The sequence below is a fragment of the Clostridium sp. genome (assembly GCF_021443865.1).
In the GTDB taxonomy this organism is placed as follows: Bacteria; Bacillota; Clostridia; order Clostridiales; family Clostridiaceae; genus Clostridium.
The window spans coordinates 1-57,671 of record NZ_JABUTB010000001.1; the positions used below are offsets into that span (position 1 = coordinate 1).

Genomic DNA, 57,671 nt, shown 5'->3' on the forward strand with positions numbered 1-57,671 from the left:
CAGAAACTTTCTGTTCCTGGTTCTACATTACTAGCTGTAGCACTTCCCTTTAAGGCAAAATTTACTCTTTTTGTTGTTTCAGCTTTAACTATAGTGTTTAAAGGTATGTTTAAAAAAACAAATGTAAACAAAACGAAAATTGATATTAATGCTTTAGATTTTTTCTTCATTAAATAGCCTCCTTAATTATATATTAGTGGTTAAAATATTACTTATCCCCTCCTTTATTTATATTATTAAAATAGCATTAATCTACTGCAATTTATCTTTTGTTATTATTATGTATAAAAAAAGGCTCTCTTACTAGACTGTAAGAAAGCTAATTCCCAATAATTGGTAACACGCTATTCAAAAAGTTCTTATATCATGTTACAATTTTTATAAATTTATTATATACTACAACAATTATGTAGTAAATATATTTTAAAAATATTTTGAAATTTCATAATATTATGCCATAAAATTAATCATATTATTTATTTTCCCATATACTATTGTCTCTATAGTAATTTATACCCTCTAAATTCATCCTAATGCCTTGACTTTCTAACCTTATTTTATAATTTTCCCAATTTCTAAGATTTTTAGGGGTCCACCCAATTTCTGCATAGCCTAGTAACCTTGGATATATCATATACTCCATTTCTTCTAGATTAGTTATTTTTTCAGTCCATAAAGGTGCTTCAATTCCTAAAATCAAATTTTTAGGTGCAAATTCTGTTGGATCCCATTCATAGGCAGTTTTTATAGGAATATATCCAGCCCAATCTAAGCCATAAGGTGTATCTTTATTATATTTCATATCTAAATAGGCTTTACTTGCAATTGAAATTATCATCTTCATTTCTTTTTTCCTAGCAGCTTCATTTGAATCCTTCCAATTTTGAAGTACAACACTAGAATTTATTTCTGGAGCTGTATCTATTGGATCCCAACCTATTGGAGTTTTTCCATATTTCTCAACTATCTTAGAAACCCTTCCTACAAAATAATCATAGTCTTCTTTTTTGGTACTTTCAGCTTCATCACCACCCATATGAAAATATTTAGAAGGTGAAATTGCTGATATTTCTTTAACTACATTATCTATAAATTCATAGGTCTTTTCACTATCTGTCATTAAGGTACTAAAGCCAACATCAGTTCCAGTATATAATGGTTTTCTTTTTCCATCTGGATTTAAAAAGCCATAAGAAGCTAAAGCAGCATTACTATGTCCTGGCATATCTACCTCAGGTATAATTTCTACATATCTATCAGCTGCATACTTAACTATACTTTTAAATTGTTCTTGAGTATAGTACCCTCCAGGTCCCCCACCAACTTCTGTACTTCCGCCTATAAGAGTTAAATCAGGATATTTCTTTATTTCTATACGCCAACCTTGATCATCAGTTAAATGTAAATGAAGTCTATTTATCTTATATTCAGCTGCAATATCTATTTGTTTTTTTATTTCCTCTTCAGTAAAAAAATGCCTTGCTACATCTATCATTAATCCTCTATAGCTATACTCTGGTTTATCATAAATAACTGAATTTTTAACACTCCATTCAGTATTACTTACTAATTTATTTGAATCTATTTCTGGAGGTAACATTTGTCTCAAGGTTTGAATACCTCTAAATAATCCTTCTGGCTTATTGGCTGTTATCTTAACTCCATTAGAAGTAGTAGTCATATTATATCCCTCATCTCCTAATGTACTTTCTCCCTTTAATGTTGTTAAGTATATATAATTTTCTTTGTTATTCTCATTGTTACTTATATTAAAATTATATCCTGTAGCTGGATTTAATTTTCCTCTTAAATATTCTGCAATATTATTTATCTCTGTTGTTTCTGTTTCATCTTTTCCCTCTATAAAAATAGTAGTATCTTTATTAATTATAAATTTACCTTCATTTTCTTTATAAGATAATGGCTTAGGTATAATAGTATTATTAATATTTCCCCCATCTGCCATCACCTCTATATCCTTCTTATTTTTAATTAAGATTAATGAAGCTATTAATGTAATTATAGCTACTAAAGCAAATATAAAGTATTTTTTATTTCTTTTAAGCAAAATATTTTCCTCCTTAGATTTTTTCTTATGTTAATTATTAATTTTTCTTATACATCTGGCTTGTTTTTATGAATAACACCTTCGAATATTTTCCCTTTTTCCTTTGGAAGCTTTCTTTTTACTAAAATGTCATAGAAGCCTGATATTATATAGCTTATGGTCATAACTATAATTATTGCTAGCATTTCTTCGCCACCGAAATACTCCAAAGCCATAGCTATTGATGTTATAGGAAGAGAAGTTGCACTACAAAATACACCTATCATTCCTAATGCTGTAACAGAGGTAAGTGGTAAATTAATATATTTAGAAACAAAACTTCCTAAGGTTGCCCCAGCAAAAAATGTTGGATTTCCTCTACCACCTTGGAAAACTGAACCTAGAGCAACGGCAGTAAATATAACCTTCCATATATAATCCATTATGCTAACATGATTTTTAAAGGAATCATTTATAAAGCTTTGACCTAAACCATTATAATTATCTCCTGCTATCCAAAATAATATTATTGTAATAGCTCCTCCTATAATGGCCTTAATATATGGATTTTTAGTAAATCTATCATAGGCTTTACTACTATTATCTAAAACTAAGTTAAATATAAATCCTCCAACCCCAAATATAATTCCTAATAACACTAATTTCATAATTACTATAAAGCTTAAATCATCTAAAACTAAGCTAGGATATTCTACTGACTTACTACCAATCCAAATTGCTATTTCATTAGAAACTACAGTTGTTAAAAAAGCTGGAATTAATGCTTGATAATGAAATCTCCCTTTTAAAACTAGCTCCATACCTAAAATAGCCCCTGCAAAAGGAACATCATATATTACTCCAAAGGCACTTCCAACTCCACATATTACTAAAGTTCTTTGCTCATCATCAGATAACTTAAGCTTTCTTGCAATAAAATCTCCTAAAGTCCCCCCCATTGCAACTGCTGACCCTTCTTTTCCTGCTGAACCACCACAAAAAGTTGTAAGTAGAGATCCTATAAAAACTACAAATATCATATAAAAAGGAATGTCTTTAGCTGCTGATTGAACTTCTGACTTAAGTAAGTTTTCTCCTGAATAAGCATTTCTTTTAGTTCTTAAATATATAAAGGTAATAATTAATCCTGCAATAGGTAATAAATATATAATATACTCATGATTTCTTCTAAAAGTATTTGCAGCTGTTAAAATCCTATTGAATAAACCCACTATAATTCCAATAGGAACCCCCATAATAATACTTAATATAATCCATTTAAATATCTGCTTTATTAAATCATAATAATTTTGATCTTCACCCTTCCTCTTCTTCATCATACATCGCTCCTTATTATTATTCATAGTTCTTATTATTTTTTATTATTTGGATTTATAAAAAAATAATTCCCTTTATAAATAAAAAAGTTCCATAATAGTATTAATTCAAATACTATTATGGAACTTATTAATTATTTTATTCATATATAAACTCTCTCATTCCCCATATTTTATATGTATTAATTTTCATATCCTTATTTGAGTTTATATTTAGTTTTAAGCCCTTATCTTCTACGAAAAATGCTGAAGTCATAGTGATTTCACCATCATTTATAAATATTTCTAAAGTGCTAGCATCAATAAATATTTGTAATTTTCCTAGTCCCTCATTAGGAAGCTTAACTTTTCTAACACCAGTTTTACCTTTAGTTAAATTAGTAAAGTCTAATATAAAAACTCTTTCTTCTTTTTTATATTCTAAAATAATTTTATCTTTAGTAAATTCTAGAATATATTTAAAGTCAGAAAAAACTTCTAGTTCTAAATTTATTTCTATAGACCTAGTTTCTATATCAACCTCATGTTTATTACAAATTAACTTTTCAGCCTCTAGTATAACTTTATTCCTTAAAAGCTTCATTTCCTCTAAGGGTTCTTGTTTAATCTTGTTATCCTCTACTCTTAAAACTCTTGGCATAGTTAAAGTATAAATATAGTTATTATTTAATGTAGGACTTTCCTTTTCTATATTATATTCAGGCATTCCAAGCCATCCAATCATTATAGTTCTTTTATCATCTTTAAATACTTGAGGCGCATAAAAATCAAATCCATAATCTAATTCATTAAATGAGTCATGAGAAAATACATTATTTTCAAATTTGTACTCACCTAATATATATCCTGACTGATATATATTTTGAAATTCAAACTCACCTTTTTCTAGACCTTGCGGTGAAAATATTAGAATATCCTGTCCATTAATATTAATTAAATTAGGACATTCCCACATATATCCGAAATCACTTAAGTTAGTCTTAATTTCACCATAAAAATCCCAAGCTTCCATATCCTTAGATGTATAAATTACAGCTCTACCTTGTAATTTATCATTTTGAGCTCCTATTAATAAGCAATGAATTCCATGAATATTAATATAAAAAGGATCTCTAATATGCTCGGTATATCCATTTAGCTTTCCTACTATTAAAGGTTTCTTCATTATTAATTTATTATTCTCATCAAATAAAGCTATATTTTGATGGGGAATTCTTATATTATCTTCTTTTACATTTCCTGTATAAAATATATTTAATTTATCATCTATAAACTTTCCTGTTCCAGAGTAACAACCATCCTTATCGATTTCTGAATCTGGAGCAAGAATTAATTTAGGTTTATTATATCTTATAAAGTCCTTTGTTTTTAAATGTCCCCAATGCTTATATTTATGTTCACATGTATAAGGATTCCATTGAAAAAATATATTATATTCTCCTTTATTATAGGATAATCCATTAGGATCATTTATAAGTCCAACAGGAACTTCTAGATGATATTTATTTCTAAATTCTCCCTTTAAAGGATATGTAATTTTACTAAATTTCTCATTTAATTCTAATACTGATTTCTTCATATTACTCCTTATAAAACTCTTTTGCTGATTTTCTTTCAATTAAACTAAGAGGTATAGCCTCATCTTTTATAAATTCTTCTCCATTAATTATTTTCAATATGGCTTCTGCAGATTTTACGCCTAAAATTCCATGATTAAAGTCTATAGTTGTAAGAGGAGGATATATTACAGCTCCTACATCATATCCTCCGAATCCAGCTATTGATACTTCATCTGGAATTGATATTTTATTTTCATTTAAATATAACATCAACCCTAAACAAATATTATCAGTAGCACATACAACTGCACTTGGTTTATAAGACATAACTTCTTTTCCCTTTTCATATGCTCTATTAAAAGTAAAATCAGTTTCTACAAAGTTAATTTTGTATTCTTCTCCACTTTCTTTAAATACATCATAGAAGCCCTTTTTTCTTATAAACCCTACAGCTTTATCTTTTTCACTTACTCCTAAAAAAACAATATTCCTATGGTTTAAGTTATAAAAATATTTACCCATTATTCTTCCCGCTTCATAATCATCTATACTCATACAATTTATATATTCATTTTCAGGACATAAACAAATAACAGGTATTTCTATCTTATTAATTAATTCTACATGTTGTTTAGTAACTCCAAGAGTATCTACTATTATTCCATCTACACCTTGTTGATATAAAGAATTAATATGTTCTAATTCTTTTTCTACACTAAGATTAGAAATCAGCATGATGGTAGTATATCCTTCTTTTTCAATAACACTATTAATTCCATTTAGAACTTTTCCAACTGTAGAAGAATCTATACGAGGAATAATCACTCCAATTAAATTACTTTTTTTAGTTTTTAATCTTTTTGCAAAGAAATTTTCTTCGAATCCAGTTTTTTCAATGGCTTCGTGAATTTTAGCCTTATTTTCTTTGCTGACATATCCTCCATTAAGATAACGAGAAACACTGCTTTTAGAAACTTGACACATATTCGCAATGTCTTGGATTGTGATTTTACTCATATAAATTCCCCCTAGATTTATTCTTCAGTTTTAAATACTACATATGTTAATGCAAATGATACTACTATACTAATAGATAATATTAATAAATAACTTATAACTTGTCCATTTAAATATAATAATACTCCTGGTAATCCTGTCATTCCCATTCCAGTTGCTGCTAAATTTAGCATTCCTGCTACCATTCCAGCAATTGCTGCCCCTATACATCCGCAAACAAATGGTTTTATATATCTTAAATTAACACCAAATACTGATGGTTCAGTAATTCCTAAAAATGCAGGTATTGCACTTGATATATATAATGAACGTTTAGTTTTATTTTTAGTCTTCATAGCCACTGCTAATGCAGCCGCACCTTGAGCTGTGGCTGTACCTGTAACAATTGCATTATATACATTGCTTCCTGTATTTGCAAGTAAGTCTATTTCTAAAGCACTGAAAACATGATGAACTCCAGTAACTACAATAATTTGATTTATTCCGCCTACTATAAATGCTCCAATTCCATAAGGGATTGTTATAAAGGATTTAACTAGTCCTAATATTACTATTTCACTTTGATGCATTATAGGTCCAACTACTAATAATCCAATTATCATTGAAATTAATAAAGTTAAAAATGGAGTGATTATTAAATCTAAAACATTAGGTATTACATTTCTTAATGATTTCTCTAGTTTTGCTGCAATTATAGCTATTACTAAGGCTGGTAATACAGATCCTTGATATCCTACTATTGGAATAGATAATCCTAATAAAGACATATACATTGGTTCTGCAGCTCCTGATGCTACTAAATATGCATTAGGCAATTGAGGTGCAACTAGCATTAAACCTAATACAAAGCCTATAATTGGAGTACCACCAAATCTTTTCATAGTTGAATAAGCAACTAATGCAGGTAAAAAGGCAAAAGCAGTATCTGTAAGAACTTGTGATAAAACTAATAAGTTTTCATTAAAATTAACTCCTAAGTTAGTTAGTAAACCACGCAGTCCCATAAACATTCCCGTTGCAACAAGTACTGGAATTATAGGAACAAAAATATCTCCTAAAATACGGCTAATCTTTTGTAATAAAGTCATGTTTTCGTACAGCTCAGATTTATTATCTGACTTTATATTCTCATCTAAACCTTTTATAGCATCATATACTTTATTTACAAAACCTGTACCTAAAATAATTTGATATTGCCCTGCTGCCATAAACTGACCTTTAACACCATCTATTTTCTCTATATCATCTGAATTAACCTTTTTATTGTCCTTTAATATAAGTCTAAGCCTCGTTGCACAATGTTCTATGGACTTAATATTGTCCACACCTCCAATATTTTCTAAAATGGATTCAGCAACCATTTTTTCTTTTTTCATAAAACCATCCCCTTCTTTTTTATTTTATGATACCAGTTCCATATTCAATTGTCAACGTTTACCATTTAATTTTATTTAATTGTTTTATAAAATATATGATATCAGTTCCATAATTTTATTTTATAATAAAAAAAAGGCTGTAAAACAGCCTCTAATAAAATTCTATACTATTTATAATTAATATTTTATTATATAGTTACTTTCATATGGTACATCTACCTCATGATTTCTTTGGAAATAATTTATAATAAGTTCACTCATATCCATATTTATTTCCTGAACTACTTCTGCATTTTCATATGATGGATAAATAGAAGTGTTACTTGCCCTGTAGTTATTTAAAACTACAGTATAATCCTTATTTAAATCTATATTTTCTCCATCTTTTTTCATAGAAACAACTCTATTTCCAAATTCCTTATTTAGATCTATTTCATAAGTTAATCCTGCAAATGTATCATAATTGTAGTTTTGTACCTTTGGAACTAAAAATTCCTCATTGATTTTAACTTCATTATCCTCTAAAACAAAATAAGTAGCACTCTTTTCCATAGCCTCTTTAAATTTACTTCCCTTTATCTTAAGTACCTTTAAAGTATTAGGATATGGATAATTTATTAATACATCTCTTATTGAAACATTTTTCTTAAATCCAATAGCAGTATCAAATAAAGATAAAACTGAAAAGTCTGCTTTAGAAATATCTAATTGAACCTCATGTAAGAAGTTAATAAAGGGATGTCCTTTAAGTCTTGCAATAAATATATCATCTAAAATTATATCATTTTTAAAATGACCAATTTCTTTATCTAAATATCCTTGTAGTTCTTTATTTACATCAATAAATCTTTTTTCTAAGCTTTCTTTTATTTCATCATTTAACTTAGATACATCTACTAATTCATAAGTAGCTTCTTTAGTTTCTGTATCAATTACTATCTTTGTAAAGTTTTGTCCGTTATGCATAGGTTGTGAGCATATTACTCCATTAACTTTTGTTATAAAGGATCTATGTTGATGGCCGCTTAAAACTATATCTATAGAATTATAGTTTTCTAATAATTCACTTCCTTGATTTTCTTTTGTTAACTTTTCAGTAGGTGTATTATTTCCATCTAAACTTTTTTCAAAACCTCCGTGATAACATACTATTATCATATCCGATTTTTCTTTTAATTCTTTTTCGTATTTTCCATAAATCTTAACTGGATCTAAAAACTCTAAGTTTTCTATGTTCTTTTCTTGCTCCCAATTTGGAATAAAAGATGTTGTAAAGCCTATACACCCGATTTTAAATCCATTAATATCGAATATTCTATAAGGTTTACTTTCAAAATCTAAACCTTTAATATTTGCGTTTATTATTTTATCAGAAACCATACTATAAGCAGCTTTTAAATAATCCAATCCATAGTTAAATTCATGATTACCTAATACATAAGCATCATAGCCAACATCCTCTAATAATTCCACTATAGGATTATTTTCCAACATTTGCTTTGATAAATAGTGAGTTAATGCTGAACCTTGAACTAAATCCCCACAATCTATTTTTAAAGAAGCATCATATTTCTTCTCATCTTCTAATATGTACGTCCCTATTTTTAATATTCCAAGAGACTGCTCAGTTACATAATTAGTTGGATATACAAATCCATGTAAATCACTAGTTTGATAAATAACTAATTTCATAAAACCTCCGTAATGCACTAACGCGCAATGTAAAATTAAGAATGAAGAATGTAAAATTGCGGATGTAATTTGTACCAAATTACTTAAATTATAATAATTTTAAAAACTCCCTAAGGAGTTTTCACATTAATTCTACATTCTTCATTTTACATTTTTAATTAAGGGGCTTAATAAGCCCCTATTATATTATTCCCAAATTGAATTTAAAGTAGATTTAAACTCTTCTAGCTTTTTAGTAACATCAGCATTGTTAGGATTTGCTAATACTGATTCTAATACTGTACCTGCTTCACGGTATGCAGCATCTGCTCCGCTTATTACTGGATTTGTATATAAGTTTTTAGTTGCATCTGCAAGAATTGGTGCTATTAAGCTTCCTGAATTCTTGTATTCTTCAGATTCAAGAGCGCTTTGTCTTACTGGGATATATCCAGTTTCTGAACCCCATTGAATTTGTTTTTCTTTGCTAGTTATGAATTTTAAAAATTCATATGCTGCTGTCTTTTGTTCTGCAGTAGCGCTTGCAAATACATATAAATCTGTTCCTTGTTGTAATGAAGCATTTGTTGGATATGGAGCTACTCCAATTTCAAACTTATCAGCAACACCTTGTTTAACAAAGTTTTCACCAGCATTTGAACCAACATACATACCTACAGTTTCATTACCAAATGGTCCTGATAAATAATTGTCAGTTCCTGCAATTCTGAAATATCCTTCTTTAACGCCTTCTAAGTAATAATTAACAGCCTTAGCTGATTCTTCACTAGTTACATCAAAATTATTATCAAATGTCTTTCCTTCTGTCTTTAAGAAAGTAGTGTAATATGTATGTAATGCATCAAAACCTGCTCCTGGAATTCCCTTCTTTTCTTTTATTGTCTTAGAAACTTGAGCTAATTCTTCATAAGTTGATGGAACTTCTAATCCTAATTCATCTAATAAAGTCTTATTATACCATAAAACTTCTGTTGATTTATTAAATGGCATACCATATATCTTGCCATCTATCATAGCTGCTTCTCTAAAGCTTGGTAATATATCTTCATAATTATCGAAGCCAATAGTTTCATTTTCAATATATGGAGTTAAATCAGTAACTAGCTTATCTTTTATTGGATTAAACATCCAATCTGGATATGCTTGAGTTAATGTTGGTAAATCCTTTGGACTTGCAACTGTTGCAGTTATTTTTTGTTGTAAATCCTTATAACTTGATTGGTTTTGTAAAGTAACAGTTATATTAGGATTCTTATCCATGAATTCAGTTGTTAATTTTTGAAGAGATTTTTCTAAATCTCCATTCATTGCATGCCAGAAAGTAATTTCAACTGGTGCTGTGATTTCTGTTACGATTTCTTCATTAGAAGTAGTAGCACCCTTATTTGAGCAACCAGTTAATAAGCCTAATGAAAGTGCTAGAGCAAGTATTTTCTTCATCTTCATAGTTTTGTCCTCCAATTATATAGTTTGTTTCTTTTCTGGTAAAAGTACATCTCCATTTTCGTTATATAGCTTCTCTGGACGATAAGAATGTATTGGAACTAATAACTTAGGTTTAATTAAATTTATTATTTTAATTAAATCATTAGGATGTGCATGCCCACTACATGATATTCTTTCGAATTTAATATTTCTATCCTCAAAACTCTTTATAAATGGTTCATATTTAGGATCAAAATCTCCTAATGGAACTGCATTTGAGTGAATATAAATTCCGCCTTCTTTTAATTTATCCATATATTCAATGGCAAGTGTATCTAATTGCCAGAAAAAGTCACCTTCATCATTTAATAATTTTTCAAAATTTATTTCTAAATCTTTATTTAATCCATATTCCTTATTATCTAATGAATAATAATAAGATTCATAACCTGTTGCTTCCTTAAGAACATAAGAATAATATGCTGATAAAACAACTTTTCTTGGATTAGTCTTAATTATATTTAGAATTCTTTCTATATTTGAAATATAATAATTAAATGTTATTTGCTTATTTGGATTTTCTTTAACTATTTCATTTATTTTTTCTATTAACTCAGGTTCATTTGATATTTCATCTTCTCTAACTTCATCGAAATCTTGGAAAGATACGCTAACACCTTCTATTAATAATACATCACAGTTTTCACTTTCTTTACAGAAATTAAGTGTGTCTTCTTTTCTATAACCATGAAGTCTTATATCACCAGTATATGAAATAACTAAATCTGGAGTTTCAATTAATAAACCACATGCACCATAAGCATCATGATCTACTGGCATAACCTTAACTTTTATTTTACCAATTTCTATAATTTCATTGTTTTTAACTCCAATTATATCTCTAGTATTCTTTCCTTTATTCTCATAAAGTGGGAATAAGAAATCATTATTTATATTTAAAGTATTTAATAATGATTTTGTTCCTTCTAAAGTATATAGAGGTACTTCTGGATTTAAATAGTTCACAATTTTAGAGTGATCTAAATGCATATGTGATAAAAATACTGCTGTATTCTTAAACTTATTTTCTTTTGATTCATATCCCTTTAACGGAATACTTGGATCATAGATATTATCTAAATATGGAACTAGATTTTCATCTAATAAATCTTGTAGATTTTCTGGTTGAACTGGAGCTTTTGGATTATATTCACTACCAAAATCAAAGAATATATGGCTATCTTCATATGCTACTTCAATTATTGTTCCACCAATAGTTAATATACCATTGTGAAAAGTTATCTTTGTCTTTTTATCCTTTAACACCACTCTTAACAACTCCTCTAATTATTTGTTTTCTAAATATTAAATATAAAATTAGTATTGGTACTATAGCTATAGTTGATGCTGCCATTTGAAGTTGTACACTGGTACCACTTTCTGTTGCAAAGGAGCTTAGTCCATTACTTAACAATCTCATTTCCTTACTATTTGTTACTAAGATTGGCCATAAGAATGAATTCCATCCACTTATAAAACTTAATATACCCATAGTAAATAATGCTGGCTTTGCTAAAGGTACAAGTATTCTATGTATAAAAGCTAAATCCGAACATCCATCTACCTTTGCTGCTTTATAATATGAAAGAGGAATGCTTGTTAAATATTCTTTTAAATAAAATATGTAAAAAACACTTGCAAGTGAAGGTAATATTAATGCTGTATATGTATCTAACAATCCAAGCTGAGCTATAGTTTGATAGTTTGTAAATACAGTAACTTCATAAGGTACCATAAGTAAAGCCGCCATAACTAATATTAAAATATTTTTATATCTAAACTCTAATTTAACTAAAGCAAATCCAGCTAAAATAGCAGTAATTACTGTACCTATAGTAGAAATTCCAGAAACTATTATTGTATTAATAAAGTATCTTCCAAAAGGAGCCTGTTCCATTGCAAGTGAAAAGTTATTCCACTGAAATTCCTTTGGAAATAGTGTTGGTGGTATACTTATCGCCTCTTGATATGTCATTAAACTTGATAAAATCATATATACAAAAGGAAACAATGTTATTATTGCCATTAAAACTATAAATGTTTTTGATAAAACTGAATTAATCTTCTTCATATTTTCACCTACTTAGATATTCTTTTTAATATACGATTTTGTATTAATGTGAAAATTAAAATTAAGCCAAACAGTACTACTGCTGCAGCCATACCTTGACCATAACGGTTTTCTACATAGAATTTATTAAATATGTAGAATACAGCTGTTGTTGCACTATCAGCAATACCTGCTTTCCCATTAAATATTGCAAATACCTGTGAATAAACCTTAAAGGCATTAATAAAATTCACCGTTAATAAAAACGTAATAATTGGTATCATTTGAGGTAATGTTATTCTAAAAAACTGTTCAACTTTAGTAGCCCCAAACATATCAGCTACTTTATAATAACTCTTATCAACATTTCTTAATCCTGAAAGTAATATAATTATATTAAAAGCAAGACCTGACCAAATACCAAATATAATAAGGGTTATCATACTCATACTAGGGTCATCAAGAAAATTAAATGGTCCTATATTAAAAATTCCTAATATATAATTTATAATTCCATACTCACCATTTAGTAAAAATCTAAATACAATACCTACAGCTATAACACTTGTTAAGTATGGTATAAAGAAAATTGTCTCAAAAACATCTTTATACTTAATCTTTTCATATATTGTAATAGCTATAAACATAGATATAATTAAACCTACTGGAACCACTACAAAAGAAAATAGTGCTGTATTTCCTATTGCTGTATGAAATTTAGGGTCTTTAAGTACTATTTCAAAATTTTTAAATCCATTAAATGTTAAGTTGTTTAAAGTGCCCTTTTGGAAAGACATAATAAATGTTTTTATTAAAGGTAACACATTAAATATTCCGACTATTAACAAAGCAGGTAGTAAAAATAACCATGCTTGTGGTGAATTTTCTGCTCTATACTTAAATTTCTTCATTAGTACACTCTAACTCCATTCTCTTGGAATAAATAAATTCCATTATAATCAATATCAAGGCCAATCTTATCACCTTCTACAAATCTTCTATTAATATCTGTAATTGACCTTGCATTTGTATCATTAACATTAAAGTTTATAATACAATCTTTTCCTATTAACTCTACAGATTCTGCTTCAATTTCAAATAATGGATTTTCACTTAATACAAAATACTCTGGTCTAATTCCAACAATGTAGTTTTCTTCAGTTAATTCTTCTTTAAATCTATCTTTATTTAAAAGTCCTAAGTCTATAGAAAAATCTTTAGATACTAATTTGTTTCCTTCTTTTTTCATATCAATTAAATTTATTATTGGGTTACCCATAAATTTAGCTACAAAAAGATTCTTTGGTTCTAAATAAAGATTTTGAGGTATATCAAATTGTTGAACTACACCTTCATTCATTAAAACTATTCTGTCACTGATAGATAATGCTTCTTCTTGGTCATGAGTAACGAAAATTGTAGTTATACCAATTTCTTTAACTAGTCTTCTAATTTCTTCTCTAATCTTTAATCTTAATCTAGCATCTAAGTTACTTAAAGGTTCATCTAGTAATAGTATTCTTGGGTTTTGAACTAAAGCTCTTGTTATTGCAACTCTTTGTTGTTGCCCACCAGACATTTCACCTGGCTTTTTATCTGCTAGTTCTTCAATACTTGTAACTGCCATATATTTTTTTGCTATTTCCATTGCTTCACTCTTTGGTTTTTTATTTTTACCAACAGTAAGTGGGAACATTACATTTTCTAAAACTGTCATGTGTGGGTATAAAGCATAGTTTTGAAAAACTAATCCAATACCTCTATCCTTAGGGTGCTTATCTATAACTGATTCATTATCAAATTTAATATCTCCATCACTTGGATCTAAAAGCCCAGCTAATAAATTAAGAATTGTTGTTTTACCACATCCACTAGGACCTAAAAGACAAACTAACTCACCTTCATTAATTTGAAGATTAATGCTCTTTAGAGCTTCATATCCATTGCTATAAACCTTTTTAAGTTTTTCGATTTTTATCATGTGCCACCTCTAATATATTTTTAATCTTTAACTTAATATTCACATATATACTATACTAAACATCTTATTTTATGACAATATATTATCTTTTTTTACATTTATTTTTAACAAATTTAACATTTTATTAACTATTTGTAGTATACTAAATTAAACTTCGACTTTACCATCTATTATTAAAATNACTAAATTAAAATTCGACTTTACCATCTATTATTAAAATATTTATAATAGGTTTTAATTATTCAATCATAGTTTTTGAATTTAATATTATTTTTATTCAGCTTAAAGATTTTATATATTTTGTCGAAATATTAAGTATATTATGTTATATACAAAATAATGTTTAAACTATATATAATTTTTATAACTTATATGATATTATTATTTTTAGAGGTGACTGTTTGTGAAAAGAATTATGAAGGTTGTATGTGCTATTATTGAAAATGACAAATCTGAAGTACTTTGTACTTTAAATTCAAAGGATATGTCTTTTTCAAGCTTTTGGGAATTCCCTGGTGGAATTATTAAAGACGGTGAACCACCTGAAAAAGCCATAGTAAGGGAAATCTATGAAAAATTAAATTGTAAAATTAAAGTTAATTCTTTATTTAGTGCAACTACATATGAATACGATGACTACATATTAAACACTATGGTGGCTAAATGTTCAATGTTAGAGGACATGCCATCATCAAAGGAATATACAAAGTTATTATGGCTACCAATAGAATACATAACAAGCTTAAATTGGAGTCCATCCACTATGCCAACTGTAGACAAACTTATAATGAAGTATAAAAAAAATTCAATAACAAATTAAGAAAAGGCCATCAGAAAACCTGATGGCTTTATATTGCGTAAAATTATATTTAAAAAGGAGCATTTATGAACGTAAATATAGTATCAATCCAAAGAATAAAACTTATAGATTTTATAAAAAAAGAAATAGTATTGATTATATCAATAGCCTTAGCAATATTTAGTTGTATATTTTCAACTCCTAGATTATCTTATATTGATTTTAAAGTATTAATACTTTTATTTAATTTAATGATAGTGGTTTCTGCTTTTAATGAACTAAAAGTTTTAGATTCAATTGCAAGCAAAATACTTAAAAAGTGTACTTCATATATATCCGTTTCCTTTGCATTAGTTTTTATTACATATGCAGCTTCTATGGTTGTTACAAATGATGTAGCTTTAATAACCTTTGTACCTTTAACTATAATAATAGGAAAAAAAGCTAATTTTAACCCATTAAAAATAATTATATTCCAAACAATTGCTGCTAATCTAGGAAGTAGTTTTACACCTATGGGAAACCCTCAAAATCTTTTTATTTATTCTTTTTATAAATTAGGTATTATAGATTTTTTAAAAATTACTTTTCCACTATTATTAATATCAACTATTTTACTAGCTTTATTTATTTCTAAAGAAAAGAATGCAACATTGAATATTAATTTAAAAAATATAAATATAAAAGATAGAAAACAAGTTATTATTTTTTCCACTCTATTTTTTATAATTTTATTATCAGTACTTCATTTAATAGATTATAAAATTGTATTCATCATTACATTAATAACAGTATCACTATTTAATAAAAGCTTATTTTCAAAAGTAGATTACTCGCTTTTGCTTACTTTTATTGGCTTTTTTATCTTTATTGGCAATATATCTACCTTAGATACTGTAAAAAACTTTATGGAGTACATATTAAATAGTGGAAAAGCAACCTTTACTTACTCAATATTAATAAGCCAAGTAATTAGTAATGTACCTGCTACTATGTTATTATCAGGATTTACAACTTCAATTAGGGAATTACTTATTGGCGTTAATATAGGAGGACTAGGAACATTAATATCATCTCTTGCAAGTGTTATTTCTTTTAAGATTTATACTAATGAGTTTCCAGAAGAAAGTAGTAATTATTTTAAGTCCTTTACTCTTTATAATATTTTAGGACTAGTTATTATAATTCCTTTAGTTTATATAATCTTATTTTAATTTGTTTTTATATGAATATATAAATGCACCTAGTAAGGTTTGGTATAGATATCTAACCTTACTAGGTGCATTTAATTTTAAAATTAAATATGTAAGTCATTATAGTATTCTTCTTTTTGCTTTTGCCAATAAATTCTATCTTCCTCAGTAATTTTTCTTAGTACTTTGCAAGGGTTACCCACTGCTATAACATTATCAGGAATATCTTTAGTTACTACAGAACCAGAACCTATAACTACGTTATCTCCAATTGTAACACCAGGATTAATAACTGTACTTCCTCCTACCCATACATTATTTCCTATTTTAACAGGCTTTCCAAACTCCAAACCCACATTTCTGATTTCAGCATCTATAGGGTGACCGGCAGTATATATGCAGACTCTAGGAGCAAAAAATACATTATCACCAATATCCACCTTACATACATCTAAAATTATACAATCATAATTGGCATAAAAATTATTTCCTACTGATATATTACATCCATAATCACATCTAAAAGGTGGTTCAACAGATAATTTATCCCCTGTTTTTTCAAATAAATCTTTTAATAATCTTTTTCTATAATCCTTTTGCTCCTCTGTAGTAGTATTAAAAAGTCTAGTAATCATTCTGGACTTTTTCCTATCAGCTATAAGTTCTTCGTCATAAGGCATATATAAATTTCCTGACAACATCCTCTCTTTTTCACTCATTATCTATTCTCCTTTAAAATAATTTTTTATCTCATATAAATTATTGAAGCTTCTATAGCTATACTTTTTTATTTTTTCATCTGCTTCTTTTAAATCTACTACATGAAGTGGAGTCATATTTCCTTTATAGGCTGCTTCAACTCCAGCTGAGGAATCTTCTATTACAATACATTCCTCTGGACTAACATTAAGTTTATTAGCTGCCTTTAAAAATATTTCAGGATTTGGTTTTGTTTTTTTAACATCATCCCTACACACAACTTCATCAAATATCTTTTTAAAATTAGATTGCTTTAACTGTTTGTCCATTCTTTCTTTAGAGGCAGATGTTGCTAATGCAAGCTTATACTTTTTGCCCTTTAAGTACTTAAGCAACTCCTCTGCACCATCTTTAACAGGAATTTTCTTTTTTAGCTCTTCAGACAAAGCTTTATCTTTTTCTTCATACATTTCTTCTATGGGTATGTTTTCTCCAAACTCATCTTTAAATACTTTTTTTACATTTTCTCTTCCTGTTGCAATTACTTTGCAATATACTTCTTTTGTCATTTTATAACCGTATTTTTCAAAGATCTTAGTCCAAACATCTAGATATATTTTTTCTGTATCAAATAAAACTCCATCCATATCAAATATTACTGTTTTATATTTCTCTATTTTTTGCTGCATATAATCCTCCATTTATAACTAAATCTACTACAAGTTATATTATACTTGAAAATTTAATTCAAGAAATTAATTAGTATAGATGTGTATATTCTATAAAAAACAACCCCTTTTATAAATAGTAGGAGTTGCTTTGGTTTTTAAAGATTATATACTATCATTTCTTTATGATTTTATCTAACTCATTATTTAAAAGACTGCGTATAGCCTTTGCTACTCCAAGATTATCATTAGTATCAGTTATATATTTTGCTATAGCCTTAACTTCTGGAATTGCATTTTCCATAGCAACAGTTTCTTCAAATATTTCAAACATAGAATAGTCATTAAAACTATCTCCTAATATCATTACTTCCTCTTTTTCTATAGATAACTTCTTAGCCACCTTTTCTAAGATTATTCCCTTTTGAGCATTTATATCAGTTACTTCTATATTATCTCTAAAGGAAGATGATACAGCTAATCCTTCTATCTTGCCAATCTCTTTTTTTATTTCATCTATTGTCTCTGTATCCTTATGAAAGGCAACAAACTTTCTTATTTCTAAATTTCTATCAAAGAACTTATCTAAATCATCAATATACTTTAAAACTTTAAAAAATCTATGATTTTCTGCTATTTCCCTTGCTTCACCTTCAGTTAATTCTGGATTTAAACTCTTAGTTCTATATGTAACTTCTTTTAAAGCTTTTTCTCTTGTTGATGTAGTAAAAATTCCTTCATTAGTAAAAATTCTTGCAGAAAAATTATTTTCATCAAAGATATCTATTACTTTTCTAGCACTTTCATTATCTATGTTTATTATATCTAATATTTTACCCTCTTCATCCCTGTATTCAGCTCCATTAGATAAAATACATTGTGCTTTAATATTATGTCTATCTAAAACCTCTTTTACACTTTCATACTCTCTTCCAGTAGAAATTGCAAATATTATTCCTGTTTCTTCTGCTTCTCTAATGGCCTCCACTGTTTCTTTATCAATATCATGATCGTTGTTTAACAATGTACCATCCATATCCGATGCTATTAGCTTTATCATTTTTATTTACCTCCGATTTTAAACCTACTATTGTATAGTTTCTCATTTGTAATTAAGTTATTCCAAAGTATCCTATATATTATTTGCACTTTAATATTATTAACTATCATTATATCAGTATTTTTATAATCTTTCCAAATATAATTTTTAAGGCTAAATCTTATTAAAAAGAGGCTGTTAGAACAACCTATAATAAAAGTTTTATATCCTTCCAAAGCCTCTTCTTAATTTAAATTCTATTAATCCACTTAACAGCTAATTCAAACCAGGATTCTACATGTTTATTTATAAGATCACTATTATCTTTGTATGCTGTATTTACATCACAAAGACTTAATCCATGTACACCATCAGGATATATATGAAGTTCAAAAGGTACATTGTTTTTTCTTAAAGCACTAGCAAAAAACAATGAATTTTCAACTGGTACAACTGTATCATTAAAAGTATGCCATAAGAAGGTTTCTGGAGTATCCTTAGATACTAATTTTTCTAAAGAGAATTTTTCTCTTTCTTCTTTACTCGCATCTATTCCAAGTAAATTATCAAAGGAGTCCTTATTTGCAAACTCTCCACTTGTTATAACTGGATAAGAAAGTATCATTCCATTAGGTTTAATATTCTCATTTTTTATATTTAAAGCTTCAGAAATTAAATCTTTATTCCATAATACTCCTAAGCTTCCTACTAAGTGCCCTCCTGATGAAAAACCAAAAGTTATAACTTTATTTATATCAGCATTCCATTTATCAGACATTTCACGAAGATAGTTTATAGTAGCTGATAACTCTAATAGTGCAGTGGGAAATCTGTTAGGATTAACACTATATCTTAAAATTACTACATTAAACCCTTCTGAAAGTAATTTAAAGGCTACTGGTTCAGCTTCTCTATCTGAAGTACCTACATATCCACCACCAGGACATATAATTATAGTTTTCCTTTTCTTATTAATATCGATTTCCACACTATTATCTGGAATATAAACATTTATATAAGCCTTGCTATCCTTTAGCCTATCTGTTATGTCACAAATATTTATTTTTTCAAAAATCATTTCCTTTCCCCCACTCTTTCTCAATATATTCATTTTAATTTTACATAAGAATTAATTATAAAAATACATTATAAATTCAAGTAAAATATATATAATTATTATATTATTCCATATAATTTATTACAACAATTCTAATTACTGTAAATAACTATAAAAAAATGAAGCTATCTTAACAGTCTATAATAAAATTTAAAACTGTAAGATAACTTCATTTATATTATTATATTAATTTAATTAGGTTTTATAATTTGTTAATTACATTAACTACATTATCAACACTAAAACCAAACTTTTCAAATAATAATTCAGCTGGTGCTGATGCTCCAAAAGTATCCATTGTTATATATTTACCATCAAAGCCAACAAATTCTCCCCAGCTTAATGATGATCCTGCTTCTATAGCAACTCTCTTAGTTACGCTTCTTGGCAGAACCTTTTCTTTATACTCTGAATCTTGAGCTTTAAATATATCCATACAAGGCATACTTACTACTCTAATTTTATCATTTCCTAATTTCTTCTTAGCTTCAATAGCTAAAGAAACTTCAGATCCAGAAGCCATTAATATAATTTCTGGTTCTCCATTAGAATCATCAATTATATATCCACCCTTCATAGCATCTTTATTTGAACCTTCTATATCAGGTAGGTTTTGTCTTGTTAATACTAAAGCTGTAGGTGTTCCCTTTGATGTCATTGCTAAATACCATCCAATATTTGTTTCAGTTGCATCACATGGTCTGAATACATTAAAGTTAGGCATTGATCTAAGCATTGTTAATTGTTCCACTGGTTCATGAGTTGGACCATCTTCACCAACACCAATGCTATCATGAGTTAAAACATATGTTAATGGTAAATTCATTAGTGCTGCTAATCTGGCCATTGGCTTAATATAATCACTAAATACAAAGAAAGTTGAAACATAAGTCTTTAATCCACCATGTAACATTAGCCCGTTTCCTATACCTGCCATAGCTAATTCACGAACTCCATAATGTATGTTTCTTCCTGCATAATTATCACTACTAAAATCACCAACTCCATTTAAGTATGTTTTAGTTGATGGTGCTAAATCAGCGGCTCCTCCCATAAAGTTAGGGAATAAATCTTTAATCTTATTCATAGCAATACCAGATAAGTTTCTTGTAGCATTAGCTTTTTTATCATATTGCCAATATTCAGAACTTTCATCTAACACTTTTTTATAATCAACATTAAAATATTTATCCCATAGATCTTTCATTTCTGGGTACTTAGCAAAATAATCTTCAAACATATTATTCCAAGCTTCATATACTTTATCAGCTCTTTCTTGTTCAGATGCTATATGAGCATATACATCTTCATCAACACAGAAATCCTTATCTTCAGATAATCCTAAGTTTCTCTTTAATTCTATTACATTATCAGCTCCTAAAGGTTCTCCATGAGCAGATGCTAGTCCTTCTTTAGCTGGACATCCCTTACCTATTTTAGTTTTTACTTCTATAAATATAGGTTTTCCAACTGATTTCTTAGCTTCATTAATTACATTTAATATTTCTTCAAGATTATCTCCATCTTCTACTGTAAATACGTTAAATCCAAAGGCTTTCATTCTCATTTTTACATCTTCAGTAAATGCAATATCTGTACATCCTTCAATAGAAATCTTATTTGAATCATATAATACAACTAATTTATCTAATTTTAATGTTCCTGCTAATGAAAAGGCTTCTGATGATATACCTTCCATAAAGCATCCATCTCCCCCTAATACATATGTATAGTGGTCTATTACTGGATATCCTTCTTTATTGAATACAGCTGAAAGATGTTTTTCTGCCATAGCCATTCCTACCGCCATAGCCATTCCTGCTCCTAATGGTCCTGTTGTAGCTTCTACACCAACAGTATGTCCATATTCTGGATGTCCTGGAGTTTTAGAATCTAATTGTCTAAATTCTTTTAAATCATCAATAGTTACACCATAATTAAATAAATGTAATAAACTATATAATAAACTTGATCCATGTCCACCTGAAAGAACAAATCTATCACGATTTATCCAATTTACATCTTTTGGTGTATTATTCATAACTTTTGCCCAAAGAGCATACGCAGTTGGTGCTGCTCCTAAAGGTAAACCAGGGTGTCCTGAATTAGCTTTTTGAACTGCATCAGCGCTTAGTCCTCTAATGGTATTGACAACTTTTCTATCTAAGTCCATATTTTTTCCTCCCTAACTAATAATTTCTTCACTTTAATTCTATCACTAATTATATATTTTTTGTATAAAAATACTATCATTTATCAAATTAATTATATTTATTATCAAGGAATATTATTTTAAAATAAAAAAGAGTTATTTAGAAAAACCCACCTTAAATATTAGAAATAACTAATATCTAGGTTATTTTCAAACAACTCCATTTATTAAAATTATATATTATATTAAACTATATATTAATTTTTCTTGTTAAATACTTTTGTGTATTCTTAACTCTTTTTCGCCTTAGTTCTTATAATAGGTAATGTTGTAGCTACAACTAAAGCAATCAATAATATTAATCCCATAATATTACTAGCTGCAAAACCAGTTGGTGTCTTAGGTGTTATTATACCTGTTACTTGTAAAATTATTCCAACTAATCCTATTATAGATCCACCTGCAACAAGTCCTGAAGATAAGCTTATTCCATTAGAAACCTTCTCTTCTTTTTCCTTTTCACTGTTACTCATCTTTTCAACTAATACACGAATTAATGCTCCAACTAATATAATTGAAGTTGTTGAAATTGGTAAATAAAAACCAATTGCAATAGTCATTATAGGTAAGTTTAATAGTAATAAAAATAATGCCATTACAACACCAACTAAAATCATTGGCCATGGTAAATCACCAGACATTATACCTGATGTTAATGTAGCCATTAAATTTGCTTGAGGAAGGGCAAATTGTGCCTCTGCTCCTGTCACTGATAATTGGTTTGAAAGTAATAATATAGTTCCTGTTACCACAATTACACCAACTATACTTGCTATAGCAAAGGTGTTTCTCATTTCACTTCTATCTCCACCTATTAGGTATGTTACCTTTTGAGATTGACTATATCCACCTGCAGTTGAAATTGCTACTACCATAAATGCAGCGAATAAAAGTAATGATTTATTATCTGCTTTTGTTGACCATCCCATAACAACAAATACTAGTGTTAATATAACTAAAGATGCTATTGTCATACCTGATACAGGAAGGTTTGATGTTCCTATTGTTCCTGTTAAACGACCAGATACTATAACAAATAATAAAGATAAAATTAATGCAACAATTACTCCTATTATAGCCATCATAATACTTTGTGAAATCATAAATGCTGATATAAAAGCAATTACTACTCCTACTAAAAGTACTATTATTCCACCTGAATTTCTTTCTGCATTAGAATCATTACTTGATTTTGCTTTTAATGTTTCTTTTATAGAAACTACTATTGTTGGTATAAGCTTAAGTGCTCCTATTATACCACCACAAAGCATCATTCCCGCACCAATATACTTAACATAACTTGATGATATTGCATTTACATCCATTTGATTAAGATACATTGCTGAATTATTCCATGATACTATATTCTTATCAGCTAAGTCTGTAAAGTATCCTATTAATGGAGCTATTCCAAAATTAGCTAATATAGAACCTGCAAACATAGTTAAAGATACCTCTAACCCAACTATAAAGCCTATTCCTACTAAAAGTGGATTTACTTCAATAGAAAACTTCCACTTATAAAATTTACTTCCCATATAAGATATTGTGTTATTTATTAAATTTAAAAATGATCCAGTTAAAACATTAATAATACCACTTATTCCAAAACCAATTCCCATGTATTTTACAGCATCTCCATTTCCTTCAGAAGCTACAAGGGTTTCAGATATTGCTAAGGATTCTGGATACATTAAATTACCGTGTTCTTCAATTATTAAATAATTATAAACTAAAGATATAATTCCTATTGAAAATAAAACTCCACCAACACCTACTATTAGGCCTTCCATAAAGGTAACATTATTACCTATTAATATTATTGCAGGTAAAACAAAAATCATACCACTAGCTATAGATTCTCCACCACTAGACATACCTTGGGTTATATTTTTACCAAGTATACCCTTATCACGTGCAAATACACCTATCAGCATTGATCCAATTATTGCACCTGGTATACCTGCCGCAACAGTTAATCCAGACTTCATACCTGAATAAGCTGTAGAAGCTGCAAAAATAGCAGATAATATTATACCAATTATTACAACAGGAATATTTGCTCCTTTTTTTGCCTTATCAGTAACATATGGAACATAATCTTTTCCATGAGTACCACCATAAGCTTCCTTAGGTAACTTTTTATTCATAATATACTCTCCTTCTTTTGTATTTATTATTTTTGTATAACCATTTTGTATAGTAGAATATGTATACATAATAGTTAATAGACTTACTTGTCATTATATTCATCTTACTTATTATCTTCAAAATATATGGATATTATTACATACAATTATTAAATAGAATATTAAATTATTATTAAATAAAAAAATAGTATTAGAATTATAATAAAATCCTAATACTATTTTTTATACCTATTATTTCATATTCTTTTATTCGTGGTCTTTACCATCAATTACAGTAAGCTTTTTATCTATTGCAGTTCTATTACGAGGCTTTGGAACATTATCAATATATCCAACCTGTAAAATAGCTGCTATTTTTTCTCCTGGTGCAACACCAGCAGCTTCTCTAAACTCAGGTAAAGTTAAAAATGAATCAGTTTTCCAAAATACACCTACTTCTCTTTCCCAAGCTGCCAGTTGGAAATTTTGAATTAATGCACAAACCGCTGCATAATCTTCTTCCCTAACAAAAGGCTGTGGATCTTCATGCATTACAACAAGTATATGTGCTGGAACAGATTCATAGTATTTCTTCATTTCTTCAGGGCTTTTTTTCATCTTAGCTCCCTTTGAAGCTACTTCAGCTATTGCATTTGCTATTACTTTCTTACCTTCACCATTATAAATTATAAACCTCCAAGGTTCTCTTAATTTATGATTTGGAGCCCAGCTAGCAACTTCTAGTAACTCACCTAATAATTCTGTAGATATACTTTCATCCTTAAATTTCTTTATTGTTCTTCTTTCCATAATTAACTGTGCCATTGGATATTTTGTAGCCATATTAATCAATCCTTTCTAAATCTATATAAATATTCTAGTAAAAATTAATATAGTTAGACTTCTAACAATATTAATTTAAATCATCATTCAATAATCATATTAATAATGATAATCAATATTTTACAATTGATATTGATTATCATTATTATAATACTACTTTTAAATAATACCTGTCAAGAATCTATAATAATAACTTTAGGCTACAAAATTTATAAATATTAATTTCACTTAAAGTAAACTTAAAAAAGTATATCCATTTTAAATATACATCTCACTTAAATTAAGGCTTATATATCAACATATTATTAGTAAGCTTTACATTTAAATTATCCTCTGAAATTAAAAGTACTAAATCATATTCATCTTCTATTTTTGTTTTATTATAAAAATAGTACTTGTCTCTATTATGAAAGTAAAGATGACTTTCATTAATTAAATATCCTTCTTCCTTTGAGCAATGAATTGGACTTCTAGTGGTACTTTTAAAATAGACATCTCCACTTAAATATGAAGCTATCCTAGAGGGAATATATATATTTTCTCCATGTCCTAGTACTAATATTTTCTTATCTCTTCCTATTCTTTTTTCAATTATCTTTGCAATTTCTTTACTTTCTTCTTCTATTTTTAGAATTTCATTAAAATCTACTCCAAATCTTCCTGTAAACTTTAAATAATCACCTCTTCTTGACATAATATTTAATGAAGCTACAGGAGCTATTTCATCTATTATAACTTCTTTATTATTTACATATACTTTTTTATCCTCTTCATATATTTCACCAGCTATTAAAGATTTTACTTCTATTTCTATATTATTTTCATTAGCAAAATCTTTATATAAATTTCTATATTTAATATTTCTTAAATCTAAAATACTAAGGATTATATATTTCTTTACCTTTGTAACTTTAATTAATTCCTTTATTATATTTAACATAGACTTTCCTGTAGTTATTTCATCATCTACTAAAATTATTCTATTAGCTTCCTTTAATTTATTATGATTTATTAAATAACATCTATGTGTTGTTGCATGTGAATGCTCTTCTTCAAAATTAAATATTGAATTTATATCTTTTATATTTTCTCTTGTTGTAGTTATATAGTAAGAGTTTTCTATAGCTGAAGCCACTGCCATACCTAGTGCTGTGGCTGTTTCTGCAAATCCTAAAACAATGATTTTTTCATTAGTTTTATAAGCTAATTTTATAACATCTTTTATCGCTTCCTCATTGTCCTCTTGATTTTTTATATAATTAATAAGGACTCTTGTCTTTTCATTTTCTCCAAATAAAACTGATGTTAATAGTAAACCAATAACTTTACACATATTAGGTCTTACCTCTATGTGCTTTCCTAAAACCTTACTTATAAATAAAAAGCTTCTCTCATTATTATTTTCTCTATATCCTATTGAAATTAAATCTTTCAAATCCAATTTATATATATTATTTGTTACATTAATTTTCATCATAAACTCCATCCTTATAAAGTAAATCCTTATAAGAAATTTTATTATTAAGAACTCCAAAAGCCTTAGCTCTATTACAGGTTCTTATTGCCCAATTATAATGTGGGGATACTTCATTCATCTTATTATTACTATAACCCTTAAAGACTCCCCCAATCTCTTTGTGATTTAATATATTGGTAGCATCCATATAATCCTCATAATTTACTGAATAAATAGAATTAACATAAATACCTTGAGTTGGATGAATTATTGTTTTCCCACAAAATCCATTTTCTTTATCTAACTTTATTTCTTTAATTAATCCTTTAACCTCTTTAGAATTAATATCATAAGAAAAATACTCCCATACTGGTGCTGAGATTATATATTCTTCTTTATACCTACCAAAGATATTAACTATATCAGAAAGACAGTCATTTATTACTCCTATATCATAAATACTATTATCTCTACTTCTTCTTAATCCAAATTTTGATGAAAAGTCAGTTCCTCCTACTCTAATATTTAAGATTAAATCCTTATATTCATCAATTAAATTTCTTAAATATAGAATTTCTTTCATTCTATTTTCCTTATATATTATTTCTTCACTTTCTAGAATAGGCATTCCATAAATTTTATCATCATACTCATTAATTATGGTATTTAAATGCTCTAAATACTGTGGTCCATTTATCTTATTAAATTTAGGAAATATAAATCCTGTTATTAATTTTAATTGATCCTTAGATAACCTATATGAAAACTTAATAAATTGATAATTGCTTCTAACCCTAATAAATATTAATGGAATATTTTTTTCATTTATTTCTCCTCTTGCTAAATCTTCATTTATCTTATCTAAAGACTTTAAAACATTAATTTCTCCTTTGTCTACATCACTTTCTCTAATAGAATCTTCAAAACAAATAGTAATGGTAGTTATATCCTTTATTTTTCTTAATTTTATCTTGTTATAGATATCCATAAGTGCATTCATATATAAATTAGAGCCTATAGAATACTTTAATAAATCTTTTTTAGAGTATTTATTAAAGCTCATAGGCTCTTTATAAAAACTTTCGCTATTAATACTTTTAAAATGTTTCATTTCAACACCTTCACCCATATAAGATATTATTTTATAAAGTATTATATTTTATGATTTCATCATTTATTACAAGGATTTTAATATTTATTTGTTAACATTTTTTCTTCTTATGTTATATACTGTAATACATGGATTTTAAGATACAATAAATAATTAATTGGAGATGAGTATTTATATGATAACTGAATCCAACTTTGAAAATAATTGCATCTCACCAGATTGTGCTAATTTAATGAAGGAATGTTCAAATCTTTTATATAGAATTCCAGTTTTCCTTAGTCATCCAAGCAGATTAAATTCAAAGCAAAGTAGTTTTGTAAAAAATATAATTTTAGAAATTAAAAAAGCTTTATTATTTCCTAGAACATTGCCAGCAACTGAGCAATATCCAGAAACACCTCTTACAAATATAAGAAGAATGATTTTATCAAGCTATGGTTTTATAGGTCTTAATTTAGCTCAAAGAGAAGTTAGAGTTTTAGAAAATAATTTAGGAAAAGCCTCTGATTTAATAACTTGGGAAGGAAGCCCCTTTACACAAATAGAGCCTTCTATGGCATTTCAATTTGGTCTTCCTGTGCTTTTAATTAGAGAATCTACTGTAGAGCAAACTGGTATATGGTCCTATGGAATTGGTCCATTTTTACTTTTAGAATGGAATCCAAATTTACCTTTATCAGAATTCTTTAATAGCAATGCTTGGCTAGAAATTTTTCAAAACTGGATTTCTCAAGTAAGAAATGGCTTTTATCTTCAAACTCAACCACAATTTAAATATACTTGTACTAGAGATGGAATTAATTAAATATTAAAAGTTAAGGCTTATTATTAATATTTTTAGAAACTCCGAAAGGGGTTTCTTACTACTAATTATTTCACACCAATTAATTAAAATACCTAATTATTATATATTCCAATTACTTCAACAAAATAATAAGACTTCTTTTATGAAAAATTGCACTTAAAACATAACCTATATCCCTTATTAAAATTAGAATTTTATAATTTTTCTAAAAATTTATTGACAAACTATCAAGAAAAACTTAAAATAAATACAATTAATGAAAAGCAAAGATAGAGAGAAGTAGGAAAAGTATCCACCTAAAGTGAGCTGGAGATAGTGAAAACCCAGTGGCAGGGCTTTTTCGAATAACACTCAGTAGCTGCAAACTGAAATATTTATTTTCTATTAGATAAATTAGGGGCGCCGTACTCCATGCGTTATATGGATACCAGTAGTGGCTGGGAAGAGACCTTTATTAAGGTAAATTAGGTGGTACCGCGGATAAGCATCAATTCGTCCTATAATTATTATAAGACGAATTGGTGCTATTTTTATATTTAAGGGGGCTATTAATATGTGTACAATTATGTGTTATACAGGAAAAGACATGGAAATTAAAAAATTTGAAGGGGCATTAAAAAGAACTGAATCTAGAGGTCCAGATATGACAAAAATACTTACTTTACCATCTGGAATTTTTGGATTCCAAAGACTATCTATTATGGATTTAAGCAACAGCGGAATGCAGCCATTTACTAATAATAAAGATGCTGCTATATGTAACGGGGAAATTTATGGTTTTAGAGAAATGAAAAAAGATTTAATAAGAAAAGGCTATAAATTCCATTCAGATAGTGATTGTGAAATATTACTTCCAATGTATTATGAATATGGATTAGATATGTTTTCTAAATTAGATGCTGAATTTGCAACTGTCATCTATGATGGGGAAAAAGACACTTTTATTGCAGCTAGAGATCCAATTGGAATTCGTCCATTATTTTATGGATATTCAAAATCTGAAAAAATCATCTTTGCTAGTGAAGCCAAAAACTTAGTGGGACTTACCGATAAAATAATGCCATTCCCACCAGGTCATTATTATGCTGATGGTAAATTTACTTGCTACTGTGACATTACTGAAATCCAAGGAGACTATTCTAAAGATAAATTAGTAGTTATTTATAAGAAAATCCACGATAAATTAGTAGCTGGTATTGAAAAACGTATGGATGCTGATGCTCCTGTAGGTTTCTTGTTAAGTGGTGGATTAGACAGTTCATTAGTATGTGCAGTTGCTCAAAAATTACATCCTGAAAAGCCAATTAAAACCTTCTGTATTGGTATGACTGAAGATGCAATTGATTTAAAATATGCTAAAGAAGTAGCTGATTATATAGGTAGTGACCATACTGAATTTTATATGACTAAAGAGGAAGTTATTGAAACTTTAGATGAAGTTATTAAAATTCTTGGAACCTTTGATATAACAACAATAAGAGCAAGTATGGGGATGTATTTACTTTGCAAGAAGATACATGAAAATTCTAGTATTAAAGTACTTTTAACTGGTGAAATTTCCGATGAGTTATTTGGCTATAAATATACTGATTTTGCTCCAAATGCAGAGGAATTCCAAAAAGAATCTAAAAAGAGAATAAAAGAACTTTATATGTATGATGTACTTCGTGCTGATCGTTGTATAAGTTCAAACTCTTTAGAAGCAAGAGTTCCCTTTGGTGATTTAGATTTTGTTAAATATGTTATGTCCATTGATCCTGAAAAGAAATTAAATAAATACCAAATGGGAAAATACCTTTTAAGACGTGCCTTTGAAGGAGATTTTCTTCCACAAAGTATATTATATAGAGAAAAAGCAGCCTTTAGTGATGCTGTCGGACATTCTATGGTAGATTATTTAAAGGAATATGCAGAAACTAAATATTCTGATGAAGTTTTTGAAGGCTTATGTGATAAATATAAATATCACGCAAAGCCATTTACTAAGGAATCTTTATTATATAGAGAAATATTTGAAAAGTATTACCATAACCAAGCTGAAATGATAGTTGATTTTTGGATGCCAAACAAAGATTGGGATGGATGTAATGTAAATGATCCAAGTGCAAGAGTTCTATCAAACTATGGAGATAGTGGTAAATAATAAAAAATCAGAGGGGCTGTTGCCACAGCTCCTCCTTATTTTAATTTAATTTACTTAACAGCTTAAATATCTAAACTCTATACTAGTTAAAAGCAATGCACCAGCATAATCATTATCTGCTGGTATACGTGCAACACTCAAGAATGCAAAATCTTCTGCTCTAACAATCTCATTTAAATCAAACTCTAAAACATAATGATTATACTCAAAGTTTCCTGGTGAATTTTGAATTCTAATATTTCGTTTATTAATTGTTCTTAACTCTTCTATTCTTACAACGCCATTTTTTCTAGTAAATAAAGAAGAAAGTCTTATAGAAAATCTATTTCCAGTTGGTGTATTTGAATTATCAGTTAACAAATGAACAAATACTTTAGTTTTTCTAGAAGTATTATAAGCATCTCTTGGTACATTAAAAGTTAGTGAATATTCTTCTTCATCACCTTCTGGAAGAAGCCATCCTAATATCCTAAGAGGTGAATTAGCACTTCCAAGTGGTACTGTATCTGGTTCTGTCTCTTCAGCATCATTCATAGTTCCTGCATTAAATACTAGTGATTCATATTCTAATCTATTTTCTAGCCCATAATCTAATCCTTGTCCAAAACAATATTCATTTGACATATTAAATCATCTCCACATTATTTTAAGGCCTTACTATTATATTATATTACACACTAATAATTATGTTACTGAAGATTAATTATTCTATAGTCAATTTACTAAGTAAATTATTAATTTTAAATATTACCAGAGTTTTAATATAGCACTTATTATATAACTGGAAGCCCTACAGTAAATCTACTACCTTTATTAACTTCACTTTCAAGTCTAATATATCCATTATGTAGTTCTGCAATGTGCTTAACAAGTGTAAGTCCGATTCCACTGCTACTTGCCTTTGATACCCCTGTTCCTTTAACCTGTGAAAATCTTTTAAATATAAAGTCTTGATCTTCCTTAGATATTCCTATTCCTGTATCTTCTACAGTAATTTCAATGTGCTCATTAACTTCCTTAATTAGCACTTTAATTTCTCCACCCTTAGGAGTAAACTTAACTGCATTAGCTAATAAATTAACTACAACTCTTTCAATTTCAGTACTATCAAAGGAAATTATCTTTTCTTCTATATCTGGATCTATTATAAGAGATATACCCTCTTCTTCTATAAACTTACTCATATTAAGAGCAGTTTCCTCCACTACATTTACTATATCATTATTCTTTTTATTTATTACATAATGTCCTGTTTCTATTTTTGAACTATCTATTATATCATTTATTATTTTTAATAAGTTATCACAATTTCTACTTACAATATTCATATATTCCGCAGATTTTTCATAAGTCATATTTTTTTCTTTAACTAAAGCTTTTACTAATTGAACTGTTGATGATATAACATTTATAGGAGTTCTAAGTTCATGAGATAAATTAACAAAATAAGAATTTTTAAGTTTTTCTTTATCTATTATCTCTTTGCTTAACCTTTTATTTTCTTCTAATTGCTTATTAATCTTTTTTGTTTTTTGAGCTACTAACTTATGTAATATATTAACGTAATTAAATATATAAGCAGCTATAACTATAGCAATACCTATATAAATTACATAAGCCAAAGGTGTTTTCCATATTGGATTTTTAACCCTTATATTAATGCTTGTCTCATTTGTTAGTTCACCATTAGAGCTTCTTGCTCTTAATTTTAATATATATTTACCAGGTTCTAAAGATTTAAAATCTAAGCTACTTTTAGAATCTATATATATCCACTCTGAATCAATTCCTTCAAGAATATATTCATAAGTAGTATTATTTATATTTTCGTAGTTAGGTAAAAAATAATCGATGGTTAGGTTTTTATCATTATATTCTAAAATTAATTCTTTTCCATCATAAATAACCTTATTTTTTCCAATATAAATATCACCAATTACAACTTCATTTACATTATTATTATATACAACTATATCATCTGGATAAAAATATGTTACTCCCTCTGTACTTCCAAATGCCATCATCCCATTACTAAACTTTATTCCTGAGTTTAAGTTAAATTGATATCCATATAATCCATGGATTTTATTGAAATTAATAATTTTTTCATTTTCAATCTCAAATTTATTTAATCCCTTATTTGTGCTTAGCCAAATGTTATTATTATCATCTACTAATATGGAATTTATAAAATTATTGGTTAATCCATTAGCTGTAGTATATGATGTAAATTCTTCATTTTCTAAATTGAATTTGATAAGTCCTACATTTGTTCCTATCCATAGGTTTCCTAAGTTATCAAAATTCATACAATTAATATAATTCTTATTTAAAGAATAACTATTATATTTTTTTATAACTCCTTTTTTCTTATTATATTTAATTACTCCTGTATCAATTCCACCAAGCCATATAATATCATCATCTTTATAATCTGGTAATATATATCTTATACGTCCTGGATTTATATTAAAGCTTTTTAAGTTTTCATTATGATATGTGATTTCGCCTGTATCTATATTATAGGAATAAAAATTTGTTGTAGATGAAAGCCAAATATTTTCTTCATCATTATACAAATAATTTAATTCTGAAGAGTATCCCTCATCAATAAAATGATATTTACATCTATAATCTTTAGTATTAAGTGAAATTACCTCTTTATTTGTTGTAATTACAATCCAATTATCATTTGATTTAAATAAGCTTTTTATATGTTGATTCCTTAAACTTATTCCATTCTCATTATCATATATTCTAGTTATCAAGTCTCCATTTATACTATTATATATATATATACCATCATACTTAGTAGCTATCCATAAATAGTTATCATCCTGTAACATAGACACAATATTTTTATCTTTTAAATTTATTTGTTCCTCAAAGAAATTAAATTGATTATTTTTATTTAATATATTTATCCCCTTATCTGTACCAATCCATATAGTGTTATTAAAATCCTCATAAAAACAAGTTATAACATTACTACTAAGAGAGTCACTAAAATTTTCATCCTTTTTTATTATTACAGGGTAATTGTTATTAGGAATATATTTTAATATTCCATTACTACTAGATATCCAAATATTACTCTCACTATCAGATAAAATGAAATTATTATTATAACATTCCTCTTCCTTTATATTACTATAGGTTTCTATTATCTTTTTTTCCTTAAGAGAATATTTTTTTATTCCCTCATTATTAACTATCCATACAAATGTATTTTCTATTTCTCTTAAATCAAAAATAAGAATTCCTTCTTTTGTTGATATCCATGGATTGCCCTCTTTGTCCATTTCTATATTATATATATATAATTTATCTCTATGAATTTCATTTTCATTATAAATAATATTTAAATCTTTATCTATTACATTTATTCCATCTTTAGTACCAACCCATAATTCTCCGTTTTTCCCCTCTTTTAAAGAAGTTATAGAAGAACTAGTTAAGGAATTTTCATTGTTCTTTTCATTGTAAAAAGTCTTATATTCTCTGGTTATAACATTAAACTTCATTAATCCATTTTCTGTACCAACCCACATAACATCTTTATCGTAGCTGCTCCTTAATAATGAAGTAATTTTTAAATCTCCTAGATTATATTTATCATTTTCAATATCCTTCATTCTTACAATTTCATCTGTATCTCTAATTAAAAAATCTAAACCATTATCAGTTGCTATCCATATATTCCCATGAGAATCTTCTTCAATTGCTGTTATATAGGTAGAGCTTAAAGAATCATTACTTTGATTATTACAATTATATATCTTTATTCTTTCCCCATCATATCTATTAAGACCATCTATAGTACCTATCCACATGTAACCCTTGCTGTCTTGAAATATTGTTGTCACATACTCATTAGAAAGTCCTTCATCAATAGATAATTTTTCAAATCTCTCCTTTTTCACTAAAGTTGCAGAAACCTTTAAAGGCATTATAATATCTATTAGAAAACATGTTACTAATGTAAATATTAAAATTTTGTTTCTCATGTCTTTTCTCCCTCACATTTTCCTTATATATATATTTTTTTTTTCATATAGTATTTATATAATATAATTAACAACCCTTTAATACTTACACTATTTTAACATAAAACATTCTAATTTTATACAAAATAATACAATTTATTTAACTTTTATAATACAAAAGATATATCAGTACAGATATCTGTATTGATATATCTTTATTTGTATAATATATATTAGATTATTTATTAGTTATATATTTGTACATATTTCTTCCAGCTAAAGTACCTGATCCTAAAGAAAGTCCAAATGCTGATCCTTCATTATCGTAGTATGGTGCAGTAAATAAGCTTCCTGCATCTATTCCAGCTACATATAATCCTTTAATAGGTTCATTGTTCTTATCTAAAGCTCTTAAAGAATCATCAACTTTAACTCCACCAATTGTACACCATGCACTTGGTTCATATTCAAATACATAATATGGTCCATTGTTTATTGGTGTTAAGAATGTTGGATCTTTTAAGAATTCACTATCGTGTTTTGCTTCACAATACTTATTGTATTGTTCAACTGTTGATACTAAATTATCAAGTCCAAACTTTTCAGCTAATTCTTCAATTGTATCTGCTTTGTAAGCCCAACCTTGGTCTATAGCTTCTTGTAATTGTGATTTAGCTTCTGTTAATACTTTTACATGTGCTATTGAATTTGGTGCTGACTCTGATAAGTTCCTTGCACCTGCAACCCAGCTTTCAGGACTACCTAAAGTCTTGAATATACCTTGTTCACAAACTGAATTATAGTATGCTTCATCCATTACGGCATAGTATTTTCCATATCTTAATGTAGCTTCTGCTCCACTTAATGGTTCTGATGCCATTATTTCTTCATTAAAGAATCTATTTCCTTCTCCATTAACAAGTAATCCACCATAGATACCAAATCTTAAATTTTGATTACTACTAAATGACCAAGTTCCAGCCTTTGAGTTTGAAGCTGAGAATTCATTTGCAACTATACCCCAGTTTTTATCTTCTACTCCACCTGCTGCTAATGTCATGTTAATTCCATCACCAGTTGATAAAGTATTTCCAAGTGGGTTTATTGTAATATTACCAAATTTATTTTCAATTATTTCTTGTCCACCTAAGTATCCACCAGTTGCTAATAATACAGCATCTGCATTAATAGTAACCTTTGTTCCATTAGCTTTTGTAGCTTTTATTCCTACAGCAACTCCATTTTTATCTAAGATAACTTCTTCTCCAGTAGTTTCAAGCATTATAGTTCCACCATTTGCTGTTATTTTATCTGCTAAGAAGCCCATTCTATCTACGCCTTTTTCTTTTATTCCATGTCTTGCTCTAAATCCTACACCATAAGCATCTTGTCTTAAAGTTACAGTTAAACCTAAATCATCTAACATATCTATTGTTTCGCCAGTAACTTCTAAAGTCTTACGAAGTAAAGAATCATTTATTGTGCTGTTACCAAATCCAGACATATGTTCAAATAATTCTTCTGTAGTAAGGTCTTCACCTTCTGCTGCTTGAACCTTAGTTCCAGTAGCTATAGGACCACCAGCATTTGCTCCATTACTAACAGCAAGGCTTACACCTTTTTCTATAACTATTACCTCAGCGCCTAAACCTGATGCACTAATTGCAGCTGTTAATCCTGCTGCACCACCACCAACAATAACTATATCTGTATTGTAAGTTTCTTCTTTATTTGCAGTTTCTGTTTCTTTTTTATTGTTCTTTAAAGCTTCTACATCTCCATTAGCTTGCTTTACACAATCTTCTACCGCAGAAACAATTGCATTAGTAGTTAAACTTGCTCCTGATGTAGCATCTACTTCTAATGTTTGTCCTTCAACAATAGATTTTATTGTACGATCGATAGCTTCATTAGAAATTCCTTCTGTTTCATTACTTTCTAATACTTCAACAGAAACTATTGAATCTTCATTAAACACTACTTTTACTTTTACATCACCATTTTTCCCAGTACTTACAGCAGTATATTCTCCAGGTGTAAAAGAAAGCTTTTTCTTACCTGAATCACATGATACTAAACCTAGTACTAAAAGCATTGATAACATAATGCTTAATAATTTCTTCATGTTCTTTTTCATCAAGTATCCCCCTAATTTGTCAAATTTGTGTCAATCAATTCAGAGTATAAAGGTTGCACTAAGTGCAATGTCAATACATTTTATTCTACAGGTATATATATAATAAATCCTTTGCTTCCATCTTCATATTTAAGCTTTACACCATTAAAATAGATATCTCCTACAACCTTCATATTATTTTCTTTTATGTATTCTAAGGCATCTTCAATAAATTCAATAAACTTATCATTTTTATTATGGTTCTTTGTATAATAAACTAAGCATTTCCCCATCTTAAGTATTTCGCCTTCATTACTTATATCAATTCCCATTTCTATTGCAGCCTCTAAATCTAAGGATATTCCATAGTCCTTTCTAATATTATCTATGTCACTAATATACTGATGTTTTATACGGCTACAATATTCTGTTACAGGTAGCATATCTACAAATTTTGAAAATATGTCATATTTAGAAATTGTAAAATCTAAGCCTTTAGAGGCAGGTATAAAAACTTTATCTTTAACTTCTTTAATTTCATATTTATTTTCACCTGATTTCACACGTTCTAAGTTATTTCTAGTTCCTTTTATTCCTTCTAATTGTTTATTAAGATTTAATATTTCTTCTTCTATCTGTGTTTTTCTTTCATCCAGCTTTTCTATAATTGAATCTACATTACTTTCTTCAATTATATCTAGAGAATCATCTACACTAATTCCTAAGGCCCTAAAATGCTTAAATCTATTTAGTTTAAAAGCATCAAAATGAGTAAAACTCCTATAATTATTAGCTTCCTTTTTAGGCTTTAACAAATCAATTCTTTCAAAATATCTAAGAGAGCTATAGGGCAACCCCACCATAGCACTAAATTCCTTTGCTGAATACTTTCTAAGCTTTAAATCCTCTTTCATATTTTCCATAACTCCTACTATTATTTCTACTTCATTTATTATTCTTCAAATTATTTATCACTTAAAATAGCCACATTATTTTAACATAAATATATCTTTTTTCATACTTTTTCTTTGTGTATTTTTTAACATTTTTTACTCATAAATAATAAGTTAAAGTAATAAAAAACAGACTTAAATCTTCATTTTTAAGTCTGTTTTTATTAAGATATTCCAATATTTCAATTTTTAATCTTATAGTGTGCCCTAGCACAATCATTCTGCTGTTATTCTTACTTGTTGCTTTTGCAATATTTTTAAAGTTAGATTTAAAATTATTTTTTCTGTAACTTTAGTAAATGTTTTTTCTCTATTTGATGTGCAATTATAAGGGGCATTTGTGTTAATATCCACTTCAATAATCTCAGCCTTAACTATCTCAGTAAACGGTTTTTCATTAAAAACTTCTGTAAAAGCTGAACTTTCATCACAAGGATTACTACCAACAATAGTATCTGAGCATTCATCACAACCTTTAATTTTATTTGTGAAAAATTCTATTTCACAGGGAATTGAATTTCCCATAAAAATAGGTTCTCTAATAAAATTGATTCTTGTTGTAAAATTAAATGGTACATTAAAACTAGAATATCTTATATATCCGCAATTATTTGGAACACCTTCTGCATTATAAGTTTTAGGTACATACTCAATACTTTTCTTAATAAGTCCTTCTACAAAAAGTATTCCATTATCTCCACAGTTATCCTCTGAAAATGGAATTATGCGAGATTGAGTTAAATACACATTTTTTCTTATTCTATTAATTTCTAATACTTCTTTATCTAATGTAATAGTAGCTTCAATAGGAAGTTTAACCTTTACCTCTGCTAGTACTACTGGAACCTTAATAACTAAAGGACCACATTCAATAGTATTAGGTATTATATCAGCTTCTTCAATTAATGGTTGTACTTTAGAATTAACTGAACTGCAAGAATTAGACACAGTTTTACCATCATTAATAATTATTTTATTATCATTCACTATAGGGCTTCCTCCCTTTTATCTAAGTATAGATAATTCATTTATTTAATGTATAATATACAAAATCCCCCCTTTTAGTACATTATAAATTCAAAAAAAAAATCCTCAATAGCTTTATATTTAAAGCTATTGAGGATCATTATTTAATATTACATTTTACTCAAATCTTATATTGTAATTATTAGATTCCTATTGCTGTAACATTTACTTGTTGTTTTTGTAATACTTTTAATGTCAAATTAACTACTACTTTTTCTGTAAGCTCAGTAAAGAATTGTTCTACTGGAGCATTACAAGTTGAATATGGTCTTGTGTGAATATCAACTTCTGCAATATCAGCTCTTACTAATTCAGTAAAAGGCTTTTCATTAAATATTTCTACATTGAAAAAACTTTGATCACAAGTATTACGTCCAATTATTGGATCTGCACAAGCATCACAACCTCTACGTTTATCTGTAAAGAATTCTAATTCACTTGGTCCAAAATTAGTCTCAAAAATAGGTTGTCTAATAAAAGTTACTCTTGTTGAAAAATTAAAAGGTACTTCAACTGTACAATGTCTTATATATCCACATATATTAGGAGTATTTGGTGTACTACAAGTTTTTGTTGCATACTCAATATTCTTTCTAATAAATCCTTCTACAAATAATATTCCAGTACCGAATTCGCTATCTTGAGAAAATGGTATAATACGAGATTGAGTTAAATATACATTTTTTCTTATTCTCTTAATTTCTAAAACTTCTTTATCTAATTTAATAGTAGCTTCAACAGGAATTGTAATATTTACTTCTGCAAGTACTACTGGAAGCTTAACAACTACAGGTCCTGGTGTAATAACTGTAGGAGTTACAGGAATTTGCTCAGTTAAAGTTTGATTAGTACTCTTAACAGTTGCACATCCATTCATTCCACCTAAATTATCATTTGTACATTTATTATTATTATAAATCATAATAACACTTCCTCCATTTTGTTTACAAAAAGTAATTTAACCTTATATTACATAATAGATAAAATATCTCTTTTTGTGCATTAATGGATAAGTATTTTTATATTTTTATTCCACAGGCATAGTAGCTTTAAATCTTTCTTCACGACTCATTTGTGAAAGTTCTATAACATGGTCTAATTTAAGATTTAATGCCTTAGCCATTCTTTCACCATATTCTCTATCTGCAAGATAGCAATGAGCAGTATGCCTATATTTTATGTTATCACCAATATTTCCCATATGTCTTACTGTATTTCCAATTAAAAGTTCTCTTTTTTCTTCTGTCATTAATCTATATAAATCACCTGGTTGATAGAAGCAATCATCATTTTTGTCATGGTATTGACTATAATGATCCATATATTCACCAACTTCAAGAGGTGGCTCATTATAAGATTTATCATCTTGCCATACTCCATAGCTATTTGGTTCATAATGCTTTGTTGCTCCATAATTTCCATCCACACGCATTTGTCCATCACGATGGAAGCTTGAAACCGGGCATTTAGGTGCATTTACTGGAATAGAATGTGCATTAACACCTAAACGATAACGTTGGGCATCTCCATAAGAGAACAATCTACCTTGTAGCATCTTATCAGGTGAGAACCCTATACCAGGAACTACATGAGCTGGATTAAAGGCAGCCTGTTCAACATCTGCAAAATAATTTTCAGGATTTCTATTAAGTTCTATTACTCCAACTGGAATTAAAGGATATTCCTTTTTACTCCATACCTTTGTTAAATCAAAAGGATTATCTCTATGATTTTTAGCTTGTTCCTCGGTCATTATTTGGAAGTACATAGTCCATCTTGGAAAATCTCCTCTTTCAATGGCATTAAATAAGTCCCTTTGATTACTTTCTCTATCCTTTGCAATTAATTCTTCTGCTTCTTCATCTGTTAAATTCTTTATTCCTTGTTGAGTTCTCATATGGAATTTAACCCAAACTCTTTCATTTTTATCATTAATTAAACTAAAGGTATGACTTCCAAATCCATGCATATGACGATATGTAGCTGGAATTCCTCTATCACTCATTGTAATTGTTACTTGATGAAGTGCTTCAGGCAATAGTGTCCAAAAGTCCCAATTATTTTGTGGAGACCTCATATTAGTTTTTGGATCACGCTTTATAGCATGGTTTAAGTCTGGGAATTTAAGTGGATCTCTAAAGAAGAATACAGGAGTATTATTACCTACTAAGTCCCAATTTCCTTCTTCAGTATAAAACTTCATTGCAAAACCTCTTAAATCACGTTCTGCATCAGCCGCACCACGTTCCCCTGCAACTGTAGAAAAACGTATAAACATTTCTGTTTGTTTTCCAATTTCAGAAAATATCTTAGCTTTGGTATATTTAGTAACATCATGTGTTACAGTAAAAGTACCAAATGCACCACTTCCTTTGGCATGCATACGTCTTTCTGGTATTACCTCTCTATCAAAGTGAGCAAGTTTTTCTAGATACCATACATCTTGTAGAGCCATTGGGCCTCTTCTACCTGCTGTAAGAACATCTTGATTGTCTCCAATAGGAGCACCAACTTCATTTGTTAGTTTCTTATTCATAAAACCCTCCTCATTTCAATATTTTTTTATTTTTTATATTAAGTATACATTTTAAAATTAAAGTTTTAAAATACATTTGCAGAATATTAAGAAAATTGTAATTTTATGTTCTTTTTTGCGTATAAAAAAATTCTCTTATAGTAAACGACTTTTAACTGTCTACTTTAAGAGAAGTAATTTTTATTTTATATTTATTATTGTGGTTTAAATTTTAAAAGTTTATTTTTTAATTGATCTTCTATAGTTCTTAATTCAACTTCAGCTTCCTTACGCTTTTGACGTCCTTCTGTTTGGATACGAAGTATTTCATCAAGAGTTGAAATTAAAGACTCATTAGTAACTTTAAGAGTTTCAATGTCAACAATTCCTCTTTCTGATTCCTTTGCAGTTTCTATAGTTGAAGTTTTTAATATTTCTGCATTTTTACGTAAAAGTTCATTTGTCATATTAGTAACTTCACTTTGAACTTTTGCTGCATTAGAGGAATGTGCAACTCCTAGAGCTAAAACTATTTGACTCTTCCAAAGAGGTATAGTGTTAACTATTGTTGATTGTATCTTCTCAGACATTAAAGAATCATTATTTTGAATTAATCTAATTTGTGGAGCCATTTGAAGAGAAATCATCTTAGTTAATTCTAAATCATGAATTTTCTTTTCAAATCTATTACAAAGTGCAAGAAAATCATTTACTTCTTGAGCATCTTGAGGAAGTCCAGTAATTTTTGCTTTTTCTTGTAACTTAGGTAACTCCTCTTGTTCTAACTTTTGAAGCTTCTTTTTACCTGCTAGTATATACATAGAAAGTTCTTTAAAATAAGCCTTATTTATTTCATACATCTTATCTAACATTGCAATATCCTTTAAAAGCTGTATTTGATGCTTTTCAAGATTATTACACATTTTATTAATATTATCTTCTACCTTATCATACTTAATCTTCATTTCAGAAATCTTATTCTTTCCTTTTTTGAAGAATCCAAAGATACCCTTTTTATCTTCTGTATCTTCAAAATTCTTTAACTCATGAACTACACTAGAAAGCATATCACCAATCTCACCTAAATCTTTAGTTCTTACATTGTTTAAGGCTGTTTCTGAAAAGTCTGAAATTTTCTTTTGAGCACCTACTCCAAACTGTAAAATAGAATTAGAATTTTTTATTTCTATTTTATTTACAAATTCATCTACCATACGCTTTTCTTCATCTGTTAAATTAATTTCATCAACTATTTCTTCTTTTTTCTCTTCTTTAACTTCTAAATTAATAATCTCTTCTATTATTGGTTCAAAAACTAGTTCAGGCTTTAAATTAATGTCATCTTTAAATTCATCACTCATTATAAATTCCTCCATCTCGCTTCAAGCTTATTTTTTGAAATCCTCTTCTGTTAATCCTTCTTGTTTAAATAAAGTTTTTAAGACAGAAATATCTGTTGAAATATCTAAAACAACATCCTCATATAAATCATCTAATAAATTTTCAAATGCATTATTTATAATATCAATACTTTTTTCAATTTCACTTTTAGCATTCTTTATATTATCTCCTTGTACTGCTTGCCTAGTTAAATCTCTATAAGAATTAATAAGCTTTATAGTAATAGGAAGATAATGATTTATAAACTTATTAACTTCTTGAAGCTTTTTAGGATTCTTTTCAACATAATTAAGTATTTGGCTTGCTATACCTTGTAATTTATCTATCTTAAGGGCTATTTCTTCTTTATAAAGCTCATTTCTTGTAGCCTTTATTTCTTCAATATATTTTCTTCCCATTTTAATTATAGAATTTAATTCCTCTTCTTCAGACTCATTTATATTTCTATTTAGCTTTGCCTTTTCATCTAATTCTGCCTTAGCTATTTGTTGTTTCTTTAATTTTAAATAATCAGTATAAACATCATCATTTAGCATAAAGTAATTTTTTTCATCATCAATATGACCTTCTGTAAACATGCCTAAATTAATCATCTTATTAAGATCTTTAATAACAAAAGCTTCTTTTTCTTTAGCGAATCTAGCTAGATCCTTAATTGAGCAGTAACTATTATCTTCAATAAATCTTACATAAGTCTTAAAGCGCTTTACCCTTTTCCTTAAGTTTACACCTCTAGATAATAATCCTAAGCTTATTCCTAAAAGTAATACTATTACTATAAAGGCAGCTAATGTATCAGCAACTAATTTGCCAAAAAACAACATAAATATCATAAATATTAATAATAAAATTCCAAATAACATAGTACCTAACAATCCAAATATCATATATATAATTCCTGATATAGTTCCAGCTGGTCTTTTATCAATATATGTTGCTATATTGTTTTTAGCCTTCTTATTTAATTTAGTATAATTATTTTCTATTTTTATATTAAACTCATTTAGCTTTGACTTAAATTCATTTATTGTATCTTCAGCTTTATAGCTAATATCTCTTTTTAAATTTACGAAATCTATAGCATTAAAAGCATTTTTCACTGTATTCATTATCTGGTCTTCTAAATCGGAAAAATCTCTTCTATCCATTCTACATCCTCCAAATTATTTTATTAAAATAAACATAAAATTAAATATAAACAATACTATATCTTCATTATAATAATTCAATTTTATTATATCTTATTATTAAATCAATTACAATTTATAACAACTACATAACTATATTAAAAATTTTAATAATAAAAAAGATATATTAATACTTATATCTACTAATATATCTTTATTAATTCTAATAGTTAAACTTACTTCATATAGAAAGCTAGTAATTTTACTCCATTAAAAAATCCTTTCCTTTAAAAGAATGTATATTTTCTATATTAGAAAATATTTCATTAGTATTTTCTTCTATATTTTCTAATACATCAGGAAGTCCTATAGTAAATCTACTTCCTTCATTAACTTCACTTTCAAGTTTAATATATCCACCATGAAGCTCAACTATATATTTAACAAGAGTAAGTCCTATACCACTACTAGTTGCCTTGGCAACTCCTGTACCTTCAACTTGTGAAAATCTCTTGAATATAAATTCTTGATCAGCTTTTGATATTCCAATCCCCGTATCTTCCACAGTTATTTCAATATAATTTGGAACCTCTTTAATATATAATCTTATTTCGCCACCGTCTTTATTATACTTAATAGCATTACCTAATAAGTTCACTATACATCTTTCAATTTCAGTTTCATCAAAGGATATAATCTTTTCTTCTATATCAGGATCTATTATAAAAGATAGCCCTTTTTCTTCTATATAATTTTTCATATTCAGTGCAGTTTCCTCAACTATATAAACTATATCATTGTTTTTCTTAGAAATCTTATATTTTCCAGTTTCTATCTTTGAGCTATCTATTATATCATTTATTATTTTTAATAGATTCTTACCGCTTTTGTGAACAATCCCCATATACTGATTAATTTTATCATGATTAATGCTTTTATCCTTATTAAGTAAATTTATTAATTGTACTGTAGATAAAATAACATTTATTGGTGTTCTTAATTCATGAGATAAGTTTACAAAATAATTATTTTTAAACTTCTCATTATTTATTAATTCTTTACTTAGTCTTTTATTTTCTTCTAATTGTTTATTTAAATTCTTAGTCTTTTGATTAACTAAATGTTGTAATATCTTAACATAATTAGCTACATAAATAACAATTATTAATAGTATTAAAATATATATTGTATATGCTAAAGGAGTTTTCCAAAAAGGGTTCTTTACCTTTATATTTATACTTACCTCTTTAGTTAATTCTCCATGTCCATCTCTAGCTCTTACTTTTAGAACATACTTTCCAGGCTCTAAGGACTTAATATTTATCTCACTAGTCCTATCAAGATATATCCAGTCCTTATCAAGTCCTTCTAGAATATATTCATAAGTAGTATTATTTAAACTTTCATAATTAGGTAAGAAAAAATTAATATTTAAATTTTTATAATTATAATCTAAAACAAGTTCCTCACCATCATAAGTAACTTTATTATTTCCAACAAAAATATCACCAATTACTACCTCATCATCATTCATATCATAACTAGATAAGTCATTTGGATTAAAATATGTAAAGCCTTCCGTACTACCAAATATCAGTGTTCCATCTTTAAGCTTTAAACCTGAATTCAAGTTAAATTGATATCCATATAATCCATCCATCTTAGTGTAATTGGTTATGATATTATTTTTTACATCATACTTATTTAAGCCTTTATTAGTACTTATCCATATATCGTTATTATCATCAATTAAGATTGAGTTTATATAGTTATTAGTTAATCCCTCAGCTGTAGTATAAGAAATAAATTCATTTTTATCTACGTCAAATTTAGAAACTCCAACATTAGTACCTATCCACAAGTTTCCTAAATTATCAAAGGTCATACAATTTATATAATTGTTAATTAAAGCATTTTCATCCGAATAATCCTTAGTATATCTATCTATTACGCCTTTTTCCTTATGGAATTTAATTAACCCAGTTTCAATTCCACCTAACCAAAGAATATTTTCATCTTCATTATCTGGTAAAATTATTTTTACTTCACCTGGATTTACTCCATATTCCATCAAAGCTTCACTATAATAAACCCTTTCCTCTTTCTCTACATTATAAGTATAAAAGTCACTTGTTGAAGCTAACCATACAACTTTTTCATCATAATATAGATAGTTTAATTCTTTAGAGTAATCATCTCCTATTTTTCTTTTTATATAGGTTTTATTTTCAGTATCAAAGATTATAATATCCTTATTAGTTAATATAACCATATATTTATCTTTTAGTTTAAACATAGATTTTATATATATATCACTAAAAGATAAATCTGTTTCTTCAAATAATGATAATTCTAAATCTCTAGTATCTTCTTTATATATATGTATTCCATTGAATTTAGTTGCTATCCATATAGTATCATTATGTTGCACTATAGATACTATGTTCCTACTTTCCTTACTGATATAACTAAATAGTACATTATCATTTAATACATTTACTCCTTTGTCTGTCCCTATCCAAATAGTTCCATTAAAATCTTCAAAGAAGCATGTTATAACACTACTAGAAATTGAATTATTTGCACTTATATCCTTTCTAAATACATTAAACGTGGTTTTATCTACTGAATATTTTATTGCGCCATCACTTGTAGATAACCATACATTATTTTTACTATCGTTAAAAATAAAATTGCTATAAAAATTAACTTTATTCTCCTTAAATTCATAAGCATTAGTTATAGTACCTTCTTTTAAATTGTGTTTTTTTGCTCCCTCACTATCAATTATATATATATGGTCCTTTTCCTCTTCATATATATTGTATACATAAGTATATTCCTTAGTAGATATCCATATATTCCCGAAATTATCCTTTGACATATGGTTAATAAAGGATTTTTTTTCTGATTTACTCTTCTCTATTGCTAAGTTTTCATATATTAAATTCAATCCTAATCTTGTCCCTACCCATAACCTTTTCTCTCCATCTTCCTCCAAGCAGGTTATTGATGAACTACTTAAAGAATTACTATCATTAGGATCATGATAAAATGCTTGTACACTTGCATCTTTAAGATTAAATTTCATTAACCCATTATCTGTACCTACCCACATTACATTTTCATCGTAACTACTTTTTAATAAGGATGTTATCTTTAAGTTTCCTAAATTATATTTATCATATATATCCTTCATTCTTACTATTGTATCTGATTCTTTGACTAAAAAGTCTAATCCATTATCAGTTCCTATCCAAAGGTTTCCATTAACATCTTCTTCTATTGCGGTTATATAAGTTGAACTTAAAGAATTATCTTTTTTAGGATAGCAATTATATATTTTTATTCTTTCACCATCATATCTATTAAGACCATCTTTAGTTCCTATCCACATATATCCCTGACTATCTTGAAATATAGTCGTTACATATTCGTTTGAAAGTCCATCATGGATAGATATACTCTCAAAATTAGAATCATTTAGTACTTCTGAATATGCTCTTATAGGAAATAAAATAATTATTAAAATAAATATTATTATTTTCTTTAATCTCATATTTTTAAACCTCATACAGTTAAATTTACTATCATAAATATTTTTGTATTATTATTCTACTGTATTTTTATTAATCAAATTTAATTTTGTCGTAAAATGTCTTTTTTCGTTGTCGAATTGCATTTGTATTTACTTTTTTAAGTAATTATTGAATTTAAAAGAAAAAATAGGTTACATAAGTAACCCTATTAATTTAAAATTCAAATTTATTGTATCATTATATATGTAGTAAATATATTATTCTTATGACTTCTATTTATATAGCCATTATATTTTTTTATTATATTATCTACCTGACTTAGTCCAATGCCACTTACTTCAGTATTTTTAGTAGATAAAAATCTACCATTAACTTCATTTATATATCCATTAGTGCTATTACTTATCTTAAAAACTAAAATATTATTTTCTGAGGCTATTTTTAAATTAATAAATCTATATCCTTTCACATTAGTACAGGCTTCAATGGAATTATCAATAAGGTTTCCAAGTACAGTACTAATATCTACATTAGAAATTTTTATTTTTGAATTTATCTTTAGATTTAATCTTATATCTATATTTTTTTCTTCTGCAATTTTTATTTTACTTAATAATATAGAGTTAACAGCTATATTATCTGTATAAATATTTTTATCTAACTTGCTCATACTGTTATCTATTTCATTTATATATTCTATAACTGCCTCTTTACCACTAACTTGAAGCAATCCTAAAATCACACTAATATGATTTTTAAAATCATGTCTCCATCCAATCATTTCAGTATACATATCTCGAATTTCCTTATCGTGAATTTTACGATTTAAATTCATTTTCAATAAAAATTTTTCTTCCATTTCCTTTAAAAATATAGTTAGTATGTATATTAATAAAACTTGTATACTACATAAGCTAAACAGAATAGTTATAATATCAATATTAATTATATCTCTATTGGCTATAACATCTCTTTCAATTATAAAAACTAAAATATGATCTAAAAGTAATATAATTGCAAGACTATATAAAGTTACATCTTTTATTAGTTTTATAAAATTTAAATTTTTAATAAAAAATGATAAAAGAACAAATTGTATAATTTTAACAATAAATACTAATATACTTCTTTTATAATTAATTATTAAAAACATCTCAGAAAATGATACATTAAATATCTTAAAAGCTATAGAATACACTATAAAAGAACTTACTATCATAGTAGTAATGAATAATGATGATAAAAAAAACTTTTCCGATATTCTGCCTTTTCTAAAAAAAATAGGATAAATTAACAATATGAGATAATAAAAAATAATAAAACTTACAATTTTACTTCCTTTCAAATAAATAAATATGTTATTAATATTTATTGCTGGTATAAAAGTATAAAATGTAACCATTATTATGTTAAATAGTTTATTGTATTTATCATATTTAGGAAGCATTATCTTATTAAAAAAGTATAATATCATAAAGGAACTTATAAAAGTAATTATTAATTCAGATATATATAAAAATGTCATAAAGCTATTCAATCCTTACTCACAAATATAATTTATAAAGGTTTCATTAACCTCTTTATACTTTCCCCTACTTATAGGTATATTAACTCCGTTTTCTAGCATGATATTATTTTTTACTATGGACTTAATGTGCTTAATATTTACTATATAAGACCTATGGCATCTTACAAAATACTCATTTGGCAGAATCATTTCTATTTCACTTATATTTTTTCTTACTGTAATTTTCTCAGAATTTGTGTGAATATCTATATATGGAGAAAACATAACAAAATAATATATTTCATTATAATCTAATTTTATAACCTTCTTAGATGTCTCTAAAACAAATGATGATACTTCTTCATCATTATTAATTCTATCTAAAGTTGTATCTAAACAATAATATAAATCCGTTATTTTTATAGGCTTTATTAGATATTGTAATGCTCGAACTCTATAACCATGTAATGCATATTTAAAAAGTCCTGTTACAAAAACAATATCTATTTTTGTATTTTTTTCTCTTATTATATTAGATAATTCTACCCCTGACATTTTACTTAAATTTACATCTAAAAATATAATGTCATATTTATTATAATCTGACCATTCAAATAAAAATTCTTCTGCAGAATTAAAAGTATCTATGGATATTTTAGTATCCTTTTCCTTTGCCCAATTATGAATATGATTATTAAGTAAATTAATTTGTACATCTTGATCTTCACATATTGCTATTTTCATAGATATAATCACCCCTTATATGATGCATATTCTACAAATGTTATCTTCTACTATTATTTAATATTATTTCACTTTATATGACTTAATAATCAGAATTTCTATTACAACTTATTTTCACCTAAAAACAAACCATAAATTATCTAAATTCATCTTAATATTATACTAATTATATTTGATTTTTCAATAATAGCTAAGAAATTTTTTTGGATTTTTATAAGTATCATTAAATATAAAGATATTTTTATGAAAGTAGTATATTATAAAGACCTTAATATTATATAATTTGAGCATACTATATTTAAAAGAGGTGATTTATATGAAATATATTATATTTGATCTAGAATTTAATCAAAGTTCTAATAAGGAAGATAAAATTCCTCAATTGCCTTTTGAGATAATACAAATTGGAGCTTTAAAACTAGATGAGGATTTTAAAACTATTTCAACCTTTAATGAATTAGTTAAACCTACTGTTTATAAAAATATTATTCCTTATGTTCAAGAGCTAACAAAAATTACTGAAGAAATCCTTCATTCAGCTAAAAACTTTACAGATATTTATTATGACTTTACGAATTTTATTGGAAATGAAGAGGTAACCTTTGTTATATGGGGACTTGTAGACTTAAGAGAATTATATAAAAACATTATTTACTTTAATCTTCCTACTGAAAATCTTCCTAAACTTTATATAGACATCCAGCATTATGCTAGCAAGCATTTTAATATTCCACATAAAAAAAGTATTGGTTTAAAAAATGCATTGAATTTTCTAAATATACATATAGAATCTGAATTTCATAACGCCTTTAATGACGCTTACTATACAGCTGAGATTTTTAAAGAATTATATACTGATTCAATAGAGTCCAAAGTTTATTCTCATACTCCTATTAGAATAAAATCAGAGCCTAAGAAAATAGTTAATTATGATGCTTTAATTCTTCAAATTGAAAAAATGTATAATAAGAAATTAAATTCTGAAGAAATAAGTATGATAAAATTAGCCTATAATATGGGCAAAACTCACCAATTTCTTATAAAGGATGACGAAAGCCAAAATTAATAAGGAGCTGTTGCTACAGCTCCAAAAATAATTATTATATTAACATAGATTTATTATTTGAACTCTATAAACTACTGTTATTATTTGTCCAGGTGTCATAGTATTTAAATCAAATCCTACAGCTGGATTGTAATTTGGATAAGCTACTCCATTTATAGTTACTGATCCATTTACAAATATAGTGTTATGAGGTATTGGGTCTATAAATATAACATTAGTTGCATTTATATTTCCTGTGTTTTGAATAACAATTGTATAAGTGATTTCTTCACCAATAGTTGCAAACTTCTTGTTAGCTTCTTTAGTAACTGTTAACTTACCTAAAGCTATATTAGTTGTTACAGTGTTTGAATAAGTGGTATCAGTATAAGGTGGTTGTTTTGGATCTACCAAATAATCAAAAGTAATAAATGCTTTGTTAGTAACTTGATTAGTAGGTGGAACTGATACTACTGTTGCTGTAAATTGTACTGTTACAACATTTCCAATGCCTATACTTCCTAAATTAAATCCTACAGTTGGATCAAAGGTTGGTTGACTTATATTATTTACCTTAACACTATTTGCTTTAAATACTGCTCCTGTTGAAGGTACATCTTGGAATACTACATTATTATCAATAACATTTCCATTGTTAGTTAGAGTGATAGTATAAACTAAATCATCTCCAATTGTAGCTATTGGCTTATCTACAACTTTAACTGCAGTTATCTTACCTAAAACAATATTAGTTATTACAGTATTACTTGGTTGATCCTTAGTAATAATATTTCCATTTGGATCTACTTTATAACTAAATTGAACATTAGAAGTATTACTTATATATGACGGTGTTGGCAGAGAGGTCACCTTAGCATTAAAGGATACAACTACAGTTTGGTTTGGTGCTAAATCAGATAATTGGAATCCAGTTACTGGATCTAATGATGGATAAATTATACCATTTATACTTACAGTTCCTATAGCGTAAATTAATCCTGCTGCTAATATATCTGTAAAGAATATATTAGTAGCATTTACATTTCCTGTATTAGTTATTGTAGAAGTATAACTTACAATATCATTAACCTTTGCATACATCTTATCTACTGTCTTTACATTTGATAAAGTTCCTACATTTACATTAGTTGTAACAGTATTTGAAGTAGCACTTATAGGATAACTAGAACCTTGTGGGTCCACATAATAAACACCATTTGATATAGCATAGTTAGTTATTTGTGGTGGTGTTGGTAAAGTGTTTATTATAGCCTTAAATTCTACTAATGAAGTATTACCAGATACAAGATCAGGTAAATTAAATCCTGATATTGGATCATAACTTGGATAACTTAATCCATCAACCTTTACAGTTCCTGACTTAAAGGCAGCTCCATTAGATAAGAAATCTGTAAAGAATAATCGAGAAATAGTTGTAGTACCATCATTTTTTACTTGAACACTATAATTTAATTCATCTAATATAGTTGCATATGCCTTATCAACTATTTTTCTTGCTGATAATGCAGGTCTAACTAATATTGTTGAAACAGTATTAGATTGAATAGATTTTTCATAATATTGACCACTTGGATCTACCTTATAAGAAAAAGTTCCTATTGCATAGTTTAGAGCTGCTCTACTAGTTGGATTATTAATAACTGTTGCTGTAAATACTACAGTTACACTATTTAAGGTATCGATATTTCCTATATTAAAACCTACATTAGGATCATAATTTGGATAGGTTATACCATTAACTTTTACAGAACCCAAATTAAATAATATATCTTGTTGCAAATTATCTGTAAATACTACATTATCAGCAATTACATTTCCATTATTACTTACAACTACTGTATAAGTTATTATATCTCCCATAGTTGCATAAGCTTTATTCACACTCTTAACTAAATTCAATGAGCCTACATTAATTTGTGTTGTTACTGTATTAGAATTTACAATAACAGTTATATCAGCTCCATTTGGATCAATCTTATAGGAAAAGGTTATATTTGCTGTATTACTTACTAAAGATGGATTTGGTAATGAAGTTACTAAAGCATCAAAAGTTACTATTACAGTATCACCAGATATTATATTTCCTAAAGTAAAGCTTGCATAAGGGTCAAGAGCTGGATAAGAGATATTATTAACCTTAACTGAGCCTGTAACAAAGGTTAATCCAAAAGGAATTACATCTCTAAAATTAACATTTTTAGCTAAAGTATTTCCAGCATTAAATATAGTAACTGTATAAGTTATTACATCGTTTATAGTTGCATATGACTTACTTACAGCTTTATTAACTTGTAAGCTTCCTACATTAATTACAGTTTGTACTGTATTTGATTGTACACTTCTTGCAATTGGAGAATTAGATGGATCTATATAATACTTATAGGAAATAGTTGCAAAGTTATAAATAGTATGATCTACTGGTAAACTTTGAACCCTTACTGCAAAAGTTACTGTTATACTTCCAAACCCTATAATATCTGCTAAAACAAAGCCTGTATTTGGATTGTAATTATCATAGGTTACACCATTAATCTTAACAGAACCTGCTATAAAGCTAGCATTTGCTTGAATTATATCTTGGAAGAATACATTAAAGGCATTTGCATTACCACTATTATTAATAGTAACTGTATAATTTAGTGTATCTCCTATAGTTGCATAAGCTTTATCTACTGCCTTAGTTGCTGTAAGAGTTGCTATTTTGATTAAAGTTGTAACTGTATTTGAAGTAGTTGTTCTAGTTACAGGTTGATCTGAATCTGTTAATTTATAAGTGAAGGTAACATCTGAACTATTATTAATTTCTCCACTTTGAGGTAATGAATCTACTTTTACATTAAATATGACAATATGAGAAGTATATGGAGGTAAATCTGATAAATTAAAACCAGTATTAGGATTAAAGCTTGGCTCTGAAACTCCATCTACTACTACACTTCCAGTTATAAAGGATGCAGAACTTTGAATTAAATCCTTGAATATTAAATTAGTAGCATTTACAGAACCAGTATTTCTAATTAATACTGAATAAGCTAAGGTATCTCCAACAGTTGCATATGCTTTATCTACTGATTTAGTAATAGTTAATTCACCAAAAGCCACATAGGTTTGTGTGGTATTAGTGTTAATTGTTGCACTAATAGTTTCTGTTCCTGAAAGATAGTCATAATTATAGGTTGCAAAGTTGTAAATTATATTATTTGCTGGTCTACTTATTATAGTAGCTGCAAAAGTAATTGTAGTAGTTGTTCCTGCTAATATATCATCAATATTAAAGCCTGTACTAGGATTAAAACCAGTCTTTTGTGCTCCATTTACATAAACAGAATTACTTACAAAGGATATATTTGAGTCTAATATATCTTTAAAGAATCCATGTTGTGTTGGTACATTCCCATCATTCTTTAAAGTAACTATAAAGTTTAAAGTATCTCCAAGTTTGGCAATTGCCTTATCTACAATCTTATTAGCAGATACTATAGTGTCATAAACATAAACTGTAGTTGTATTTGATGTCTTAGTTTTATTTATAGGTTGTCCTTGTGGGTCCACATAATAGCTATAATTAATATCAGAACTGTTTAATAATTGATTATTTGCTGGTATTGAATTTGCAGTTACAGTAAAACTAATAGTAGTACGTCCACCTATATTAATATTGTCTAATGGGAAACCTGTATTAGGATTATAATTGGATCTATTAACTCCATTAATAAATACTGAACCTGCATTAAAGCTAGATTCTGCTTGAATAATATCCTTAAATAGAAGATTTTGAAGAATTGTATTTCCAGTATTAGTTACAACAAAATTATAGGTTATTACATTACTTAATCTTACACTACTTCTATCACTAGCTTTAGTAATAGTTAAATCACCATAATTAATAACAGTAGTAACAGTATTACTAGTTGCAGTTCCATTAATATAAGGTTTTGTAGGATCTAATTTATATTGATAATTTAAAATAGATGAGTTTGTAATAACATTATCCTGTGGAAGAGTTGTAACTACTACATCAAAGGTAACTGTCTTAGTTGAACTAGGATTAATAGTTCCTAAAGTAAATCCAACTGTTGGGTCATAGCTTCCAAAAGTTACACCATCTATTTTAACTGAACCTGGTACAAAGCTAATTTCACTTCTAAGATTATCTATAAAATTTGTATTTTCTATATTAACATTACCAGTGTTAGCTATTACAGAAGTATAGGTTAGTGTATCATTAATAGTTGCATATGCCTTATTTACACTCTTAGTATTAGTTACATTCACAGTAGTAATATTAGTTGTAACTGTATTACTAGTTAAAGTACCATCAATATATGATGAAGTCGGACTTAATTGATACTTAAAGGTTATATTAGCTGTATTATTAATTTGTGGTGGAGTTGGAACTGAAGTTACAGTAGCATTAAATACTACTACTGAATATCCTCCTGGTAAAACATCATTCATTAAGAATCCTGTATTTGGATTATAGGTTGGTTTGCTTACACCATCTATTACTACAGAACCATTAACAAAAGTAGCTCCACTTGGAATAATATCTTTAAAATTAACATTTGATAAAGTTACTGTTCCAGTATTATTTACAGTAATTGTATAATTAAGAGTATCTCCAATAGTTGCATAGGCCCTATTAACAGCCTTTGTTAAATTAGCTGAATAGCTATTAATAATAGTAGTTACTGTATTGGAATTTGAAGTCCTAGTTATAGGTTGATCTGCTGGATTTACATAATAACTATATGAAACTATAGCACTATCATTTACAGTATTAGGATTTGGCAAGCTATTAACTTTTACTTTAAATTCAATTGTAACAACTTGTCCAGTATTCATATTACCTAAAGTAAAACCAACTTGCGGGTCATAATTTGGTTTACTTACTCCATTTACTATTACAGAACCAGAAACTAAAGAAATTTCTGATTGAAGAATATCTGTAAATAAAGTATTTATAGCTGTTGAGTTTCCATTATTAGTAGCTGTAAATGAATAGGTTAAAATGTCACCTACACCTGCATAACTCTTATCTACACTTTTTATTAAATCTATTTTCGCAACTGGTATATAGGTTCTTACATCATTTGAATATACTGTTCTAGTTATTACTGGACTATCTGGACTTTGCTTAAAGGTTACTGTAACTTCAGACATATTAGGAATATATCCAACAGGAGTGAAATCAAGTATCTTAACACCAAATACTACTGTTGTTGTATCTCCTGGATGCATATCTGGAACTTCAAATTGATTACTTGGATTGTAATTTGGATAATTTATTCCATTAATATATACTGTTCCTTCGTAAAACTCTAAAACTGTTCCTATATAATCCGCAAATTTAATATTAGTTAAATTTACATTTCCTAGATTTTGAATAGTAGTAGTATAAACTAGGAAATCATTAACTTGTGCATAAGTTTTATCTACGGATTTTATAACAGTATATTTAGCTTCATTAATAGTTGTTTGTACAGTATTAGTTAATACTGTATTAGTTAATTTGCCTCTATTTGGATCTGGTTTAAATTGATAAACTATACTTGCATTATTATAAACTATATTTCCTTGTGGTCTACTATTTACTATTGCTTGGAAGGTTACATCTATAGCATCATCTGGACATATAGTTCCAAGTGAAAAACCTATAGTTGGATCATAATTTGGATAAAGTACTCCATTAATAGCAACAGTTCCTGGTACAAAGGAAATATAAGATTGTAAACTATCTAAAAATACAGTATCAGTGGCATTTATATTTCCACCATTAGTAACTTCTACTTTATAATACAAGGTATTACCAATTTCTGCATAAGATGTATTTACGCTTTTAACAGCATTTATACAAACAAAATTAGCAACTGTCTCAACAGTATTAGAAGTTTGCTCTGAATCTATAACTGTTCCACCTGGTATAATTTGATATCTAAATGGAACCTGTGCTGTATTTAAAATTGAAGTTCCAGGATTTATACTATTTATCAAAACTTTATACTCTACGTTAGCAGTTTCCTGAGGGTTTATTGCAGATGGTAAATTAAAACCTGTAAATGGATTTAAATTAGGATAACTTACCCCATTAATTTTTACACTACCACTTACAAAGGTAGCTCCTGGTATTGCTGCTTCTAAAATTGCCACATTATTTGCAGGGATATTGCCCATATTTGTTAATCTTAAAGTATAAGTTACTGTATCTCCTACACTTGGATAATTATTGTTATTACATCTTTCCCCAATAATATCAATAAATTGAACTGTTATACTAACAGAATTACTAGCTATAGTTTTTGTTCTTAAATAGTCTACTTGATTATACATATATCCAAAAGTAACAAAAGCTATATTATTTACTTTTGTCGATGAAGGAATTGAATTTACCTTAGCTTGAAAAACTATTTCGTTTATAGCTCCCACTGCCATATTCGGCAAATTAAATCCAGCTACTGGGTTATAATCAGAATATTGCACTCCATTTACCAAAACTGTTTCTGGTACAAATGAAGAATTTACATCTAGTTTATCTTGGAAGAATATATTTTGAGCTATTTCTGTACCTACATTTTGTATATCAATTGTATAAGTTACTGTATCCCCTACAGCTAAAGCTGTTTTAGATGCTACTTTAGTAAGCTTAACCCTACCTTCTTGAACAATTAATGCTATTGTATTTGTAGTTCCATTATTAGTAATGATATCTATTCCTGATGGGAATTGATAACTATAATTTACATTTTGATATAAAGTTCCACCTGAAGGAACAGAATCAATTCTAGCATTAAATAAAACAGTGGTAACTCCTCTTGCACTAATAGTTCCAACATTTATTCCATTAATAATATTGGCACTTTGATTAGATACTCCATTTATAGTAACTGATCCTGGTATAAAAGAAGATGATGAATTTAATACTGCAGATACTAT

At 27.4% G+C, this 57,671-nt stretch carries 38 protein-coding genes and 1 other annotated feature (1 of these 39 running past the window's edge); of the genes, 5 read left to right on the forward strand and 33 right to left on the reverse strand.

The window, feature by feature from the left end; translation table 11 throughout:
* Positions 1-472 precede the first annotated feature (472 nt).
* The 11 genes from HUJ77_RS00005 to HUJ77_RS00055 form a co-directional block, all read right to left on the reverse strand.
* Positions 473-2,011, reverse strand: a complete 1,539-nt coding sequence (locus HUJ77_RS00005; protein WP_291706557.1) for a family 20 glycosylhydrolase — start codon at positions 2,009-2,011, stop codon at positions 473-475.
* A 104-nt stretch (positions 2,012-2,115) separates the two neighbouring features.
* Positions 2,116-3,387: a chloride channel protein gene (locus tag HUJ77_RS00010; protein ID WP_291706513.1), complete on the reverse strand. Its 1,272-nt coding sequence runs from the start codon at positions 3,385-3,387 to the stop codon at positions 2,116-2,118.
* A gap of 136 nt (positions 3,388-3,523) precedes the next feature.
* On the reverse strand, positions 3,524-4,963 hold the full coding sequence (locus HUJ77_RS00015; RefSeq protein WP_291706514.1) for a sucrose-6-phosphate hydrolase: 1,440 nt from the start codon (positions 4,961-4,963) through the stop codon (positions 3,524-3,526).
* Position 4,964: 1 nt separating this feature from the next.
* On the reverse strand, positions 4,965-5,960 hold the full coding sequence (locus HUJ77_RS00020) for a LacI family DNA-binding transcriptional regulator (RefSeq protein WP_291706515.1): 996 nt from the start codon (positions 5,958-5,960) through the stop codon (positions 4,965-4,967).
* A 17-nt stretch (positions 5,961-5,977) separates the two neighbouring features.
* A complete protein-coding gene (locus HUJ77_RS00025; RefSeq protein WP_291706516.1) occupies positions 5,978-7,336 on the reverse strand; it encodes a PTS transporter subunit EIIC in 1,359 nt (452 codons plus the stop codon).
* Positions 7,337-7,513: 177 nt separating this feature from the next.
* On the reverse strand, positions 7,514-9,028 hold the full coding sequence (locus HUJ77_RS00030; RefSeq protein ID WP_291706517.1) for a bifunctional UDP-sugar hydrolase/5'-nucleotidase: 1,515 nt from the start codon (positions 9,026-9,028) through the stop codon (positions 7,514-7,516).
* A 186-nt stretch (positions 9,029-9,214) separates the two neighbouring features.
* Positions 9,215-10,474 (reverse strand): ABC transporter substrate-binding protein, encoded by a 1,260-nt coding sequence (locus HUJ77_RS00035; protein ID WP_291706518.1) that lies wholly within the window; start codon positions 10,472-10,474, stop codon positions 9,215-9,217.
* Between the two features lie 15 nt (positions 10,475-10,489).
* Positions 10,490-11,782, reverse strand: coding sequence for an MBL fold metallo-hydrolase (locus tag HUJ77_RS00040; protein WP_291706519.1), 1,293 nt, complete (start codon positions 11,780-11,782; stop codon positions 10,490-10,492).
* On the reverse strand, positions 11,766-12,584 hold the full coding sequence (locus HUJ77_RS00045) for a carbohydrate ABC transporter permease (protein WP_291706520.1): 819 nt from the start codon (positions 12,582-12,584) through the stop codon (positions 11,766-11,768). Before HUJ77_RS00045 ends, HUJ77_RS00040 begins: the two co-directional genes overlap by 17 nt.
* 8 nt (positions 12,585-12,592) lie before the next feature.
* Positions 12,593-13,474 carry a sugar ABC transporter permease gene (locus tag HUJ77_RS00050; RefSeq protein ID WP_291706521.1) on the reverse strand — a complete coding sequence of 294 codons (882 nt, stop codon included), beginning with the start codon at positions 13,472-13,474 and terminating at the stop codon, positions 12,593-12,595.
* Positions 13,474-14,544, reverse strand: coding sequence for an ABC transporter ATP-binding protein (locus HUJ77_RS00055; protein WP_291706522.1), 1,071 nt, complete (start codon positions 14,542-14,544; stop codon positions 13,474-13,476). The genes HUJ77_RS00050 and HUJ77_RS00055 overlap by 1 nt, the downstream gene beginning before the upstream one ends.
* Positions 14,545-14,947: 403 nt before the next feature.
* Between HUJ77_RS00055 and HUJ77_RS00060 the strand changes: the two genes are divergently transcribed.
* Positions 14,948-15,364, forward strand: a complete 417-nt coding sequence (locus tag HUJ77_RS00060; protein WP_291706523.1) for a (deoxy)nucleoside triphosphate pyrophosphohydrolase — start codon at positions 14,948-14,950, stop codon at positions 15,362-15,364.
* 65 nt (positions 15,365-15,429) lie between these two features.
* Entirely contained in the window at positions 15,430-16,557 is a 1,128-nt protein-coding gene (locus HUJ77_RS00065; protein WP_291706524.1) for an SLC13 family permease, read from the forward strand.
* 83 nt (positions 16,558-16,640) lie between these two features.
* Here HUJ77_RS00065 and HUJ77_RS00070 read toward each other — a convergent pair whose 3' ends face one another.
* The 9 genes from HUJ77_RS00070 to HUJ77_RS00110 all read right to left on the reverse strand — a co-directional run bounded on the left by HUJ77_RS00070 (position 16,641) and on the right by HUJ77_RS00110 (position 27,810).
* Entirely contained in the window at positions 16,641-17,255 is a 615-nt protein-coding gene (locus tag HUJ77_RS00070; protein WP_291706525.1) for a sugar O-acetyltransferase, read from the reverse strand.
* A gap of 3 nt (positions 17,256-17,258) precedes the next feature.
* Complete coding sequence (locus HUJ77_RS00075) at positions 17,259-17,924, reverse strand: HAD family phosphatase (RefSeq protein WP_291706526.1); 666 nt, start codon at positions 17,922-17,924, stop codon at positions 17,259-17,261.
* A 154-nt stretch (positions 17,925-18,078) separates the two neighbouring features.
* On the reverse strand, positions 18,079-18,963 hold the full coding sequence (locus tag HUJ77_RS00080; RefSeq protein WP_291706527.1) for a Cof-type HAD-IIB family hydrolase: 885 nt from the start codon (positions 18,961-18,963) through the stop codon (positions 18,079-18,081).
* Between the two features lie 229 nt (positions 18,964-19,192).
* Positions 19,193-20,020 (reverse strand): alpha/beta hydrolase, encoded by an 828-nt coding sequence (locus tag HUJ77_RS00085; protein ID WP_291706528.1) that lies wholly within the window; start codon positions 20,018-20,020, stop codon positions 19,193-19,195.
* A gap of 241 nt (positions 20,021-20,261) precedes the next feature.
* Positions 20,262-22,232: a transketolase gene (gene tkt, locus HUJ77_RS00090; RefSeq protein WP_291706529.1), complete on the reverse strand. Its 1,971-nt coding sequence runs from the start codon at positions 22,230-22,232 to the stop codon at positions 20,262-20,264.
* A 269-nt stretch (positions 22,233-22,501) separates the two neighbouring features.
* A complete protein-coding gene (locus HUJ77_RS00095; protein ID WP_291706530.1) occupies positions 22,502-24,421 on the reverse strand; it encodes an oligopeptide transporter, OPT family in 1,920 nt (639 codons plus the stop codon).
* A gap of 246 nt (positions 24,422-24,667) precedes the next feature.
* Positions 24,668-25,243 carry a nitroreductase gene (locus HUJ77_RS00100; RefSeq protein WP_291706531.1) on the reverse strand — a complete coding sequence of 192 codons (576 nt, stop codon included), beginning with the start codon at positions 25,241-25,243 and terminating at the stop codon, positions 24,668-24,670.
* Positions 25,244-25,523: 280 nt separating this feature from the next.
* Positions 25,524-26,720: a phosphoribosyltransferase domain-containing protein gene (locus HUJ77_RS00105; RefSeq protein WP_291706532.1), complete on the reverse strand. Its 1,197-nt coding sequence runs from the start codon at positions 26,718-26,720 to the stop codon at positions 25,524-25,526.
* Entirely contained in the window at positions 26,707-27,810 is a 1,104-nt protein-coding gene (locus HUJ77_RS00110) for an HpcH/HpaI aldolase/citrate lyase family protein (protein ID WP_291706533.1), read from the reverse strand. Before HUJ77_RS00110 ends, HUJ77_RS00105 begins: the two co-directional genes overlap by 14 nt.
* Positions 27,811-27,985: 175 nt before the next feature.
* Between HUJ77_RS00110 and HUJ77_RS00115 the strand changes: the two genes are divergently transcribed.
* Positions 27,986-28,615: a hypothetical protein gene (locus tag HUJ77_RS00115; protein ID WP_291706534.1), complete on the forward strand. Its 630-nt coding sequence runs from the start codon at positions 27,986-27,988 to the stop codon at positions 28,613-28,615.
* A gap of 257 nt (positions 28,616-28,872) precedes the next feature.
* Positions 28,873-29,118: a binding site (T-box leader), on the forward strand.
* A 50-nt stretch (positions 29,119-29,168) separates the two neighbouring features.
* Entirely contained in the window at positions 29,169-30,758 is a 1,590-nt protein-coding gene (gene asnB / locus HUJ77_RS00120; protein WP_291706535.1) for an asparagine synthase B, read from the forward strand.
* Between the two features lie 54 nt (positions 30,759-30,812).
* Here asnB and HUJ77_RS00125 read toward each other — a convergent pair whose 3' ends face one another.
* The 12 genes from HUJ77_RS00125 to HUJ77_RS00180 form a co-directional block, all read right to left on the reverse strand.
* A complete protein-coding gene (locus HUJ77_RS00125; RefSeq protein WP_291706536.1) occupies positions 30,813-31,382 on the reverse strand; it encodes a hypothetical protein in 570 nt (189 codons plus the stop codon).
* A gap of 149 nt (positions 31,383-31,531) precedes the next feature.
* Positions 31,532-34,765, reverse strand: coding sequence for a sensor histidine kinase (locus tag HUJ77_RS00130; RefSeq protein WP_291706537.1), 3,234 nt, complete (start codon positions 34,763-34,765; stop codon positions 31,532-31,534).
* Between the two features lie 217 nt (positions 34,766-34,982).
* Complete coding sequence (locus tag HUJ77_RS00135) at positions 34,983-36,881, reverse strand: FAD-dependent oxidoreductase (RefSeq protein WP_291706538.1); 1,899 nt, start codon at positions 36,879-36,881, stop codon at positions 34,983-34,985.
* Between the two features lie 80 nt (positions 36,882-36,961).
* Complete coding sequence (locus tag HUJ77_RS00140; protein WP_291706539.1) at positions 36,962-37,783, reverse strand: MerR family transcriptional regulator; 822 nt, start codon at positions 37,781-37,783, stop codon at positions 36,962-36,964.
* Positions 37,784-38,029: 246 nt separating this feature from the next.
* On the reverse strand, positions 38,030-38,800 hold the full coding sequence (locus HUJ77_RS00145; RefSeq protein WP_291706540.1) for a CsxC family protein: 771 nt from the start codon (positions 38,798-38,800) through the stop codon (positions 38,030-38,032).
* A gap of 181 nt (positions 38,801-38,981) precedes the next feature.
* Entirely contained in the window at positions 38,982-39,761 is a 780-nt protein-coding gene (locus tag HUJ77_RS00150) for a CsxC family protein (protein ID WP_291706541.1), read from the reverse strand.
* Between the two features lie 105 nt (positions 39,762-39,866).
* The gene (locus HUJ77_RS00155) at positions 39,867-41,375 is read right to left on the reverse strand and encodes a catalase (protein ID WP_291706542.1); all 1,509 of its coding nucleotides are present in this window, start codon (positions 41,373-41,375) and stop codon (positions 39,867-39,869) included.
* Positions 41,376-41,569: 194 nt separating this feature from the next.
* Positions 41,570-42,715, reverse strand: a complete 1,146-nt coding sequence (locus tag HUJ77_RS00160) for a toxic anion resistance protein (RefSeq protein WP_291706543.1) — start codon at positions 42,713-42,715, stop codon at positions 41,570-41,572.
* A gap of 27 nt (positions 42,716-42,742) precedes the next feature.
* Positions 42,743-43,903 (reverse strand): 5-bromo-4-chloroindolyl phosphate hydrolysis family protein, encoded by a 1,161-nt coding sequence (locus HUJ77_RS00165; protein WP_291706544.1) that lies wholly within the window; start codon positions 43,901-43,903, stop codon positions 42,743-42,745.
* A gap of 241 nt (positions 43,904-44,144) precedes the next feature.
* The gene (locus HUJ77_RS00170) at positions 44,145-47,441 is read right to left on the reverse strand and encodes a sensor histidine kinase (RefSeq protein WP_291706545.1); all 3,297 of its coding nucleotides are present in this window, start codon (positions 47,439-47,441) and stop codon (positions 44,145-44,147) included.
* A 206-nt stretch (positions 47,442-47,647) separates the two neighbouring features.
* Positions 47,648-48,619 carry a sensor histidine kinase gene (locus HUJ77_RS00175; protein ID WP_291706546.1) on the reverse strand — a complete coding sequence of 324 codons (972 nt, stop codon included), beginning with the start codon at positions 48,617-48,619 and terminating at the stop codon, positions 47,648-47,650.
* Positions 48,620-48,961: 342 nt separating this feature from the next.
* A complete protein-coding gene (locus HUJ77_RS00180) occupies positions 48,962-49,672 on the reverse strand; it encodes a LytTR family DNA-binding domain-containing protein (protein ID WP_291706547.1) in 711 nt (236 codons plus the stop codon).
* Between the two features lie 316 nt (positions 49,673-49,988).
* Between HUJ77_RS00180 and HUJ77_RS00185 the strand changes: the two genes are divergently transcribed.
* Positions 49,989-50,738: a 3'-5' exonuclease gene (locus HUJ77_RS00185; RefSeq protein ID WP_291706548.1), complete on the forward strand. Its 750-nt coding sequence runs from the start codon at positions 49,989-49,991 to the stop codon at positions 50,736-50,738.
* Positions 50,739-50,777: 39 nt separating this feature from the next.
* Here HUJ77_RS00185 and HUJ77_RS00190 read toward each other — a convergent pair whose 3' ends face one another.
* Positions 50,778-57,671, reverse strand: partial view of a hypothetical protein gene (locus tag HUJ77_RS00190; RefSeq protein WP_291706549.1) — the 3' portion only. Its footprint extends 1,182 nt past the window's final position; only the last 6,894 of its 8,076 coding nucleotides appear in the window; its start codon lies off the right edge, out of view; it ends in the stop codon at positions 50,778-50,780.

Bases quoted from the DNA above. Each gene is read 5' to 3' on its own strand.
- HUJ77_RS00010 (WP_291706513.1), bottom strand. From the start codon at position 3,387: ATGATGAAGAAGAGGAAGGGTGAAGATCAAAATTATTATGATTTAATA.
- HUJ77_RS00015 (WP_291706514.1), bottom strand. From the start codon at position 4,963: ATGAAGAAATCAGTATTAGAATTAAATGAGAAATTTAGTAAAATTACA.
- HUJ77_RS00020 (WP_291706515.1), bottom strand. From the start codon at position 5,960: ATGAGTAAAATCACAATCCAAGACATTGCGAATATGTGTCAAGTTTCT.
- HUJ77_RS00025 (WP_291706516.1), bottom strand. From the start codon at position 7,336: ATGAAAAAAGAAAAAATGGTTGCTGAATCCATTTTAGAAAATATTGGA.
- HUJ77_RS00030 (WP_291706517.1), bottom strand. From the start codon at position 9,028: ATGAAATTAGTTATTTATCAAACTAGTGATTTACATGGATTTGTATAT.
- HUJ77_RS00035 (WP_291706518.1), bottom strand. From the start codon at position 10,474: ATGAAGATGAAGAAAATACTTGCTCTAGCACTTTCATTAGGCTTATTA.
- HUJ77_RS00045 (WP_291706520.1), bottom strand. From the start codon at position 12,584: ATGAAGAAGATTAATTCAGTTTTATCAAAAACATTTATAGTTTTAATG.
- HUJ77_RS00050 (WP_291706521.1), bottom strand. From the start codon at position 13,474: ATGAAGAAATTTAAGTATAGAGCAGAAAATTCACCACAAGCATGGTTA.
- HUJ77_RS00055 (WP_291706522.1), bottom strand. From the start codon at position 14,544: ATGATAAAAATCGAAAAACTTAAAAAGGTTTATAGCAATGGATATGAA.
- HUJ77_RS00065 (WP_291706524.1), top strand. From the start codon at position 15,430: ATGAACGTAAATATAGTATCAATCCAAAGAATAAAACTTATAGATTTT.
- HUJ77_RS00070 (WP_291706525.1), bottom strand. From the start codon at position 17,255: ATGAGTGAAAAAGAGAGGATGTTGTCAGGAAATTTATATATGCCTTAT.
- HUJ77_RS00075 (WP_291706526.1), bottom strand. From the start codon at position 17,924: ATGCAGCAAAAAATAGAGAAATATAAAACAGTAATATTTGATATGGAT.
- HUJ77_RS00080 (WP_291706527.1), bottom strand. From the start codon at position 18,963: ATGATAAAGCTAATAGCATCGGATATGGATGGTACATTGTTAAACAAC.
- HUJ77_RS00085 (WP_291706528.1), bottom strand. From the start codon at position 20,020: ATGATTTTTGAAAAAATAAATATTTGTGACATAACAGATAGGCTAAAG.
- tkt (WP_291706529.1), bottom strand. From the start codon at position 22,232: ATGGACTTAGATAGAAAAGTTGTCAATACCATTAGAGGACTAAGCGCT.
- HUJ77_RS00095 (WP_291706530.1), bottom strand. From the start codon at position 24,421: ATGAATAAAAAGTTACCTAAGGAAGCTTATGGTGGTACTCATGGAAAA.
- HUJ77_RS00100 (WP_291706531.1), bottom strand. From the start codon at position 25,243: ATGGCTACAAAATATCCAATGGCACAGTTAATTATGGAAAGAAGAACA.
- HUJ77_RS00105 (WP_291706532.1), bottom strand. From the start codon at position 26,720: ATGATGAAAATTAATGTAACAAATAATATATATAAATTGGATTTGAAA.
- HUJ77_RS00110 (WP_291706533.1), bottom strand. From the start codon at position 27,810: ATGAAACATTTTAAAAGTATTAATAGCGAAAGTTTTTATAAAGAGCCT.
- HUJ77_RS00115 (WP_291706534.1), top strand. From the start codon at position 27,986: ATGATAACTGAATCCAACTTTGAAAATAATTGCATCTCACCAGATTGT.
- asnB (WP_291706535.1), top strand. From the start codon at position 29,169: ATGTGTACAATTATGTGTTATACAGGAAAAGACATGGAAATTAAAAAA.
- HUJ77_RS00125 (WP_291706536.1), bottom strand. From the start codon at position 31,382: ATGTCAAATGAATATTGTTTTGGACAAGGATTAGATTATGGGCTAGAA.
- HUJ77_RS00130 (WP_291706537.1), bottom strand. From the start codon at position 34,765: ATGAGAAACAAAATTTTAATATTTACATTAGTAACATGTTTTCTAATA.
- HUJ77_RS00135 (WP_291706538.1), bottom strand. From the start codon at position 36,881: ATGAAAAAGAACATGAAGAAATTATTAAGCATTATGTTATCAATGCTT.
- HUJ77_RS00140 (WP_291706539.1), bottom strand. From the start codon at position 37,783: ATGGAAAATATGAAAGAGGATTTAAAGCTTAGAAAGTATTCAGCAAAG.
- HUJ77_RS00150 (WP_291706541.1), bottom strand. From the start codon at position 39,761: ATGATTTATAATAATAATAAATGTACAAATGATAATTTAGGTGGAATG.
- HUJ77_RS00155 (WP_291706542.1), bottom strand. From the start codon at position 41,375: ATGAATAAGAAACTAACAAATGAAGTTGGTGCTCCTATTGGAGACAAT.
- HUJ77_RS00160 (WP_291706543.1), bottom strand. From the start codon at position 42,715: ATGAGTGATGAATTTAAAGATGACATTAATTTAAAGCCTGAACTAGTT.
- HUJ77_RS00165 (WP_291706544.1), bottom strand. From the start codon at position 43,903: ATGGATAGAAGAGATTTTTCCGATTTAGAAGACCAGATAATGAATACA.
- HUJ77_RS00170 (WP_291706545.1), bottom strand. From the start codon at position 47,441: ATGAGATTAAAGAAAATAATAATATTTATTTTAATAATTATTTTATTT.
- HUJ77_RS00180 (WP_291706547.1), bottom strand. From the start codon at position 49,672: ATGAAAATAGCAATATGTGAAGATCAAGATGTACAAATTAATTTACTT.
- HUJ77_RS00185 (WP_291706548.1), top strand. From the start codon at position 49,989: ATGAAATATATTATATTTGATCTAGAATTTAATCAAAGTTCTAATAAG.